This is a genomic window from Lysinibacillus sp. NPDC093688 (assembly GCF_050280145.1).
GTDB classification, from domain to species: Bacteria; Bacillota; Bacilli; order Bacillales_A; family Planococcaceae; genus Lysinibacillus; species Lysinibacillus xylanilyticus_B.
Genome location: NZ_JBNNUX010000027.1, coordinates 1 through 57,671 on the forward strand (window position 1 = coordinate 1; position 57,671 = coordinate 57,671).

A 57,671-nucleotide genomic window follows, 5' to 3' on the forward strand; every position below is an offset into this window, starting at 1 on the left:
GAATTTAAAAAAGCTACCGCCTGCAAAATACAGACAGCAGCTTCAAAAAGTTGCCTAACCTTTTTTAAAATGTCCTTTACAAAGGGTACAATTTATTCCAGTGATGGACCTTTTATTTATCCCTACGATGTTTGAACTTTACTTCTTTATCTACAACGGTTTCTTCTATTGTATATTTATCTCGATTCATCACGACTTCTTGATTTACTTTATCTCCTTTTTCGCTGGAACCTGATAATTTGCGCTTATCCCAATTAAATAATTGCTCCCTTGAAACGTCCTCATCCTGCGTTTCAGGAAAATCTAACTTAGCCAATTCCTGAGATGGATAAATGGTTACCGGTTGTTTATCGCCGTACAGTGCAATAACGATCATCGCCTTTGCAACTTGAGAAGCTTCTATAGCTCTTGAACGCATTAATGGTCCAACTAATAGTGGCTTTGCTAACTTTAAAACTTTCTCTCCCGCCTTTTCACCTAAGCGAAATTCTTCTCTCTCCCCAATCAATAAAGATGGACGAATAATAGAAAGTCTTTGTAAGCCTAGCTCCATCAGATCGTGTTCAAGCTTTCCTTTTACTCGATTATAGTAAAATGGAGATTTTTCATTTGCCCCCATTGCTGTAATGACTAGCGTATGTGGGATTCCTCGTTTTTTGGCTAACGAGGCAATCGTTAGCGGATATTCAAAATCAACTTTCTCAAATTCCTCACGAGATCCTGCCTTTTTAATCGTTGTTCCTAAACAACAATAAAGTTCATGTGCAAGTTCGATATCTTTTTCCTCTAAAGTATCTAAATTTCGAATTTTCACTTCTAGCTTTGGATGCGTAAATGCTGGCGCTCTTCGTGCAATCACCGTAACTGAAACGTATTCATCATTTTCGCATAATTGCTCTACAAGAGAGGTACCTGTTAATCCAGTAGCCCCTACAACAATCGCTGCGCGCATGCCCATTGGTTCTACCCCCTTCTAAGTTCTTTTGCTTCAGTAGCCGCACTGCTGGAACAAAGCTTCTATTTTTGCTAAAAAAACTAAAACAATCCTATATGTATCTTCCCGCAAACTCTACTTTATTTATCGGTCAAAAAGGGAGCTCTTACTCATTTAATTTGTAGAAGTTTGAAAAACTATTTAAAGCTATAATTTATCTAATCCTAATTTTTTACACATACTTGCCCATCCCTCACCATAGTTTAAATAGACGGATGAAAGGATGGGATACATTTGCAAAACGAAATTCAAGCAACAGAACTAAAAAAGACGATTGTTTTCATTATTGAAGGCTGTATCGATAAAGGGCTGTATCCTTTTGAACGGGTTGCAACGCTGGCAAAGCTACTTGCAAATGAACAAGTTTTCATATTTGTAAAGACCCCTTCAAATGATGGGATTCAAATTTTAATGAATGATAATCTCTCGCCAATCTTATTTGAACATTTCGATGAGCTACCTAAGCAAATGAAAGGTCTTCAGCCTGATTTAATTGTAAGAGATGGCCGTAACTCTGAAAGCTGGCAAGTGCAAAATTTACGACCGTTCTGCAAATCAATCATTCATTTTGATGATTTAGGTGAGGGTGGCCAAGCCTGTGACTGTGTATTGCTAGCACTCTATCAAGAAGTTAAAGATTATTTACCTTCTCATTATATTGGTGGTAGCTTCAATTTTGCATTACCAGAAGCTTATCAGCATTTTGAGGATCGACCAGACAATAAAATACCCGAAAACCCACCTCATATCGTTGTTGCTTTTGAGGATGGGGACGAGCATAACTTAACCTACCGTACTCTTCGACACTTAACGCAGCTACAAATCCCACTACAAATTACAGTGATGATTGATGAAAGCTATCGACATGCAACAGATGATTTGCAAATGATGGTACTTAGTCGTCGTAACACTGCCATTCTTCGTGATAAAAACGCACTCCTAAAACTATTACCAAAAGCAGATGTTATTATTTGTAATGCTAACTATACACCTTATAAAATCGCCTCTTATGGTGTACCTTGTATTACGCTTGCACAAACGGAGGCTGAGCTATTACATGCCTTCCCTCGCGAACATAATGGCTTTATTCACCTTGGACTTGGTCGCAAAATGAAACAATCACAAATTCAAAACGCTGTCATGGAATTTTTATTACATGAGGCTCGAAGCGAACGGGCTGTTAAAAAACAACGACAGCTCAATCTTGTAAGTAACAATGAAGCACTACAGTCATTACTTTTAGATTTCGCTTACGATAGACACAATATCGCTTCTACTTAGTGATTCTTTGAAGGTGGATATGATACAATATAGAAGAATTTTTCACTTTCACTTATCTTTAATTTACTAAGAAGTGAATTCAAGCAACATAAGTACCCGATTGATAGTAACTAATAAGCGGTGGGGGATAAAAAAACCTCCATCGCTTTTACACGCTTTCGTTATACAAATATACACAAAAAGGAGCAATCGTCATGCCATCAAAAAGCGATATTGAATATCAAATTAAAGAGCTAAAAATGGATTACATGAATTTACAAGGCGACATTGAGAAGCTTGAATCTACAGGTCATAATGATCAAGTAGCAAAAGCAGAGCAACGCCTTGCAAATATGGAAGCTACACTAGCAGAGTTAAATAAACAATTAACAGAACTATAAATTCTTTCAGCGGGTGTCCAAACCCCCGCTGAAAGAATTTATAGCCTCCGGCGGATGTCACAAAATCGGAAAGGAGTTCTTAGAGGATGTTAGCCTAAAATCATCGCATCCATGCGATAACGGCTAACTGACCTGCATCGTGCAGGCCTAAGCACAAAGCCGATTCTGGACGCAATTACGCCGAGGCATAATTGATTAATAATAATCTAGCGGTCATTAGCCGCTACCCTCGGAGGAACATATATGGCAATATTAACAGTTGAAAATTTAGGTCATTCATTCGGTGACCGCACGCTTTTTAAAGATGTCTCTTTTCGTCTAGTTGAAGGCGATCATATTGGTCTAGTAGGTGCAAACGGTGTTGGTAAGTCAACATTAATGAGCATCATTACGGGTCAAGCAATCCACGATACTGGTAAAGTTGAATGGCTTCCAGGAACGCATTACGGCTATTTAGATCAGCATACTGTATTGACAGCTGGCCGAACTATGCGTGATGCATTACGTGACGCTTTCCTTCCATTATATAAAAAAGAAGAAGAGCTTAATGAAATTACAGGAAAAATGGCTGAAGCAACACCTGAAGAATTGGAAGATTTACTAGAGCAAATGGCTGAGGTGCAAGATGCTTTGGATGCAGGTGATTTCTATTCTCTTGATATGAAAATTGATGAGGTTGCACGTGGTCTTGGTCTTGACGCAATCGGCTTAGACCGTGATGTCGCTGCTCTTTCTGGTGGTCAACGTACAAAGGTTTTACTAGCTAAGCTATTACTTGAAAAACCAAAAGTATTATTACTAGATGAGCCGACGAACTATCTTGATGAAGAGCATATTACATGGTTGAAAAACTATTTAAAGAACTATCCACACGCATTCTTATTAATTTCGCATGATACAGAGTTTATGAATGAAACAGTGGATGTTATCTTCCAACTAGAGTTTTCAAAATTAACTCGCTATACGGCGACATATGAAAAGTTTTTAGAGCTTGCTGAAATCAATAAACGTCAGCATATCGATGCCTACGAAAAACAACAGGAATTCATTAAAAAACAAGAAGATTTTATTGCGAAAAATAAAGCGCGCTACTCAACTACAGGTCGTGCAAAATCTCGCTCCAAGCAGCTTGACCGCTTAGAGCGTATCGACCGTCCTGAAACAGCTGTAAAGCCTGAATTTGGTTTTAAAGAGGCACGTTCTTCTGGTCGTTATGTAGTAGAGGCTGAAAACTTAGTCATTGGATACGACAAGGACAAGCCGTTACTTCCCCCTCTTACCTTTGAGATTGAACGCGGGGAAAAAATTGCCCTAGTCGGTATGAACGGTGTCGGTAAATCAACATTATTAAAAACGATGTTAGGCAAAATAAATCCGTTAGATGGAAAAGTGATTCGCGGTGACTATCTTTACCCATCTTACTTCGAACAAGAAGTAAAAGCTGAAAAAATCACACCTATCGATGATGTGTGGAATGCCTTCCCTTCTATGGAGCAAGCACAAGTACGTGCAGCATTAGCACGCTCAGGACTAAAAACGGATCATATTACTCGCCCACTTAATTCTTTATCTGGTGGTGAGCAAGCAAAGGTACGTTTATGTAAGCTTATGATGGATGAAGCAAACTGGCTTTTATTTGACGAACCGACAAACCACTTGGATGTCGATGCAAAAGAAGAACTAAAGCGTGCCATGAAAGAATTTAAAGGCACAATCGTATTAGTAAGCCATGAACCTGATTTCTATGAAGGTTTAGCGACAAAGGTTTGGAATGTCCAAGACTGGTTTACTTCTGGACAACAAAACTAAAAATATTATTAATGAGGGTCGTTTCCGGTGTGATTTTTTTAATCATTCGGAGCTGCCCTCTTTCTTTGCTTGAAAATCTGGCGTGGGTAACGTTTGTCAGGAATTATACTCGAGCGATTGCGGTTCTTCGGGATACCCAATCACTTTTTCGGTCTACCTGAGCAGTTTTTCGGCTTACCCGAGCAGTTTTTCCGCTTACCCGATCACTTCTCAGGCTTACCCGATATCACTTTTCCGGCTTACCCGATCGCTTCTCCGGCCTACCCGATCACTTCTTTCACTTACTCGAGCAGTATGTACAGCCCCCCTACTCCCCAAGTTTTGAACCGACTTAACAAAAGTTTATTTATCTATGCATAAAAGCCTGCATTCAATCATATTAATAATGAGTGGAAAAACAATATATCTATTATCTTCAAATCAGACTATTTCTCTCTCTATTAGAATAGCTCTCTTTATTCTATGAGCATCTATTAGTAAGGTTTAACAAAACTTACATCATTGTAAGCTTAATTTGCGAAACTTTTCGCTCTTTTGTGCGTATATTTTAGTGTAGTAAAAAAAATGTTATTTCTAGTTAAATTTTTAAAAATAAATATTGATTTATATATAGCTTACTAGTAAGATATATGTATAACCTATTTAACTTACTAATAAGATATATATATTAAATATAATCCTAAAAAAGAAAGCGGGGAATGAAGAATGACAGTTACTATTTATTCACAAGCGAGCTGTTCTTCATCCAGAAAAGCATTAAAATGGTTAAAAGATCACAACATCGAATATAAAGAAAAACGTATTACATCACATCCACTAACACTTGCTGAATTTAAAGAGATTTTAAGCATGACAGAAGATGGAACAGATGAAATTATTGCAACGAACTCAAATGATTTTAAAAATTTAAATATTGATATTGAACAGCTCTCTATTCAAGAGTTGTTTGCCATCATCCAGGCTCACCCAAGAATGTTACGAAGCCCTATCTTAATTGATGAAAAACGTATTCAAGTTGGGTACAATGAGATGGACATTCGTCGTTTTATTCCACGTAGAGTACGTGCTTATGAGTTAAATGCGATGACAAGATTAGCACAAGAAAGTTAAAACAGTTTTGGAGTTGACTTTATATGGATCAAGAAAAACAAATAGCCATTACCTCGTTGTTTGAAGTAGTATCTTCCATTGAGCGTAAGTGGGCAAACGAGTGGAATAATCATAATGTACTCGGCTTTTCAAAATCCCATATTTTAATTTTAGACTACTTATCGCAGGAGGGTCCAAAGCGCCCTTCTGCCATTGCTGATCGGTTAAAAGTGACGACAGGTGGTGTCACTGTTTTAACAAGTAAGCTCATTAATGCTGGCTTTATTGAAAAAACACAGCATGCCACAGATCGACGAGCATCCCAGTTGAAAATTACAGCTGATGGCGAAGATATTTTAGAGGAATCCCGTCAGCAAGTTAGCGAACTTATACAAAATATGTTTGGTATGCTGTCCGCTGAGGAAGTCCAAACATTACGTACTATTTTTTCTAAATTACTCAACGCTGAACCTAATCGATTTGAGTAATTGCTTCTTTTTCACACCGTAAAAAGTTAGACAAGCATCTAACTTTTTACGGTGTTTTTCTTTTGGTTCAATTTTTCGGTAACCTCCCCTTTCCCTCAGTTTGTACATCATTAAAAGGGTGAAGAATTCTCCTCACCCTAAAGCTTTGTTTAAACTAGATTTGGCGCTTTCACTTCCTCTGGAATACCACATTCATACTGTTTCCCCGCTTTTAAATTCTCAAATTCCTCCTTCGCTTTTTTCATAACATCTGGATTCAGGAAGGAATCAAGCGCAGCTCCTGCCATTGCTTTTGCCGCATAATGCATTCCTTTCATGCCGAGTGAAGATCCAAAGGCAGCAGTTGCTTGCCAAGTATGCACTTGGACGCCATATGGAGCACAAGTTGTAAATACTTGACCAAGGGGCGCAATCCACGAAACGTCCCCTAAATCGCTAGAGCCTTGCATGGATTGGCGAAAAGTTTGTGGCATATGAATTACTTGCTCCACCAATATCTCCTTACTTATTTCATTTGGTACAAAAGATTGCTGGGCGGTACCTGCAAGTACAGAAGGATCTAATGAAGCCTGTAGCGACTTTGCGAAAGTGAGCTCGTCCTCTGTAAAGGTTAATGGCGGTAGCTCGTTCCATTGCGCCAACATTTGCTCATTTAATGTGAGATTCGGTAAAGTATCGTAACACCCTGCCTTCAGCTCCCAATGCACTTCTGTTTCTGTCATCATCGCTGCACCTTTTGCCACTTTAATGAGTCTGCGTTCTAAATCTTTGACAGCATCACGATTTGCTCCACGTAGGTAATAATAGACACTCGCTGAATCTGGAACAATATTCGGTGCTAAGCCACCATTTGTAATTTGATAATGCATACGAGAACCGTCTGGCACATGCTCGCGTAAGTAATTGGCTCCGACATTCGTCAATTCAACAGCATCAAGCGCACTTCTCCCTAAATGTGGGGCACCAGCAGCATGTGCCGTCCGACCTGAAAAATAAAATTCAATGGCCGTGAGTGCTTGCATAGAGAAGTTCGCTGTCACGTTAAACGTCCATGGATGCCACGTATAAACAACATCTAAATCATCAAACACACCGGCACGTGCCATATACGATTTTCCAGATAACAATTCCTCCGCTGGGCATCCATAATAACGAATCGTTCCTTGTATATTGTGAAGCGTCATCACTTCTTTTAAGGCTACTACGGCTTCTACCCCAGCCGTTCCTAATAAATTGTGACCGCAGCCATGCCCAGGTGCCCCCTCCTCCACTGGCGAATAGAGTGAACTGACTTGCTGAGACAATCCTGGAAGTGCATCAAACTCTCCTAAAAATCCGATTATCGGACTCCCTGACCCCCACTGTGCATAAAAAGCAGTTTGTACATCGCCAATCGGCGTAACAATTTCAAAGCCTTCTTTTTTTAGAACATCTTGTTGCAATGAAGACGCAAATGTTTCTTCATACCCAAGCTCAGGGTTGTCCCAAATTTGTTTTGCCATATGACTAAATGTTTCTTCATTTTTCTGCATCCACTCAAATAATTGCTGTTTCATAGTTCGTATCCCTCCACAGATTGTATAGTTGTTTGTTGCTGATGGTGAACTGGTAAAGTAACAGCGATGACAGCAGCAATGACACACATAATGGCTAAAAATATAAAGGATGATTCAAAAGAGCCGCCTGATGCATTAATTAAATAACCCATAATTGTTGGCGAAATAATTCCTGCTGCTTGTCCACCAAAATTGACGATGCCAAAAGCTGTCCCAACATTTTGTTGATTGACAACACGATGTGGCGTTGTAAATATGAAAGAGGCCATAAAAGCTACAAATATAAAGGCGATGGATTGATACGTAATAGCTATTGCTGCAGAACCGGCTGTAGCCATGAAATATAAACAAACAGCCAGCACAGCTGCTCCGAAAATGACACCATATTTTGAACGCCCTCCTAGCTTTGAGATGATACGCCCACTTATAATCATGCCAACCATTCCAAAAATGGCTGGTATGGCAGCGATGAAGCCGACATTTTTCAAATCAAGACCATGCACTTTCATTAAATAGGTTGGCATCCAAGTATTTAACCCCCAGTTTGCAATATTCATAAAGAAGAAAATAAGAAGTACACGCATTAAATAAGTATTTTTTAATACGTCGCTAAAAGAGCCCTTCTCTTCTTTTTCCTTTCGCTCCTCTGACGTAAATGTTTGTGCATGTTTAGTACTCCATAAAAGAGCAATCACAAAAATAAAACCTAGACCCGAAATTAAAAAAAATACATTGCGCCAATCCATCGCCAATAATAGCGGTGCACAAATAATAGGAGCGACAGCACCACCGATCATATTGGAGGACATCATCGTCGTTTGAGCATTTGTACGTTTTTCTTTATGAAAATAAATAGAGATCGCTTTCGTACTTGCGGCAGGATATCCGCCTTCTCCAATACCAAATAAAAATCGAATGAAGAGCAATGAAGCGAGTGACCAAGCAAACCCTGTAAACGCTGTGAAAATGGACCAAAAAATAACGGCACCAATTAATAATTTCTTCGTTCCATACTTATCCGTTAACCATCCACCAGGAATTTGCATAGCAGCATAACCAAAGAAGAAGGCACTTAAAACAAATCCTAGTTCCGTGGCTGATAAAGATAGGTCATTTCCAATATTGATTAAAGCTAGGCTGATAGCAGTTCTGTCAATGTATGAAACCATCCATCCAAAGAATAAAACACCTAAAATTAAATGACTGCGGTTTTTTAGTTCAACATTCATAACCTCACCCCTCTTACTAAATTATCTAAATATTAAGAAAAATAAAGGACGAAATCATTAGAATATCTTACAATGTTTATAAAAGTTCATTAGAATAAATTCCGAAATTGAAGGAAAGGAGTCGAAATAACAATGTTTCTAGAGGAACATAAAGAACTGATATTGAACGACGACAATTGTAGCTTTTATATTTACAGCGCAACAAAGGAATGGTCTTTATTTTATGGCCGACCTTGTGAAATAAAACCTGATTTGAAAGGAATACATTGGGATAAACAAGAGCAGTGCTTCAGTGCAACGTTATACATACCGGAGCCAAATGAGTGTAGTGTCCAAGGTATTATCTTTGGAGACTTTACGGATTATGATGAGAAATTTTTAGTTTGGCAGCTAGAAAAGACCTTTTATCAGAAAACCCTTATACGGCAACGTGAGCAAAAATTAGCCATTATACAGCTTATGGGCGCTATGAACTCAACATTGAAAATAAAAACGCTGTTGCAAACGATCATGGATTTTGCCATTTTAGCTATTCCAGTCATTGACCGTGGATTTTTAATGTTATTCAATCATGAAATGGAGCGTTTATATACCGTAGCTAGTGCGGGTGTAACAGAGCGTATTTTTGATTACGCTCCCCAATTGGGCGAAGGAATGGCAGGCTACACATTTCAAACAGGTGTATCGGGCATTTACAACTACCAAAAAACATTAGAGATTATGAGCAATGTCACAAAGTTTAATCTAGACGCATTAACGGAAGCTGCACATTTAGGAAGAATCGAGAACAATACATCGATGGCTGTTCCGATTACCTTTCATGAAAGAAAGCTTGGGATTATGATTGTCCATCAATATACGAATAAACGTGCTTTTCAACAAAGTGATTTAAGACTCCTAGAAAGCTTCGCATCGCAGGCTGCAGTTGCGATAAGAAATGCGGAAGCTTATGAAGAAATAGAACGGTTAAATGCTTACTTTATAAAGCAACATGACATTCATCAAATCTTTCTTAAACTTTCCTTGCAAAATGTGCAAGAAATGAAAATCATTCAAACGACGAAGGAATTATTACAATTAGACGTTCAATATGTAAATTTGGCAGATCGTAAAACGTTTTTACAGCTAGCGGAAATGGACAAGCTCTCAACCATTAACAAGGACCAATTAATTGATATCGGCTATGTCTTCCCTATTGGAAATGACAAAGAAACATTTGGATATTTAATTATTCAGCAATTGGAGGAATTAACGAGTCAACAACGTATGATTATTGAAAATGCGGCGATGAGCTTAACTTTAAAATCATTACAAATACAGGCAGCTGGACAAACGATTTTTAAAGAACGTTTTGAGCTTTTCCAACAACTTATCTCTGGCCGCGCCCCACTCGTTGATTCTCGTTATGATGACTTAGGACTCGATATTAAGAAACCAACATTCGTCGTTAAATTTAAGCTAAAACAATTTTCCCATAAAAATAGTATGCAATTTATTCAACATGTACAGCAGTATTTCAAAGGACAACACTTTATATTCACAAAACGTGAAACGGTCGTTTGGGTACTACAAGGAGATACAGCCTTTCGTCAAAAAATAAAACAACAATTAACGCAGGCCATCATTAGTTGGGTCCAGTTTTATCATCAACAGGTGGCAATAGGCATAGGAACCATACAAGATCACTTATTAGAGGTCGCTCAGAGTGCGGAAGAAAGTAAACAAGCACTTCGACAAGCTCTGCGCCACGCACAAGAAGATGAAAAAGTAACCATTTTGGATTATGAGGAGCTAGGTATTAATCGACTGTTCAGCAAGCAGAGTGAAGAAGAGCTTGGACAATTTGTCCATGATATATTAGCTCCGCTATACAAGCAAAAAGATGAAACTTTACTAGCAACACTTCGTTGTTACATTCATCAAAATCGTTCCATTTCGAAAACGGCTTCCACCTTACACATTCATCAAAATACGCTATACCATCGACTCGAAAAAATCGAACAATTGTTAAATCGAGATTTACACAATCCAGCACACTATTTAGAAATTCATTTAGCCTTGCATTTAAGTGAGTAACTTTAACTTCTTCCAGCGATCAAAATCCCCCATCAAAAAAAGATGCATCGCAAAGTAATTTTGCAATGCATCTTTTTACGGGATTGGCCGAACGAATACTTCCGTCTAAGTAATACTGCTAGTGCGACCAATGCATTTCATCACGCTGGCAGCACTGACTCTACTATAGCTACATCGGCCATTAGCATTTCTTTCAAACGAGCTTTTGCACGGAATAAACGAGATTTCACAGTACCAATTGAAACTTTCATAATCGTAGAGATTTCTGCAAGTGAATATTGGTCTATGTAGAAATACCATAATGTTTTACGATAAATTCCATCTAGTTGCCCCATTTTATCCTGTACTAATTGAGTAACAACATCTTTTTCAATTTTTTCTTCAGTTGAAATGTCATTATTGGGAACCAAATCTAAAATCGGTACGTCTAATGTTTCAGGTTGGTTCATCATGTATTTACTACGTCGTGTTTTTTTACGATAGCGATCTCTAAATGTATTCATTGTAATTGTTGTAAGCCAAGCTTTAATATGTTCCACCTCGGCAACGCTATCTTCATAGCGTACAACCTTTACCCATACTTCTTGCATTAAATCTTCAGCTTCTACATTATTGCGAGTAAGTTTTAAACATAAGTGGTATATGTAACGATTGAATTCCTCATATACGCCTTCTAATTTTTCATTCATTGTGTTTTCCTCCGCTTCTTGTTCTTGCTTCTATACTCATTCTCGCAAAATAATGTATTACACTCTATCGTATTGGCTTTCAATTACATTACAATCGTGTAAGCTTAGATCCTTTCACTTGTAATATTCGTAAATAATGTTTTATTACTATACTTCTTTTGCGAAGGAAAGCTACACAATATGCCTTTCTCACTACTTTTTTATTTTAAATCCAATAGCATTCATTTGAAAATTCAGATTTTACAAGCTGTTTAACCACCAAAAGAAATCGCTGACCTCTCGTCTACCCCTTCTTTAATTTTCGTAATACCTTATAAGTATAAAAACAGGATGTTCTATGTATTTCTCATTGTGATCTAAATTATTTACAATCAAAAGAAATCGCTATTATAAGGAGGTATTTTTATGTTAGAAAAAGAATTAATGATGCGCATAAAATGTTTACAGAATGCAATGAAAAAACACTCTTTAGACTCCTACATTATCACAACCGAGGAGGACATTTGGTATTTTACAAATGTTACGTTTAAGCCTGAAGAACGCCCATTTTTCATTATCATCTCATTAGATTGCAAGCCTGTTTTACTAGTCCCAAAATTAGAAGAGGCTCACGTTCATAAAGGTATTCTAGACTGTGACATTATTACGTATTGGGACTATCCATCTCCAAACGGTAGCAATTGGTTCGATATTTTACATCAGCTTCTAAAAAAATTTAATCATACAGGCATTGAGAATAATGTTAAAGCAGAGGTTTATTTGAAAATCCAGGCAAAAAATCTATTGGCTAGTCATCTTGTAGCAGACCAACGTCAAGTGAAAAGCGCATATGAGCTAGAAAAAATTAGATTTAGTGCCAAGCAGTCTGATATGGCAATAGAAAAGATACTACAATCCTCATACAAAGGCGCTGGGGTTGTCGAATCCTTCTCAATTTCGAATGCTATACAAAAGCAATTGATTCGTTCACAGCAATTTGAACCGATTACAACATCTCTTACCACTATCGTATGGCCCGCTCCATTAAGTTCAATGCCGCATAGTATTCCATCTATTACGGACAAATTAGGTGAAGGTCCTCAAGTCTCGATGGCTTACTTTCGTATAAATGGCTATGCTTCAGAATGCGAACGTACTTTTTTTCTAGATAAACCTACAAAGGAAGAACAGGAGCTATTTCATCATATGTTACGAGCAAGAGAACAATCGTTAAAAATATTAAAACCAGGCGTTAGAGCTTCAGATGTAGACTGTGAAGCGCGAAATTATCTTGCTCAATACGGATTGATCAATAATACACTTCATAGAACTGGCCATGGAATAGGATTAAGTAATCACGAAGGTCCATTTATTGCTGAAGGAAGCGATGATATTTTACAAGAAAATATGATTATTACCATTGAACCTGGCATTTATTTCGATGGTAAAGGAGGATTTAGACATTCTGATACAATTTTAATCACGAATAATGGATATGAATTGTTAACACACGCCCCTTTAGATTTGAATAGTTTAGTCATTGAAAAAACGAACATTCAGTCTAAACTTAAAGGAAGTGTAATTAGAAGATCTTTAAATTTGAATAAAAAATAGTCTGTCTTATAACGTAATTGATAACATATGGATCGCTTTACTTCCGCAAGGCTTCGCGCGGGTATCCTCCTACTCCACGCGAACCATTAATCGGTCGTTACTCAGTTCAACAACCCCAATCGAAAGGCAGAAGCAACAACCTGTGTGCGATTCTTTGCTTTTAGCTTGGTCATTAAACTACTGACATAATCCCTTACTGTATGTTCACTTAAAAACAGGTAGCTACCTATTTTTTTATTGTCATACCCTTCTGCTAATAAACCCAAAATCATAGATTCCCTTTCCGTTAAGTGAAGCTCAGAGGCGTTCTCCACTTTTTCCCCTTTTCTTGATAAAAATAAACATGAATTCAGATCATTTTTTTCTCTCAAATTCAAAAAAATGTTATATGATAAATGAAATATTAAAAAAAGGAGTTGGCTTATGATGATCTTCTCACCATTATTTGAACACGATGTACCTGAAGTGATTCTCCCTTAATGGAGAATCTTTAGTTCTCCGTTAAGGACAAGTATTGTCTAGAGATAACGGAGGGGAAAACGTGAAAAAAACCTTATTAGGTTCCTTATATTTATCACTTGCTGCTAGCATTTGGGGCGGCATGTATGTAGTAGTAAAGGTAGTTGTCGATACTATACCACCTTTAGAATTAGTATGGCTGCGCTATATGATTGCCATCATCGCTTTATTTATCATTGGCGCTATAACAAAACAATCATGGCGAATCGAAAAACGGGACTGGCTGTTAATCTTTATGATTGGGCTCATCGGAAATACAATTTCGATCGTTGCCCAAGAAATAGGTACGATGCTGTCTACTGCTCAAATGGGCGCCATCATTACAGCCACGACACCGGCATTTATGGTTGTATTTGCGAGATTCATTTTAAAAGAAAAAATCACGTTAAAAAAAGCTGTTTCTATTATTCTAGCGACATTCGGCGTCTACATGATCGTAGGTAGTGCACATATCGATTCCTCCCATCAATTAGGTGGGGTTGCTCTACTAATCGCTGCCCTAACTTGGTCGTTGATGTCCGTTCTTATTAAACGGGTACCAGAGCAGTATTCACCAATCGTTGTCACAAGCTACGGAACACTTGTCGCTATCATTGTTTTAACGCCTGTAGCCATACCACGACTACTAAAATTAGACTTCCACGCTATGGCAGAACCATCCATTTGGGGTGGTTTACTCTACTTAGGCGTTATTTCTACAGCGTGCGGCTTCTTACTGTGGAATCGTGGATTACAAATGCTCAATGCCGCAAGTGGCGGTTTATTTTTCTTCTTTCAGCCAATCGTCGGTACCTTCCTAGGATGGCTATTACTAGGCGAACAAATCGGCGTATCCTTTTGGGTTGGCACTGCATTAATCTTTAGTGGCGTACTATTAGTTATTCGTGAATAAGCATACTGAAAGCTGAATGATTTCTATCATTCAGCTTTATCTATTGCCCCCAGCAGCCCAACAGACGCCCCCTGGAAACCTCATATTATGTACCCTACTTCTACCAATACCTCGTATACCAAAAAAATTTAGCTACATTGATTGACCCTCCCCTTACAGGAAGCCTTATAGTTAAAACAGGAGGTGATTGTTCATGCTTACAATTGGTGAGTTTTCAAAAATATCGCATCTCACTTTGAAGACTCTTCGCTACTATGATGAAATTGGACTTTTAAAACCTGCTTTCATAGAAGCTAAAAACAACTATCGCTATTATAATATTTCTCAATTAGAAACAGCTTTATTGATCGCACGCTTAAAAAGCTATTTATTTTCGTTGGAAGAAATTAAGGTTATTTTAGCTAATTGGGAGGATACTGAACTTCTCAACTTAAAAATGAAAGCCAAACAAGAAAATCTGGCACAACAGATTACATTTTATTCTTCGTTATCAAAAAAGTTAAAGCATGATATTCAACTATTAGAAGAAGAGAAAAATATCATGGGTTATTTAGATCAGATTGAGATTAAACTTGTTGATCACATAACCTATCATATCGTATCTCAACGAAAGCAAATAAATACCGCTGATTTTCTACTACACTTTAATGAGTTGTTTAGTAAAATTTTGTTTGAAAATTTATCACCTATCGCAAAGCCACTTGCTATTTTCCATAGTTCAGAATATGAACCTGAAAATTACGATGTAGAAATTGCAATTCCCCTTGCAATGGCCACCCATAAAACAAAAGTGTTTAATCCTGGTCTTTGCGCAATGGCTACGCTTATTGGCTCTTACGATGAATTACCTTCTATTCATACAAAGCTGCATGTTTGGATTGATGAACATAACTATAAACTGAACGGTGATCCGTTTGAAGTTTATCAAACGGACCCCTATAGCACACCAGAGGAAAATCATATTACTGAGGTATACTTTCCTATTAATAAAAAGTGAAGGAGCGTCTTCAATGTATGGTATTAACAAGTCAACGATAAAAGAAAAAATCTTGATTTTAGTTGCTGAGATTATCTATTTAATCATTGCCTATTACTTACTCTTCGTTACATATGACAAATCAGGCATTTCACTAGGGCTTTTCATTGCTTTAATTATTACAGCTTTACGCTTAACAGCGATGATGTTTATATGGTTGCCTAGAGGTATTGCATGGCAAGAAGCCATTATGAACAGTCTAGCTTTCGGGATTTATTATTTAGGTTTCCCGATTTTAATGATTACTAGTAATCAGGTTCCAAACTTAACAGTACTTATTGTAGGCTGGATAGCATTTTTAGGGGGCAGTATGTTAAACACAGTTTCAGAGTTACTTAGAAAACCTTTTAAGGACAATCCTGAAAACAAAGGTAAACTATATACAGGCGGTTTATTTAAATATGCGATTCATATTAATTATCTTGGAGATTGCCTTTGGGTACTAGGCTTAGCGCTAGTCTCTAACAATATTTATAGTTTGCTTATCCCTCTAGGTTTATTCTTAGTATTTATTTTTGGCTATATTCCAAAATCGGATGATTACTTACAAAACAAGTACGGAGAACAATTTACATTATATAAACAGACAACTAAAAAACTAATTCCTTTCATTTGGTAAATAGTAACGAAATTTGAAAACAGGGTATTCAAAAAAGCCTTCTCCTGCTAGGAGTAAGGCTTGAATACTGCACTTATAATCTTAAGATATCGTATCCCCTTGTATTGGATTTTCACCATCTTTAAACAGAATACGAATGGACTTTCCATATCCAATATCAGGGGAATCCATTACCTGAAAATGAATATGAGGTTCTGATGAATTACCAGAGTTTCCGCACTTTCCAATAAGTTGCCCTTCTGTTACGACGTCGCCTGATTTTACTAAAATCGAGTTCTTTTTAAAATGTGCAATCATACTAAATTCATTATTGGCATGTTCAATCACGACATAGTTTCCTGCTGCATTACGTTCATCCATTTCACCAGGGACATTATCTTTTATTCCATCTACAACTTTTACGATTTTACCATCTGCTGGTGCTACAATATCTTCATCGAAAGCATAAAAATTTTCATTTTGAACTGGGCTTTTTTGATAAGATTGTCCATCTTGAACTTTTACTAAATCGTAAGCATATCGCTGACTTTCATATAAATAATGATAATTTACAAATTCATTCGTACCACCCCAAAAAACAAACCACTCACCTCTAATTGGCATTATGTATTTATTTTTTGTATATTGTTGGTCTGTTTTCGGATAAGCAGTAAAAGGCTTTATATAAAAACGCTGTATTTGATTAAATTCATCAAACGAAGCTACAACTGCTTTCTCTCGTTTATCATCTGACCATACGTAATGCGTTAAATCTTGTAATATCGTCTTTGTTTCTAATTGATAATTTTTAACACCCTTATTAAATGATTCGCTTAGCTCTATGAATTGTTCTAAAGTGACCATCTTCTGAAAGTCTTTTGATGTAGCATTATAAACTTTTTCGAAACCTTCGTTTAACCAAAGATCTATGACTTCTTCTGGACTGCTGAACTTCTCCACAATAACAACCTCCATTAATGTATAAATAAGACATTTAATTATATTTACGAGGTTTAATTATGAAAAGTTTCAAGAATTCCTTTTTTCGCTCATTATCATAACGTATGACTGATTTCCGTTCCGACTAGGCGATTTCCTTGGGGCTTCCGTTGAACCGCTTTGCTGCAGGATTTCGGGCCAACAGATGTTTTCTGTGCGAAAGCGTAGCGTCAGCAATACGATGTTGGTCACGAAGGCGTTATCACAGGACGCGATTGTTTAGCCTTCGTTTCTCTATCTCTCCCAGTCTCCACTTCAAGTCAAACTTTACAAGCTAGTGGGAATACAAAGTAGTGCATAAAACAAGCTATAAAACCTTGTATATCAACACTTCGATTTCTTTTTAACAGTTATCATTAATTTGCAGGATATAGCCATGTCTTTGGAGTTATGTGGGCTAGATTGGGGCAATTAAAAGCGTGTGTATAGGATTATGTCAGTAGATTGTATTTGATTATCCCTGTTTTTATTATATAAAATAAAAAACCGCCAACTTGATAGCTGGCGTTAACAAATAATTCAATTCGATTATTTTGTGGCTGAATCCTATATGATTGATCCAATAGTTCAGTAGAGACTCATAAATTATTTTATGTTCCTAGCTTTTCATCCTTGATTGGTAAGTCGTTTAGCAAAATATCTTGCAGGACGTTTTTCAGCTGCACATACTGCTGCTCTGAAATGTTCGTTTTCTTCATTACTTGACGTGACACTTCAGGTAGCTTTTGGCGTACTTCAATTCCTTCTTTTGTTAAATAGATTTTCATTTGTCGCTCGTCTTCCTTGGAACGCTCACGACGGACGTAGCCTGTTACCTCTAACTTTTTTAGTACTGGTGTTAATGTACCAGAATCTAAAAATAAACGTTGCCCCAATTCCTTCACCGTAATTTGCTCATCGTCCTCTAGGGCTAGTATGGCGATATAACCTGTATAAGTTAAATCGTATGGCTTTAATAACATCGTATATTGTCGAATGATTTCCTTTGAAGTCGCATACAAAAGAAAACATAGTTGATTATCTAAATGATTCGGCATAGGAATCCCCTCTTTAAGTACTGTTGATACTATTAATATTAAAAATAAAGTTTATACTTGTCAAACGCAATTAAATTGTATACAATCAATATCGCACAATTAAATTGTGCACAACCTAATTGATTGGTTCCACAGAAGAGGAGGTTAATCTTATGAAAGAATTATATACAACAACAATGATTAATGACGGTGGCCGTAATGGTAAATCGTATGCTGAGGATCAATCATTATCATTAAATATTGCACCACCTGGCTCGAAATTAGCGGATGTTACAAACCCAGAACAACTATTTGCAGCAGGTTATAGCGCTTGCTTTAATAGCGCGTTAGATTTAATTAAACGTCAAAAGAAAATTCAAGGGGCATCAACAATTAAAGCAACAGTTAAACTAATCGAGCAAGCTGCATTTGACTACGTGCTTGCTGTTGACATTGAAGGACATATTGAAGGCTTATCAATTGAAGAAGCACAACAATTATTAGAGATTACACATACCGTTTGTCCATATTCAAAAGCGACAATGGGCAATATCAACGTAACAATTAAAGCGGTTTAATTTATATTTAGTAAAAGAGGGAAATAAAATGACAACAACTACACCAGTAAAACAAATTATGCACGAGCGTAAATCGGTTCGTAAATACAATGCTAACACAACGATTTCTCGTGAAACGATTATGCAACTGTTACAAAATGCAACTTCATCGCCATCTTCAAGTAATTTGCAGCCATGGCGCTTTATCGTCATCGATGATAAAGAAATCCAAAAGAACATTAATATTTTTTCATTTAATCAAGAACAAATCGAAACAGCATCTGCCATTATCGCGGTCATTGGAGATGCAGAAATGTATCTAAATGCAGAGGAAATTTATGCAGAAAACGTAGAGCTAGGCTATATGCCCGAAGAAATTGCAAGTAAGCTAGCCCAGGACTCTCTAGCAATGTATGGTGCGATTCCAAAAGAGGCGCTACTAAATATCGTTCACTTTGACGCAGGCTTAATTTCAATGCAAATTATGCTATTAGCGAAGGAAATGGGCTATGATACAGTCGCAATGGGTGGCTTCGACAAATCAAAATTTGCTGAATATATGGAATTACCACCGAACGAAGTGCCTATTTTATTACTAGCGATTGGCGAGGCAGCTGGACCAGCTTATGGTTCTTCACGTCTTCCAATTGAGCGCCTTGTACGCTTCAATAAATAATTCATCGATTGTACGATCGATTTTGGCAATGTCCTAGAATGCATTTGGAGGACATTGCTTTTTTATAAATAGAAAAGAACAGTGATGAAAGCATGTGACAAGCATCCAGCAAGAAATGGTCTGTGATTGGTAAAGGTACATCTCTCTGTTTCGATATTCTGTGGGGCTAATCAATAATAAAAACGTCTGAAACTATTGCTATCACAAGATTCCCCAACCACATTATGCTATACTATTTCTATTATCGAAATATTTGAAAAGAGGGATGCTAGATGACTAATGTACAGCAGTTAGATGCGTATTTCACAGAACATCGCGAAGCACACTTAAATGAATTAAATGAATTTTTACGTATTCCAAGTATTAGTTCTTTATCTGAGCATAAGGAAGATTTACAAAATGCCGCTGAGTGGCTAGCGAACGCTTTTAAAAAGCTAAATCTTGAGAACATCTCTATTACGCAAACTGCAGGTCACCCTGTTGTTTATGCTGATTGGTTACACGCCGAGGGTAAACCAACTATTCTATTTTATGGTCATTATGATGTACAGCCTGTTGACCCATTAAATTTATGGGAAACAGAGCCATTCAACCCTACAATCCGTGACAACAAATTGTTTGCTCGCGGTGCTAGTGACGATAAAGGGCAAGTGTTTATGCACTTAAAAATGATTGAAGCATTATTTGCGACAACTGGCACTTTACCAGTGAACGTGAAGTTCATCTATGAAGGTGAAGAAGAGATTGGTAGTCCTAACCTTCCTGCCTATGTTGAAGAGCATAAAGAGAAACTAGCTGCAGACTTAATTTTGATTTCTGATACAGGTTTATATGGTCCTGGTAAGCCTGCTGTATGCTATGGATTACGTGGCTTAACAGGGGTTCAAATTGATGTTCGTGGTGCAAAAGGTGACCTTCACTCTGGTCTTTATGGTGGCGGTGTCCAAAACGCTATTCATGCATTAGCTGACATTTTAGCCTCTTTCCGTGATGAGCATGGGACAATTCAAGTGGAGGGCTTCTACGACAACGTTTTACCATTATCTGAGGAAGAACGCGAAGCTTACCGTGCGCTTAGTTTTGATGAAGAATCCGTGAAGGAAGAAGTTGGCGTGAAGGAATTATTCGGTGAAGCTGGTTATTCCTATTTAGAACGTACTTGGGCGCGCCCAACATTAGAGGTCAATGGTGTGTTCGGTGGCTTCTCTGGCGAAGGCATTAAAACAGTGCTTCCTGCTGAGGCTAGCGCAAAAATCACATGCCGTCTTGTGCCAAATCAAGAGCCCGACGAAATTGTAGCACAATTAAGAGCACATATTGAAAATCATAAACCAACTGGCGTTGAAGTGACGATCTCTGAATTCGATAAAGGGCGTCCATTCTTAACACCATTTGATCATCCATTTATCCAAGCTGCTGGTCGCTCATACGAAAAAGTATATAATGTACCAACTGCTTACACACGTGGCGGAGGATCAATCCCTATCGTCGCTGCCTTTGATGAAATTTTAGAATTGCCAGTAGTGCTAATGGGCTTCGGCTTATCAAGCGAAAACTTCCATGCACCAAATGAGCACTTCCATTTAGAAAACTTCGATAAAGGATTACGTGTTTTGAGTGATTATTTATTTGAGGTTGCTGAATTACAAAAATAAACGAAACAAATCCCCTCGCCACTTTTTAAACGAGGGGATTTTGCTATATTATTCTCCAAAAATCGTAACGATATCTGCTGATTTTTTACGTTCTTTCCCTTTTGGTGCTTCATCAAAATAGCCAACTTGTAGCATCGCAATCACGCGCTCACCCGGCTGAACCTTTAAAGCTTCACGGAATTTCGGGTTATCTAGGAACCCAGGCGTTTTCCAGCATGAGCCGATTCCTTTCTCCCAAGCTAGCAATTGAATGTTTTGAATAAAAATACTTGCCGCTGCGTAATCTTCTAATCGCTCTTTTTGTCGTGCATCCTCTGGAACGATTACAAACGCATAGCCACCCGGTAATGTAAATTTCGTCATTTGCTTCACTAAATCTTCACTTGAAAGCTCCTGCCATTTCGGAATCGCTAGATCACGCAATAAATTATGAAGAGCAGATAACTCCTCACCACAAGCAACGACTAAACGCCAAGGCTCACGATTACCGTGATTCGGTGCCCATACCGCATCGTCAATAACGGCCATTAAATCTTCACGCTCTACCGGCTGGCCATTAAATTTTTTAATAGAACGACGCTCAATAATCGCGTCCCTTACAGATAAAAATTGTTCGCTCATATACTCTTATCTCCTTCTATAACACTACAATAATTTAAATTTATATCTTCTATAGTTCACATTATCATAAAATGATGAGCTTTTAAACTTTATCACCTTAAGCAAAACTATCCTCTATATGAATGTAATGATACGTCATGCTTGGCGTATAGGCCGTTGAATCTTCATAAAAATAGGATCGATTAATACTATCTGACGTGTGCGCATTAACATATGGAACACCATTTTGAATACTTGTCACAATGACAGAATGGTCAACTCTCCCATCGCCTTGGAAATCATAAAAAATAATATCTCCTAGCTCTAATTCTTCAGCAGATTGGACACGCCTACCCTTCAACCCAGTCGTAGAGCCTTCTAAGTACCATCTAAGGGAATGTGCCACCGACCAGCTAAAGCTCCAATTTCCATGTTGAAGCCACCAACCTTTCCCTCTGTTTGGAGCCCCCCGCATAGGTGCTCCCCCAGCAAGTAAACATTGAGATATATAGTTCGTACAATCAACAGTAAAATTCGGAAATGCTGGATTACGCCTGTTCCACCACAAGTTCGCATACTGTACAGCGGCCTGTCTGTTATACATTTTTGCCACACTTCCCCTCCTTATGTTCAACATATGTATAAAGAGATATTTCTATTAGTTAGGTCCTTATTCATAAAAATGTCGAAAGTGGTCTTATTTGGTACTATCTTTGCCAATTGTAAGTTAATTTTTGCTACAATAAGGGTAAGGACTTATAGATTATTTATTTTATGATCAGAAGGGATGTTGAATGTGAAGCAGCATGCTGAGAAAGAAATTATACAACCAACTCTTTTATGCGATAAAAAAGGCAATTTAAATCCAGCTGCCATCGGATTTGCACGTAAACCTCTCATAAACAGCAATTTAAGTGGCCATATCATGCGCAAAAAGAAATGGAATTATTGGTGCGTCTACGGTGATGAGATCCTCTTCTCAGCTACTATTAGTCATCTAGACTATGCAGCGGTCTGCTTCGTTTATTTCCTTGAATATGAAACACAGCGCTACTTTGAAAAAACAATTATAGTTCCATTGGGTGGAAAGTTAAAAATGCCTACACAGGTGCTAGATTCAGTAACCTTCAAAAATAGTGAAATGATGATCGATATGAAATATGTACAAAACGAAACCCACCTATCCGTTTCGATCCCAGACTTTGATGGAGATACTTTATGTGCAAAGCTTATCATTCAACATCCGCCTACAGATGAGTCATTGAATGTAGTCATCCCTTGGAACCGTAAAACATTCCAATTTACAGGAAAGCATCATACACTTCCTACTTCTGGTTTTGTATCGATTGGTACTCGCCGTTTTACATTTACCCCTGAGGAAAACTTCGCTGTACTAGAATACAGTCGTGGCGTTTGGCCGCGTCAATCCACATGGACTTGGGGAATGGCCTCACAGCGAGTTCGAGGTAGACGAATCGGACTCAATTTAGGCGGTAAATGGACAGACGGAACTGGAATGACCGAAAATGCTGTTTTCGTTGAAGGTAAAATGACAAAAATACATGAAGATGTACTGTTCAATTATAATCAAGAGGATTTAATGCAACGCTGGAAAATTAAGACTAAATTCACGAACCAAGTTTCCTTAACATTCTCCCCATTCTTCGAGCGCGTTGCCGTTACAAAAGCTGGCCTCATCAAATCTGAAGTACACCAACTTTTTGGCTACTACGATGGCTCCGTTTTACTAGACAATGGCGAAACACTCGTCATCAAGCAAATGCTAGGCAGTATCGAAGAAAACCGCGTGAAGTGGTAAGATCTAGGGAAATTTAATTGCTTGCTATCATATTGGGATTTAACGCACTGATTCTTGCATCATCAGTGCGTTAAATCTGAAAAAAGGGTCCGTGTAGTGGCTTTTTGCTGATTTTGTGGGGTCCGTCGCTTTATCGATTCTATCCGTCGCTCTGATTTCTTTCCGTCACTTTGGCAGTTCTATCCACGACTTTGACGGTACTATCCACGATTTTGGCTTCTCTATCCACGACTTTACCGGTTCTATCCACGATTTTGGCTTCTCTATCCACGACTTTACCGGTTCTATCCACGATTTTGGCTTCTCTATCCATCGCTTTGACGATTATTTCCGTCGCTCTGATTTCTTTCCGTCACCTTCGCTTTTCTTTCCGTCGCTCTCGCATTTCTATCCGTCACTTCGGCTCTTCTTTCCGTCGCTTTGATTTCTATCCGTCACCTTGCGGGTTCTATCCACTATTTAGGTGGGGCTATCCACGACTTTGATTGTTCTATCCACGACTTTGGCAGTTCTATCCACGACTTTAGCAGTTCTATCCACGACTTTGGCGGTTCTATCCACGAATTTAGCAGTTCTATCCACGACTTTAACGATTCTATCCACGATTTTGGCTTTTCTATCCACGACTTTGACTCTTCTTTCCACCGCTCCAACCACTCTACCCTATCAATGCCGATACTATCTTCTCCGGGTCATCTGTAAATATCCCCTGTACCCCTATCTGCTGTAATTGTTTTGCGTTTTCGACATCATTAACTGTATACACGCGTACAGTCGCTCCTTCATTAATTGCTTCTTGAACTGATTTTCTAAACGCTGTAGGTAAGCTGACGTGGATAGCATTGGCCGGGATTTGAGCTGTATAGCCGGTAAAGTCAACTAAGATTTCTGCAAACAGCGCCGCTTTTTCGATATATGGCGCTCTTTGTGAGATGATCTGAATCGATTCATGATTGAAGGAGGAAATAATCACTCTTTCTGTCATTTGATAGGCAGCGACTTCCCTAATAACAAGGGCTTCTATCCCGTCATATGGAAATACATCGGTTTTGAGTTCGATATTAATACGGTGATTTGTGCCTGCAAACAGGTCTAAAACGTCTCCTAGAGTTGGGATGCTTTCTTCCTCAAATTTAGATGAAAACCATGAGCCATAATCAAATGCGCGAAGCTCTTGGAGCGTATAATCCTTTACGTTGCCAGAGCCGTTTGATGTGCGGTCGATGGTTTCGTCATGAATAACGACTAACTCCCTATCTGCTGTTAAATGAACATCTAGTTCAATGCCTGTAATCGGCAGCTTTGATGCGGCCGTAAAAGCAGCCATCGTATTTTCAGGGTAAAGTGCTGAAACGCCTCTATGGGCAAAAATATCCAATCTAATAACCTCCTAGTTCGTTCACCTTTAGTTGGTGGAACGATTTTCTATCATTCAATTTCACTTGCTGGTAAATATTATATATAGTAGTATGAGAATCTACATCAATTATACCTAGGTATCATTGCGTCCGGATTTGGCTTTGAGCTTAGCCTACATGAGGGCCGACTTTTCGCTTTAAAAAGATTTATTAAAAAAAAGTTACATCGTAAGTAATTAGGAGGTGCTAAAAAATGACTGCACAACATCCAGATTTTCAGGCTGAAGTGGAGCGGCTGGCTTACACTAAAAATTACATGCAGCAAATTTTACATGAATCGCAAAGAGGTTTGCAAACTGCTCAGGAGAATATTCGTAAGTCGATGGGGGATCTTGATTATTTAGATTCCAGTTTGGGCTATAATAATATTTTGGCGAATGCTCGTTTCTTTGAAATGGCTCGGAACCAAAAGGAAGGCTTAGAGGCTATTCAAAAGAAGCCCTACTTTGCCCGAATTCATTTTCAAAAGACTGGAGATCCTGAAGAATTCCTTTATATCGGAAAAACGTCTTTGTTTCATCGAGAAACCCATGAGCCGATTATCGTCGATTGGCGTTCACCGGTAGCGAACGTTTATTATGATGGTCGCCTTGGGGATATGGAATATGATGTTCGTGGAGAAATCCATAAGGGACACTTATTTGCCAAGCGACAATATAAAATCCAAGATGGTGAATTGCTTGATATCCGGGATATCGATTTAACGACGAACGATGAATTACTGCAAGAAGCGTTAGCTGGCAAAGCAGATGTGCGTTTGACAGAGATCGTCTCTACTATTCAAAAAGAGCAAAACGAAATTATACGTGCACATCTTCGTCAGCCGATTATCGTACAGGGTGCTGCTGGTAGTGGAAAAACAACCATTGCCCTACACCGAATATCGTACTTCCTCTATACAATGGGCGAGCATTTTAACCCTGAGCAGCTCATGATTTTAGCACCGAATAAGTTATTTATCGATTATATTGGAGATGTTTTACCAGAGCTTGGTGTCGATAAAATTTGTCAAACAACCTTTACCGATTACGTTCTAGCTGCGACTAAGCTAAAACTGAAACTTCAAAACCCTAATGAGCAGTTAGAATCGCTTGTTGCAGGAGGCCCCCAACAGACAGCTTCTTGGATCTCTGAAATGAAGGGCTCTCTTTATTACCGTGATGTCATCGAGCGCTACATTCAAAAGATTGAGCAGGAAATTGCCAACCAATTTGAGGATGTGTTCATTGAAAAATATTGCATTATGCGTGCCTCCCATTTAAAGAAGCTATTTTTATATGAATTTTCTTATATGCCGATTGAAAAACGACTGGCACATATAAAAAAAGTGCTAGCAAGCCATGCTCGTCAAAAGAAACAAGCTATTTTAATTACGCTCCATAAAAAATATGATGAAGCACTTGGCAGAGCACTTGATGGATTTCGTGATGATGACAAACGTCGTCGGGTTGTCACGAAGTTTATTGATGAGCGTGATGAACGCATTCCTGCCATTGAAAAAGAGGCAAAGTCAACAGCAACTGTTTATATGCGACGCTTTTCCAAACATAACATCAAGACTCTCTATCGTTCCCTTCTAACAAATGCGGAGCTTTTAGCAGAGCTTGCACCGGAATGGCATTATCTTGAGCAACAGCAATTTTTACAGACACACGCTAAAGAAAAATGGGTGCTTGAAGATTTAGCTGCGCTTTATTATTTACAAGCTCGTCTAAAGGGCATTCCAGATGAATGGAAAATGCGCGTCGTTTTCATTGATGAAGTACAGGACTATAGTTTATTTCAGCTTGCTGCTTTAAAAACAGGACTGGAGACAGATATGTTTACGATGGTCGGTGATTTAGCACAAGGTATTCATAGCTATCGATCCCTTACTGCCTGGGAACCTGTCCAAGATCTATTTCCTAGAGCAAGCTTTCGAACACTGCAAAAAAGCTATCGAACGACCATTGAAATTATGGAAGTTGCGAACAAGATTTTAGCGCAAATGGATGAACAGCTTCCATTAGTAGAGCCAGTAGTTCGTCATGGTAATGTACCTACCTATATAGAGGCTTCATCATTCGATGCCCTGCAAATACAAGAAATTTTTGATGCCATTCGAGCCAATGGACATCATTCCATTGCGTTAATTTGTAAAACGACTGCAGAGGCGATTACAATGCAGCAAGCATTAAAAGACAAAGAAATTGCTTCTCAGCTTTTAACTGAAAATGAGTCTATCAATCAGGAATTATTGCTCGTTGTTCCGAGTCATTTAGCAAAAGGTCTTGAATTTGATGCTGTCATCGTAGCTGCCTTCGATACCCCTTTCTACGATACTAAAATTGATCGAAAGCTACTGTATGTGGCACTCACTCGAGCTATGCATGAGCTTTACTTAATTGGTCCATCAAAAAATACATTTCTATTAGAAAATGAACAGATGTAAAAAAAGTCGCCTTCATAGCGACTTTTTTTTGCATCGAACACTCCATGCTCATTTATCAATTCCGAGGCGGTAAGCGGTAAAACCTCCCTCTGGATAAATACGCTTTCACAACTTTCCACCATGACCTTGGTGCTTCCCTTTGAGGAGACTTCTTTTTAGGTAGTGCCGGCATGCGCATGGTAACGACTCCTTTCATAGGCTTGCTAATACTATATGAAGATAGTTACAAATTTATGATAAAAAGACTCCTTAATAATAGCTTACACAATCGATTTTGGTTTTTCCAGTATCTTTTACCAATAATTAGTATGCAACCTATTTTCTTTACACTTATCTACAAAAAGAAAGAGAGATGCATCCAACATACGATACATCTCTCTTTCCCAAAGCTTCATTTTATAAACCAATCGCCGAAAACTGTGCGCGAGTTAGAAATTACCGTTCCTAGCACAATGTCATGCAGTGCGGAGGATCAACATCTTAAAATGATGCAGCTTCTCGTATTGGTGTTAGTTGTAATGCACAATCAATCATAAGCGCTAAATGTTGACGTTGAAGGAACTCATGTACACCTTGAATGGTTACAAAATCTAATGGATTAGAACTAAACATATGCCCTCCTATTGCTGCCACGCTTGAGAGCATTTCTATACTTGTTAAGTGATTATTGGAAAACGCATGACTTCCTATCTTTGTCGCACTTGAAGGGATATCTATACTTGTTAATTGATTATCGGAAAATGCATAGCTTCCTATCGCTGTCACGCTTGAGGGTATTTGTATACTTGTTAAGTGATTACTCCGAAATGCAGACAAGCCTATTGTTGTCACGCTTGAAGGTATTTCTACACTTGTTAATTGATTATCTGCAAATGCATAGTTTCCTATTGTTGTCACACTTGAGGGTATTTCTATACTCATTAATTGATTCGTTGAAAATACATACGATTTTATTGTTGTCACGCTTGAGGGTATTTCTATATTTGTTAATAGATTATTAGAAAATGCGCCCCTTTCTATTGTTGTCACGCTTGACGGAATCGTTACACTTGTAAGCTGTTTGTCAGAAAATGCTTCATACCCTATTTCTATAACTGGTTTACCATTGATCTCACTAGGAATCACAACATCCTTTGGTTTATCATCGTCATATCCTATAATGATCACACCATGGCCAACATCTCTAATGTCAAAATCATTGTCACTATTGTTAAGTGGTCTACTATCCACCTCATTATCATTCAAAGAAATGTTTTCACTCTCGTCAGCTTCCGTGTTGGTATAACTCCTGCTGTCAGTATTACTTTTCGCATGAGCAGATTGAACGTTTAAAGATAATTGAGAAAAAGCTAAGAGTAAGATCGTTAGCAGTAAACTTATTTTTTTCATTATGTAATCCCCTTTCTATAAATGGGTTCCCATAAAATAGATACCCTTTATTGAGAAGTTTAAACTTCTCGTTAGCGCTCCGCTTTCGCGCAAAAAAAATTAGCAACCCTAAGCACAAAGCCGATTATGGACGCAATTATGCCGAGGCATACTTGCACATAGAAAAAGGGATGTATCAAATTAATGATACATCCCTCTTAGTAAAGAAGTCTTTTGTACTTATAAAATTAATCAACAGCTCATACATATCATCTTTTAATTTTCTAACAGCTGAGTGGCTTTTGCTTTCTTCTGTCCTTTTAAGAAAAACGATAGAACGAGCGCAACTATGACGAAGATTACGCCTAGTGTAAATGCCCCTTGGAAGCCGATTGTTAAGCCATTTAACTTTTCAGCCGGATCCATTGGATTTACCGAGCTTTCCATATATTGCGTTGTACCTGTTGTCATTTTCGATATGAATATAGCTGTTCCAATTGCGCCAGCTACTTGCGATAACGTATTAAAGATCGCTGTACCGTGTGGATAAAGCTCTGGTGTCAGTTGATTTAATCCATATGTTTGTACTGTCATGACAAACATGAGTCCAACCATTAATACGCTATGCATCAAAATAATTTGTGGTAATGTTGTTTCTGCGTTAATGCCACTGAACAACCATATTGCAAAGGTTACTAGTCCAATACCTGGAATGATAATAATCTTTGGACTTAATTTATCAAATAGTAAACCTGCAACCGGCCCCATGATGCCGCTAATAATACTTCCTGGTAGCATGATGAGCCCTGATTTAAAGGCTGTCACAAGTAAAACCATTTGTAAGAACATCGGTAATAATGTCATTGTTGAGAACAAGGACATCATGACGATGAATATTAACCCAACTGATAAAGCAAACATTGGAAATTTAAAGGCGCGTAGGTCTAAAATTGGATGATCTATTTTTAATTGACGAACAACAAAAATGACTAACGCTATAACTCCAATCATTAAAGTGACATAAACTTTCGGATCTGACCATCCTAAATCACCCGAAGAACTAAAGCTATACACAATACCACCGAAACCTAATGTTGATAAAAGAATTGATACATAATCCACTTTTGGTCGTGTTATCTCAGAAACATTTTGAAGATACTTCATTCCAATTAAAATCGAAATGATAGCTATCGGTAGAACAAGATAGAATAACCAGCGCCAGCCAAGAGAATCAACGATGATTCCCGATAATGTCGGGCCAATTGCTGGAGCAGACATCATAACAAGTGCCATTAAGCCCATTGTGGCACCACGTTTTTCAGGTGGACAAATTATTAAAATTGTATTCATTAGTAATGGCGAAATTAATCCAGTGGCGATTGCTTGGACAATACGGCCGATTAATAAAATAGCGAACGTCGGTGCAGACCCAGCAATCAATGTACCGACTAAAAATGTAATCATGGCGATTAAGAACATTTGTCTTGTTGTGAGCCATTGTTGAAGTAGAGCTGTAATCGGTACTAAAACGCCCACAACTAACATGTAGGCTGTAGAAAGCCATTGAATGGTTGAAGCTGTTACATCAAACTCTCTCATTAGTACAGTTAAAGCATTACCTAGTAATGTTTCGTTTAAAAGCGCGACCATTGCACCTAACATTAATGCGATGATTATTGGCTTATGTCTAATAGTAGAAAGATCAACTTTGCTACTTGTAGAACTCGTAGTCGTCATATTCATTTATTAACTTTCCTCCTGTCGTCTTGACTATCAATACATGTGTATACAAAAGATCACACGTAATATAATATACATTTGTAGATTAAATAGGCAGAATCAATTTTCAACAGTTGTATAAATAAACTACAGAATAGGAGAAGTGTAGATGAAAAGCAATGAGAAGCAGCTGGATTTACGTATTAGACGTACACATAAATTATTGTGGGCAGCTTTATTTGAATTAATGACCCAACCAAAACAGAAATATAGTGCCATTACTATTAATCAAATTTGTGATCGCGCAATGGTACACCGAACAACATTTTATCAACATTTTGAGGATAAAAATGCATTATTGGAATTTGGTCTTAAACAAACTCAAGAAGAAGCATTGACCATACCACGTTTAGATCGATTAACGAAGCCATTTCAAGTAACAGAACAATTTTTACGTGATAAAGAGATTGGTAAAATAATAGAGGCGCAAATGGATGATGAACAATTTATTAACTTTATGACTTATCAAAGTCGTGAAATGAAGAAACAAGAAAATGAAGAATTACAACGCATTTGTAAAAATCATACGATACCATCTGAGTTGATTATTGAATTCCACTCAGGTGTCCTTACAACATTAAGTACATGGTGGTTACAAAATAGAAAAGAAGTTTCCGCAAAAGAAATGGATCAATACTTTCATGCAATGATTAATCAAGATATTTTTCAATTTGAAAGGGAATAAATAGAGATATAAATGTATAAGGTTCTATAGCTCATCAACGTAAAAACCTGAGATTGTTAAATTATCAATCTCAGGTTTTTAAATGATTTAGTTGCTAACATATGATGTCTTGCCCAAAATGTCAGTGAAAAGGAACTGGCAATTTTTACTTAGCCCATTAAATAATTGGTATCGCACCTCATATAGAAATCATCTACATGATGTTATTTAATCGATATTCAGCGGTACATCCCGAAGCTCCCACTGAATCACTCCTTCATAAGCACCAACCCTGGCGGTTCCAGCTCTTACTTCTAAATAAAGCCCCTCCCCATCTGTACTCCATGTATCAGAAATGTCGATTTCTTCTCTGTTTGTTGTTTTCTTTGCATAAATCTCTACTGACGCATTTTCAGCTAGGGTTAAATCATTATTACCGTAACGGTAACGAAAGAAGATATTTTTTAATTTGTATTCTTCGTCTCCAACCTTTGTTAGCGGCTTTGCGAGTTTAGCTGTCATCGTCCATGAAGGCTTTTTCGACGGTGAACGGCCATCTTTTACCGCTAAAGATCTATCGATTCCGATAGGATAATACGTTTTATTTTTGGATGAAATCGTCAGGTTGCCTCCAAAGTCGATTTCTTGCGGCGCAGATACGAACTTCAACACGCCGTCAGCAATAGTGACTTTCACTTCATTTGATGTTTGATTCACTTCATCACCCGTACTGTATTTCCCTGATGCGGTTGCCTGACCTACCACAGATTCCCCTTCTGGCGCATCATCTTTCACTTTAGCTTTAAACGTTATTTTTACTTTCGTAGAACGTGGGGTAGTATTCGGTTTTACTTCAATTACATTTGTTGAAGCATTGTATGTGGCTGTAGCTCCTTTAATTTCATTACCACTTTTTTCATCCGCTACTTTAAGGTCTGTTGGTGGCTCTAAATTTGTATCATATGTTTGTGTAATCGTGACTCCACCATATGTGCCTTTATCGCCCGAGATATAGCCAGAATCCACTAAAATCTGATAGTTCAATGTTTCACCCGGCGCGACTTCTTTTGGCTCATTCCCATCTTTATCAAATACTTGTTCTGTAATGGATAATGTTGGGCTTATCTTTATCGTTTCGGTATTAGATTTCTGTCCATAGTCGTCCTCCATATATACAGTAATAAAGCGATCTAGCCCCTTCACTTTATCACTCGGAATCGTGATCTCCCATGTACCTGAACCCAATTTTCCGTAACCTTCAACTTTCTGCTCGCTACCATTTAACGTATCTATCGTATAATGAAGTTTGGTCTCATTACTGTCCGGAGCACTCCATGTTCCCGTAATACGATAACCCTTATCTGTGTATTCACCATCATTATCTAATTGAATCTCTGGCGACAGACCTGGTGTGCTCGATATCGCCATCTCAAGATTCGCTTCTAGAACACCGTGATCATCTTTATCTTTTTGTTCCTTTGGTTCCCATCTCATTGCCCAACCTGGATGATCCTTTATATCTGGATATTCCTTACCCTTCCCAGGATCTTGAGTACCCTCTGAGTTCAAAGTAGAATAAAAAAGACTCGTATATTCAATAGTACCAGGAGCTCTACCACTAAATGGGTATTTTAACGGATCATTACTTGTTTTAAGCGCAGCTGGATGATTTTCATAACCATCACGTAAGAAAAAAAGATAGTAAGCGTCGTCTGTTATGGTATATCGGTACTTATAATTATCCCCTTTCTCCTCACCAAAATAGATCCCTTTATTATCTCCTAATGAATACAATTTCGATTTTGGGAGTTCAGAGATGTCATGCCGACCAGCAATATCCATATGGACAGAATAAGCGAAGTTTGTGACAGCATTGTTATCTCCTGAGCTGAATTGTAAATATTTCATACTCACATTAACACGCCCCTTACCCACCGAGCGCATTTTAATTCTTACATAGCCATCTACGTGGCTACCACGAATAACAGCAGCATAACCTATCAATGTATGTGTCGCTTCATTTTTATATAGTTTTAAAAGGGGCATGCGCGTTGATTGCCACCTTGATTTATCACCCGGACTATTCCCATGAGTAATCACTAATCCATTTCCTGGGTTATTACTATAAGAAGCATGTCCGCCAGAATGATAATACGTTACGACAGCATTACTCGAAGTATCACTTACATTTAGAGTTGTCATCATTACATAGTTTTCCGCACGTACATACCTATTACCATCCACTCTACTCACTACATCTCTAAGTGTTGTATCCCCGTTAGTGTCAGGCAATGGACGGAGCCAGTCATCTTGGTAGTTATTACGATTTATTATTCCATTTGGTCCATATATATCTTTATAAGAGTTCGGATCTTTTAATGATTTTAGAGTCCTATTATTGGCAATATCTCCAAAATACATGTAAAACTCTCTGCCATTTTCTTTTATCGGAAGTTTAAGCCCCTCATTGGTTTTCAATTGTGTAAAGCCTTCTAATTCATTCTCAGAATCATCCAATTTCGAAAAATCAATATCGCTGATTTTACCAACATCATCTATTAGCATTCCTTCAGGTGCCATAGTAATAGCTCTTTTACATTTAAGTGCTAGCTGCTCCTCATCTTTAACTGCTAGTTCTTCTTCACTGTCTGACTCTAGCTGTTCCTCACCTTCAATTGTTGGCTCTTCTTCACCGTTCGATTCTAGCTGCTCCTCATCTTCAATCGTTGGCTCTTTTTCACTGTTCGATTCTAGCTGCTCCTCATCTTCCATTGCTAGCTCTTCTTCCATGTAATACTCTTCCGCACATGCCATTTCCAGATTTTCTTTACTTTCAGGCTCTTCTTCCTCACATTCTATTACTGGATCTTCTTCACTGTTAGACTCTAGCTGTTCCTCGCCTTCAGTTGCTAGTTTTTCTTCACTGTCTGATTTTACTGGTTGCTCACATCCAGCTATTGGATTTTCTTTGTCGGGCTCTGATGGTTCCTCACCTTCTGTTGTTGGCTCTTCTTCACCGTTAGACCCTGGCTGTTCTTCACCTCCAGTTGTTGGTTCTTCTTTGTTCTCAGTTTCTGGCTGTTCCTCACCTTCAACTGTTGGCTCTTCTTTACTGTCGGGCTCTGTCTGCTCCTCACCATCTGTTACTGGCTCTTCTCTGCTCTCAGATTCTGACTGTTCCTCACACCCAGCTGTTGACTCTTCTTCACTGTCAGATGCGGGCTGCTCTTTACTATCAGACTCGGGTTGTTCTTCACATTCAGTCGTGGGATTATCAGAGCCAACAAACGATGATTTCGCTATGTATACATTGAGCTCAGAAAAAACTAGAAAAACGACCATCATCACCAGTGCTATTTTCTTCATTTTTCCACCTGCTTTACTATTATATTTTCTTGATATTGAGAGATTTTATCTTCATCCAGTAGATTTTGTAGAGAAAGTGCAACGTAAGTTACAGATGTTTTTTGTAGCGAAATCGAAGCGCCAGCTACAAAGATCTCCCACCTCTGAAGGTGACGAGATGAATGCGGATGTGATCCCTTTTCAGCTGGTGTCCAAACGCCTAATGAATGAAGATAAAGTCTCAGGAGATATCACGGATGTTAAAAGAATGGATATAAGGATGTTAGCCTAAAACCTTCGCATCTTGCGAGAACAGCTAACTAACCTTCATCGATACAAAACGCCACATCATGTCGGCCCCCATGAAGGCCTAGACACTATTCAAAATTCGGACGCATTGTTTTTCTGTAGAGATAGCTACAATTACGTCAAGCCGAAATTGATCATAAATCTGTGTGGAAAAGTTCGAAAATAGCACCCGATCAGACATATCCCAAGCTTCTAAGACAAATGTGTATCTTTTACTACTTACTCATTCGTTTCTTGCTCTTTTTTCTTTCTTTTCCAAAATAAAAACGCAAGTAAACCAACTAATAGAACTACTAGCAATCCTACGATATACCATACATAGTTCGGACCTTCAATTGTTACGTCTTGTGCATTGAATTGTTTTGCATCATCAGTTTTGATTGTAAAATCTTTTGTGAATTCCCATGATTCTTGGCTAGACTTAGCCTTTAAATGTAATGTATACGTTCCCGATTCGAACTTTTCACCTTCCAAAGAAATCGGATATTCAAAGTTTGAATTTGGCGCCATTTGCATGTCTTGCTTTTGGGATGTATACAGCTCTTGTTCTTTCCCTTTTTTTGTAATAACCGCATCCACTTCAAAACGATTTAAATAGGTTGGCGTGGGATTTTGCAGCGTCGCATTAATGACATTGCGCGCATTTACTTGTCCAGATTCCACCTCATGTAATTGTAAATCTTGTTTCACTTTTTCATCTGTCTCTTGTAGCGTAATTCCCACTACATATGCATATTTATTTTCAATACTTAAACCTTGTGTAGTTTCTTCATCTTTAGTTGAGGATGCTTCCTTTTCCTCTAATGTAATACCGCCTGCCAAAATCCCTTCAAATTCCTCTTCAGGCATCGTTACATGTAACTGCAAATCTTTACTTCCATTTGCTGGAATCGTAATTTCATCTTCTGTTTGAATTAAATCTCCTAACTCATAAAGCAATGAAGGATCACGTTCAGCTTTTGTCGGGCCATACTCTACAACACCATTCAGGTTTGTTGTAGCTGAATGGATTTTAGGCTCAATAACGACATCATCTTCTGTATCATTTCTTAATTGAATCGTTAATGTCTGCTTTTGATTTGGCTCCATTTTTAAATTGAAATAAGATTTTTGTTTATCAATTTGATTATCTGGAATTACAGTTTGTACACCAAAATTAAATTCAGATGCAGAAGCAAATGGCGTAAACCATACTAAGCTTACGATTAATATTCCCAATAAGGTCCATACAGTATTTTTCCTCATAATTTTTTCCATCCTCATTCCTTAGAGACCGCTGTTTAAGAAGTTTCTAAGTTACTATGGCAAACACCCGCAACGCCTCCTGCTTAATCTCTTGTTCCTGTTGACTTCAATACGTTTTACTTACGCTTTGTCGCACATAGAATTAACAGAATTCGACGCGGGTTTTTACCTGTCATATCAAACTATTACAATGTAATGATAGGATACTATTTTTACTTTTGTAATCGTCCCATCATGTCATGGATTGTTGTTATTCTTTCTCTGTTTCAGGCACTTATTCAGGCTCTGTTACTCCACCTTGTCCAGGCGTGTCTGTTAGTGTCCACGTTAGTGAAGTAGAGTATTTTTCTGCATATTTTGTAGTTTTACCTGGTACTGAAAGTTCAATACTTTCCCCACCTGTAGCGTCATCACCAAATGCTAAGACATAAGTACCAGCGCCTTCCCCTGCCTTCGCAGACATAATATTTTCAGCTACACCAGTTCCATCCGTTTTTAACGTAAATGACTCTTTAAAAATAGATGGCTTTTTAGATGCAGAAGCTGTATTCACCCAAGCATTTTTAAAAGTAATTTCAGCACCCTCTAGTTCTTTACCTGATTCGCTCTTAAATTGGCCATTTTGCTTCACTTGCAGGGACCAACCTGTCTCTGTTCCACGATTATCGGTAACTTGAACATAGTTCGGACCTTCTGGTTTTTCACGTTTTCCAAATTTTTGTGCTTTCGCTTTGTATACTTGATTAGTAGAAGTAATTTTTTGCTCACCGAAGTCCAAGCCAGATGCATAGTCAATACTTAACGGACCAGGTGTTCCTGGCTTCGGTTTACCATCTGGTTCAGTTGGATCTACTGGTTCTACTGGATCTATTTTTCCTGGATCAGTTGGGTCTACTGGTTTTGTTATGTCGTCTTTACCATCACCTGGTTTAAATGTGAGAATTGCTTTCGTATCATAGTTTGCCTCTTTCTTGCTACCTCCACCTTCCTCTTCTGCAAAGGAAGGAGTTACGCCTCCCGCTAATACGAAACCTGTTACCATTGTTGCTGCAATACCTAGCGTTTTAAAATTGATTTTCATTTTTTTACCACCCTTTATTATTCTTTGCTTTCTTCGCTGTTATTTGGTACATCCGATAAGTTCCATGTTAATTTTGTACTATATCGAACGGCATCTTTTTGCGTTGACCCTGGAACAAAAAGGGTAATCGCTTTGTTTTTTTGTACTTTTTTACCATCATCATCAGTCATCTCTTCTGTCTTCTCTCCCCAAAGGTTTACCCAAAGGCCAGCCCCTTTGCCCTTCTCTGCTGACATGACATCTGACGCATCTCCAGGAACTAATACAATATCTTTAGCAGCTGTTGGCTTTGCTTCCTCTGTCCCTGTTTGACCTGAAATTTTTGGGTCACTAAATTTGATTACCGCCCCTTTTAATGTTTTATTCAGTGTTCCTGCATCATCATTAGAAAACTGACCTTCTTGTTTAACAGTCAATTTCCAACCCGCATTTGTTCCGCGATTATCTGAGATTTGAACATAGTTTGGTACATATTTACTTTTACTGTTATCTGCCTTGTCAACGATCTTTTGTGCATTCGCATAGTAAGTCACATCTTTAGTGGTAATTTTATTATTAGTACCAAAATTAAGGCTTGACGCAAAATCCAAACTTAGCGGTCCGCCAGTTCCTTGTCCCGGCTTGTTTGGATCTTCAGGATCTACCGGATCTATCGGATTTACTGGCTTCTCTGGATCTGGATCAGTTGGATCTACTGGTGGTGTTGGTTCGCCGCCGTCATTTGACTTAAATGCCACCACTCCTTCTGATCCATAATTAATACTTTTACTTTCTTCTTTAGGTTCTTCACCTTCTGCTGAAGCAAATAATGGTGAAATCACCATTCCACTTAGTGCTGTGGCAATTGCTGCAACTTGTACTGTCTTTTTCATTTAGATTCTCCTTTCAACTCCGTTTTGTTTTTTATATTTACGTACCTGGATTAAAGGTTGATACGGTAAATAACTTGCCTCATTGGTTCGTGATGATGCCATTTCTTTAAACCCCAAAAACCGCATCGACATTCACCATTTATTCCTTTTATTTCAATATTATCCCAATCAAAGGACGCGAAAGGACCCCTTGGACGGGTTACATTCCCTCCATTTCATTGTTTTTATTTTTTATATTGACGTATCAGATTGAATGCTGATACGGTATATAACCTACAATTACGATTCCTAAAGTAAGATGCATCTCCTGTTCGTGGATTTTTTCTATATCCTTAAACTCAGGTCCATCTAAATTAGGGTCAACATACTTGTCAAAAAAGTTTTTCCACTTGCTTTGATCAGATTGCGATTCCATATTAGATGAAAAAATGCTTCAAAACATCGCTGCTATTACTACAAATACAAGATTATTTACTTTTTACACTTAACATATACCTCTAACTGAACGTCTTTAAACATATTTTTTCTCTTTTAAGTCTTTTTTTACTTTCCATCCCTTACGGTTACTGATTGTATCGCATTTTTCCAAAGAATAAAAATCAACTTTTGTTACTTTTCCGGAAAAACTTGATAATGTTAAAAACTATTGCATACTTTGGATTTTGCGTAATGACATTCACCGCTTCTGTATTATTGCAAAGAAAGTTTTCCTCTTGTTTTGTTAAGATTACGATTCCGTATTTAGATGAAAAAAACTTTAGAAACATCCATACTATTATCACAAATACAAGATTATTTACTTTTTACACTTAACTTATACCTCTAAATGAACACCTTTAAACATATTTTTTTCTCATTTAAGTCTTTTTCTACTTTCCAGCCCTTACGATGACCGATTGTATCGCACTTTTCTAAAGAACGAAAATCAATCTTTTCTTACTTTTGAACATATTTTGATAAACTGTTTATTTGCATTCTGATGATTATTCTTTTCGACCTTCTATTCCAGGTTCGAATGATGCTTCCTTCCTTTGAAAGAATGACTTATCCAACCTTTTATGTAGGTCATTCTATCTCCATCTGAAGAGTCCCCGCTTCCTAATCTCTAGTATTTTGACTTCGTATTGGACACAAAAAAAGTGAGAAGCGATGCTAAAGCACACTCCTCACTCTTTATTTATTGTTTTACGAAATAATCGATTTGCTGAGCTTTCATAAAGCCCGCTTTTTCATAAACAGAAAGGGCCTTTCTATTTTCGATTTCTACATCCAGCATGACGAATTTTGCGCCAATTTTGCTCGCATAATCTTTGGAAAATGAAAGCATTGCAGTACCTATCCCTTGCCCCTCACAAGTTGGATGCACTGCCAATGCTGTTACCCATTGAATCTCATTTTCCTGGGCAGTCGTTACTGTCCCAACAACATCTCCGTCTTTACGTGCTACCCATAGCTTTCTTCCAGTCGTTGACGTATTAAAAGCGATTAGCTCCTCAGACTCTTCAGGTAGGTCTCCAAACGCTGCACTATAAATAGCAATCAGCTCTGCCTGTTCATCTGTATAAGGAATAATTTCGATATCATCCTTTAATTCTACTGACTCTGCTTTTGTTTCTAAAGTGGCCTCTGAAAAGCTATATGTAAAGCCTTTCTTTTCAATAAACGTATGTCCAAAAGGTGAGCCATCGATCACTACCGCCAATTGACCTTCTGCGCCACGCTCTTTGAGGCCTGCCTGTAAAACATCTACTAAAGCAGTTCCAATTCCTTTTTGACGGTAAGTAGGTGTTACAACTAAAGACCATTCATATGTGTGAAGCCCCATTAAATCTATTGCACTAGCTGCACCTACTAAGACATCTTTGTCATCTTCATAAGCAAGTACCATAAAGCCCTTCGATTCAAAGGAACTCGCCATAGGCAAACCCATAGCCGTTTCATAGACACGATAGTCCTGTGTAGTCGCTTCTTCACACAATACTTTTAATTCGTTTAATGTTTCCCCATCTAACGGAAAAGACACTGTCATCACTGAAATATTCATCATTTACTCCGTTCTTGTATCAAACTATTGCCCTATTGTAGCAAGAAAGAAATTAAGCTGGCAACAAATTATATTTTTAGAACTTCTTTTATTGACAATTTCACTTCAAATATAGTGAAAATCAATTATGCCTCGGCATAATTGCGTCCAGAATCGGCTTTATGTAAGCACAAAGTACTCCTTTCCGATTCTGTGACATCCGCCAGAGGCTTTGGGCCAACGTGATGTTGGTCACTCAGTCGTTGCCACAGGACGTAGCGTTCTTAGACTGAGTTCCTCTATTCTAGCGGATGCTTGCCCGCTAAAAGAAGTTAAAAAGTTACTATGATTATTGACGGTTATAATGACTGAAAGTTACTATAATCAATAGGTAAAAATCTATTATACTAAACACTCATTCGTTACAATTTACAAGTCTTTCCCCTCAAATGATAGATTCCTTCTTATCATAACTATTGGGCAAATATTATGAGCCACATGATGCAACAAGATGTAAATAGCAAAGACATAATCATTCAACTATCTTTCAAATGTCACTCACAACTCTAGAATTAACCATAATTATACCATTTATATAAATAAATTACATTCAAATTGTGAGATGATATGCCTACCATATCTCAATTACTGTAAGTAAAAACTCCTTCTCAATCTAAAACGAGAAGGAGTTTACTAAATATATGAATATAAAATCAGGATTATGCTTTGAGAATTACCCTTTTGTAGCCTGCAATCTTGTACCCAACCTGCTCAGTAGCTCATTTGATATGCTATCTGCATTATCGGCAACCTCTGATGCAGACAGTTGCTCTTCACCATCTCGACCAATGATCGTAGCAATATCGCCTACTGCCACACTAGGTATATCCGTTACATCAATGGCAAGTTGATCCATACAAATTCTCCCGACTGTTGGTGCTTGACGCCCATCAATTAGGACATTGCCCTTGCCGTAAAATTTAATTTAGCACTGTACATTTACTTGTTTTTATCGTTCCTACTCATCAAGATGATGGGAAGAAGATTGTAGCATTTGCGCATAAATGCCACCGGACTCCATTAACGCTTGTTGAGAGCCTGCTTCGACTAACTCGCCTTTGTGCAGAACAAGCACCATATCGGCATTGTGCACTGTATTTAAACGGTGAGCAATAACAAAGCTTGTGCGTCCCTGCATTAACACATCAAGAGCCTCTTGAATCGCAAGCTCCGTAACGGTATCAATACTACTTGTCGCCTCATCCAATAATAAAACTTTCGGGTCAGCAATCAATGCTCGTGCAATGGACAATAACTGCTTTTGACCTTGCGAAATGCCACTGCCATCTGCGGCAAGTACTGTGTCATAGCCGTCCTTTAGCGACATGATAAAGTTATGTGCATTTGCACGCTTTGCTGCTTCCTCTATCTCCTCATCGCTAGCATCTAATCGACCATACCGAATATTTTCACGTACAGTTGCCTCGAACAAAAACGGATCCTGCAAAACAAAGGCCATTTGCGAGCGCAATGCTTGTCGTTCTATTTGCTGAACGTTAACACCATCAAATAAAACCTCACCCTTTGATACTTCATAAAATCTGGCAATCAGCTGCAAAATCGTTGTTTTGCCTGCTCCGGTCGCCCCAACAAGTGCGACCGTTTGTCCGGGCTCCACGTTAAAATGAATGTCCTTCAACGTGTAACCTTCCTCTTTTTGCTCATATTTAAAGTACACATGCTGAAAGCTCACCTGTCCTACTAGCTTATGCTTTTGCGCTGAAGCTGCCTCCTCTTCAGGCTGTTCATCTAGTAACGCAAACACACGCTCAGCACCAGCAATTGCTGACAGCACGGTATTAAACTGATTGGCCAAATCATTTAACGGTCGTGTAAATTGCCTTGCGTATTCTGTAAAAATAACAATGACGCCGATGGATACATGCCCATAAAGAGCAAGTACACCGCCAATACCAGCTACAATTGTAAAGCTCATATTGTTTAAAAAGTTCATGACCTTCGGAATATAGCCAGAGTATGTCTGTGCCCAAAAGCCAGTACTTTTTAAACGCAAACTTTTTGCGCGAAACTCCTCTTTCATGCGTTCCTCTTGTGAGAAAGCTTTCACAATTCGCTGGCCCGAAATCGTTTCTTCAATCATGCCATTTAGAGCTCCTATGGCCGCTTGCTGCTCCTTAAATAACGGTGCGGTTCTCCGTGTAATCCAGCGCATCGCCCAAAACATAATCGGGATAATCGTCATCGTTAATACCGTTAGTAACGGGCTTAAACTTAGCATGATGATTACTGTTCCCGTCAGTGTTATTACACTCGAAAACACTTGGATAAAGGAGCTATTTAATGTGGAGCTAACGGCTTCAATATCATTCGTCATCCGACTCATTAATTCTCCATGCTGACGACGATCAAAAAAGGAGATTGGAAGTTTTTGAAAATGTACAAATACACTTGTTCGTAATCTATAAATGGTTTGCTGAGCAATGCCAATCATCCAATAGTTTTGCAAAAATAACGATACGGCTAATAGAGCATAAATGCCGATTAACAGCATGATTCCCTTCTCTAGTCCTGCAAGCTCTCCGTGCGTTACGTACATATCAATCATTTTACCGATTACATACGGCCCAAGGAGAGCCAACATCGAACTCGCCAAAACAAGTAGCAGCACGATCAACAGTAGCGCACGTTGTTCATCGACTATTTTCCATAAACGAAGTAGCGTACTTTTCCAATTTGTCGCACGCGGTCCCTTCTTTCTCTTAACCGTCTGCTTCACATCATCCTTCGTCAAAATCGGCTCATAGCCAAAAGGTTTTTGGAAAAATCCCATTATTCCTCCACCTCCTGTTGGGAGATTGCGATTTTTTTATAGAGCGCTGACGTTTGCAAAAGCTCTTGATGCGTCCCGTATGCGACCACTTTTCCAGCATCAATCAGTAAAATACGATGTGCCCCTTTCGCTGTGCGAATTTTTTGAGTGACGACTAACATCGTTGCTTGTTCTTCACTCAATGCCTCCCACAATGCCTGCTCCGTTTTCACATCAAGCGCACTTGTACTATCATCAAGCATCAATATATGCCCTTTTCTTAATAACGCTCTTGCAATCGATAATCTTTGTTTTTGTCCACCTGAAAGATTGACACCTTTCTGACCGACTCTAGTTTCGTAACCATTCGGGAAATCTTCCACAGAAGCATGGATTTGTGCTTGCATAGTAGCATGTAGCACTGCATCCATGTCAGCCTCTGCATCGCCCCAACGAACATTATCAGCAATGCTTCCTGTAAATAATAAAGACTGTTGCGGAACATAGCCGATCGTTTCACGCAGCTCTTGTAAATCCCATTGCTGAACATCTTTCCCCTCTACTACGATTTTGCCTTCTGTCACATCGTAGAAACGTGGAATAAGCTGTAATAGCGTTGATTTCCCTGCACCTGTTGCCCCCATAATGGCCAGCTTTTCACCCGATTTCACTCGGAAGCTTACATCAGAAAGTACTGGTGCGTCTCCCCCAGGATACGTAAAGCTTACATGCTCAAACGCTAATTCTCCAACATTCAAGTCATTCGATGTTTTCTCTGAAGATGATGGTAGCTCAATCTCATTTTCAGTCGAGAGGACTTCTGCCATTCGCTCTGCCGAGGCTTTTGCACGCGCATAAAAAATAATAATAAAAGCAAACATCGAAAACGAACCTGTCATACGCATTGCATAATTGACAATGGCCACCACATCGCCAAGTGGTGTTGTACCGAAAGCTATTTGTTTTGTCCCAAACCATAGCACTGCAAGTAAACTCATATTCATGATGAATAACAATACAGGCATAATATATTCCATTGTGCGTAGAGCTTTGACAGTATCTATTTTTAAGCGTGAGGCCACTTCATCAAAACGAGAGGCTTCATAGGCACCGCGTAAGTAAGCTTTCACTAAACGAATAGCTTGTAAATTTTCCTGTAGCACTCGATTCAAACGATCTACTCTCTTTTGCACACGTCCAAAATAAGACACACCTTTTGCCACCATAACGATAAGAAAAATGAAAATAATCGGTGCGCCAATCACTAGAAACAGCGCTAGTTTAGCGTTGACAACAAAAGCCATAATGATGCTACCAATAACAGCAAGTGGTGCACGAAGCATAATACGCAAACTCATAAACAGCACCGTCTGAACTTGCGTCACATCATTCGTTAACCTTGTAATAAGGGACGCCGTTGGGAATTTTTGATAAGTAGCTAATGTAAAGGATTGTATTTTTTCAAACAATGCATTTCGTAAATCATAAGAAAAGCTCTGTGCTGTATGCGATGAAAAATATGAATTAACGACACCAGCTATAAAAGCTACGAAAGATAAGCCAAGTAACACCATTCCCCATTGCCAAATCATCCCTTGATTTTGAGCTTGCACTCCATCATCTATGATTTTCGCCATAATCAGTGGCTGCGTGAGCTCCACAAACAATTCCAACAGCATTAAACTAAACGCGATAAATGCCGTCCATTTATAAGGCTTTACATAGGAAAAAATTTCTTTCATCTTCTTCCCCCTGTTCTTTATAAAAGAGTTCCATAAATTTAACTATAGCAAGGAACCCCTCTTTAATATCTTTTCTAGTTAACATTCAATTTCCCTTGGAGTGATTGTAGGTGACGCTTGAAAACATTTTGCTGAATGAAGATAAATATGTAAATAATATACTACCCGCAACCGATAAAGGAATTGTTACCATAAAAAGAAACTGCCAATTGCATATGGTTGAGTAACCATTAAAGATCAACGTTTCCTATTCAAGCCAATAAATACTATTCTTTTTAAAAGTACCATACGCTTCTTGTTTCCTATATATATACTAAAAAATGTTATTTTTCTTCAAATCTTTCCATGTTTTTCATTAAAAAAGTCCCTATATTTTATATTATCAAATATTTACAAGTATATTCATAATGACTAATTCCTGATAATTAACTATAATAATAGTATATATAGATTACTCAAGGAGATCGAATAAATCATGAGTCATATGCATAAATCATTTACCATTGATGAACATTATTTAAATTCACTTCCTTTTCCTGCAATTGTCATGAATCAAGATGGACAAGTTATACATTTGGGAAAGCTTGCTGAACAGCTATTTGGTTTTTCAGCTACTACTATTAAAGAACAAACCGCTTCATTCATTCACGAAAACTTACTACATCAGCTTTCATTAGAAAAAATTCAAACCATTTTACAAAATGATGAAAGTACGTATATCAATCAAATTCAACTGAAAACGTATACAAATGAAGAAATTAACACAGCGCTGCTAGCTAAACCATTTACTGAACAAGGAGAGCGTCTTATCCTTATGATGTTTATGCTACCAGAATTAATCATCAATTCTGTCTCAAATTGCGGTACGCTCGTAAACTTAAAACAGGGCTTGGACTCAACATTTATGACCGTAACCCTTGATCATGATGGGTTCATTTTAGAGTGCAATGCTGAATTTCTAAAAACAAGTCAATGGACACCAAAACGTGTGATTGGTAAAACGTTCTGGCAGCTATTCCCTGATACTAAAGACAGTGAAAAGATTGCAAATACCATCTGGCGTAATTTAAACAATGGCCAAACGTGGCAAGGTGAAGTCGAAAAAGTGACAAAAACAGGTCAGTCTTATTGGGTACTACTAACAGCTATCCCAACCTTCAATCTTGAAACAAATGAGCAACAATTTTTATTAATCGAAAAGGACATCACCAAGTCCAAAACTATACAACATCAGCTTGAAAAAATCGCTTATATCGATACAGAAACAAGTCTTATGAATGCCCATCGACTCGAAAAAGTGATTTCCAACATGATTGAGGAGGACAGAAACTTTTCTTTCGTCTATTTAAGTATCGATAAATTTTATACATTAAAAGAGTTACATGATCAGCAAATCGATCAAAGTCTTATTGTAGAATTTACAAATCGTATAAAAATGTACTTCCAAGATAGCACAATGGCACGTATTAACGAAAATGATTTTGTCGTAATTACACCATTAAGTGAATGGTTTATTCAAGGCTTCCTGTCTTACTTACAACAGCATCCAATTTATAACAGTAATGTGGCTGTCCCTATTTCTATTAGTGGCGGAATTACACGTTATCCAGAGGATCAAACTACATTCTCCCAACTAATGAAGGCATCGATTGCTACTATTACAACTGTCCGTGAGGCCGGTGGCGATAAAATCGTTTCACTATCCAAAGCAACACATAAAGCATTAAATCGTAAAGCGTTAATTGAAAAACGTTTACTTCAGGCGCTTGACCAAAAAAACCTAAAAGTCCTCTATCAGCCGCAAATTGATGTTACTTCAGGTAAAATCACAGCTGTAGAAGCACTAGTTCGTTGGGAAGATGAAGTAGTAGGCGTTGTCTCACCAGATGAGCTTATTCCAATTGCGGAGGAAACGGGTCTTATTAATAATATCGGTTCCTTTATGCTCGAAAAAGCTTGTGAACAGGCACTCATCTGGAAAAAAGCTGGTCTAGATTTAAAAGTATCTATTAACTCTTCTGTACGCGAATTCCGTGATAAAAACATGGCCAAGTCCATTCTTGAAATGTTAGCAAAAACGGGTTGTCCAGCGAACCTTATTCAAATCGAAATCACCGAGAAATTTGCCCTCGAAGCAGAAGCTGCTAGCTTTATCACACAGCAAATGCGTAAGCTTGAAAACGAAGGAATCGCCTTTATACTAGACGATTTCGGTACCGGATATGGCTCATTTAGATATATGCAAATTCTACCAATAGATACATTGAAAATCGATAAAACATTTACAAGTTCTTTATTAAAATCTGAGAAAACCCAAAAGCTTATGAACGGCATGGTGCAACTCGGAAAATCTATGGAACTTAAAGTTGTCGCAGAAGGTGTCGAAACGGCTGAACAAGCAGATCTTTTAATTTCTTATGGCTGTGATGCGATTCAAGGCTACTATATTAGTAAGCCAATTTCTGAAGAGGAAATTGAAGCTCTATTCGTTAAATAGTTAATTTAAAAAGGAGGTTACGTTTTAAGAACGTAGCCTCCTTTTTGTTGTTGAGAAACTATTATTTCATTGAAAGTAAGTATCATATTAAATAAAGGTTGGCTCTTACGCAAAGTGAAGGGTTGATTTCCGTTCCGACTGGGCGCTTTGTTGCTGACGCTTCGCTTTCGCACAGAGCAAAGCTTCCTGGGGGCGTCCGATGAGCCGCTTCACTCGCGTTGCTCGCTCCAGGGTCTCATCTGTGACGCTGATCCCCGAGGAGTCGCCCAGCCTCCACTACAATCAACTTATTCTCATTGCATACGTTTAACAAAATGTCATCCAGGGTGTGAGAATCTTCTGCAATCAGTAAGTTGTAGGACTAATGTGAAAAATCAGCTGTAATGGTAGAGAGATATTGTGCGGAGATAAGAAAAAGACCACCTTGGTAGTGGTCTTAAAATTATATTTTTCCTGTATGAAAAAATGACTGATTTAAAGTAACTTATTGAAGAAGCTGTAAAATTTCTGCTGGTTGTTTATTTGATTGAGCGAGCATTGCTTGGGCAGCTTGTAATAAAATATTATTTTTCGTGAATATCATCATACCTTCAGCCATATCAGTATCGCGGATACGTGCTTCAGCAAATTGAAGATTCTCAGATGTATTTGTAACTAAATTATAAGCGTGATCAAGTCTGTTTTGATGCGCCCCAAGACTAGAACGTACACTGGAAACAATATTGATAGCACTGTCGAAATTACTGATACTACTTTGAGCCAATGAGTTATTCAAAACTGAGACACCATTAATTCCTATAGCCTCTGAACGAATATCAGGTATTATTAATTCTGTTGTCTGACCAGAATTAGCTCCTATTTGAAGCTTTAAACCGTTACCTGTTGGATCTGTTGGGCCTGGATCTGGATCTGGATCTGGATCTGGATCTGGATCTGGATCTGGATCTGGATCTGGCTCTAGTGGTGGATTTTCTCCCGCTGTTAAATTAATCTCCCCCTCATAAACAGAAAAATTGCTTCCAGGAGGACATTTTCTTTGACTTACATCAATTGTCATACCGTTATATGAAAATATTAAATTAGTATTACCTTTTGTAATAACTTCCCCATCTGGAGCCGTAATAGTTAAACTTTTTGGAACTCCATTAACATATTCAACAGATAATATTAATTTTGTAAAAAAACCATTCTCAGGGTCATCAATAACCTTCTCGCCTTTATTAAGCTTAAATTTAACAGGGCCATCACCATAGGTATTACCAGGGATATCAATCCAACCATCTTCTGCCGTAATCGGGTCAGACTTTCCTCTCCCAGGTGAATTAAAAGTTAATGTTGGGATTGATGAAGGTGATGAAGGTGGTGAAGGTGGTGAAATTCGTGAAAGTGGTGAAAGTGATAAAGCATTTAATGAACCATTCAGTAATTTTTTAGTATTAAACTCCGTATTATTACCAATCGATGTAATTTCTTTTTTAATCTCTTCTAATTCCATTTGGATCATTGCTCTATCACTATCTGTATTGGTGTCATTCGCTGCTTGCACACTTAACTCTCTTCCGCGTTGAAGAAGTGAATGCACTTCATTTAAAGCCCCTTCAGCTGTTTGTATTAATGAAATACCATCTTGAATATTTTTTCCGGCCATATTTAAACCACGAATTTGCCCACGCATTTTTTCTGAGATTGCCAGTCCAGCTGCATCATCTCCTGCACGATTAATTTTATATCCTGAAGATAGCTTCTCTAATACACTATCAGCCTTTTTCTTATTTTGTGTTAATCTGTTATGTGTATTGAGGGATGGAATGTTATGTCTTACTCTCACATATATCTACTCCTTTTAAATTAAACTAATGGATAGACTGATTTTTACAATTGTTACTTTATTAGAAGAAAATGCACTCGGTCCTATCGTCGTTACGCTTGACGGAATCGTTACACTTGTAAGTTGTTTCTCATAAAATGCTTTGTCTTCTATTTCTATAACTGGTTTACCGTTGATCTCATTTGGAATAACAATACTCATCTAAAAAAATAACAATGGGTAACTCCCTGAATACTATTTTTTATTCTCCCTATAGTTGTTAACACTAACAATCCCCACCAACAGATACAAATCAACTTTTGCTGGTTTTTGAACATATTTTGATAATCGATTTTCTTGAAGTTTCTCGCTCATTAATGTAAGTGCTTCATTCGGCAAAAAGAAAAAGGAATCTGCTCGTTCCTACTTAAGCAAATTCCTTATAGAGCCTACAAAACATGTGCTTACTACTAACTCGGGAGCGACAACGACAATGTTTCATCTGTACAAAGTTAAAGGAGGCTACGTTTAGAACGTAACCTCCTTTATATTGTTCAATCCATTGCTTTGGCTTTTCTATCCGCCATGCTCACGCCTACATTTGATGTAGAGCCTTATTTCTTATAGACCTTTTTAAATGTCTCCTTGCTAGTACGGACAGAACGGAAAACAAGCTGTATCAGCACCTCTGCAAATACCAGTCCTATAACAATGGCACCAGTAATTAAAAATGCCTTAAATCCATACTGTAGCCCTTGTATATAATCATCCTCAACAACATTTCTCATTGCATTGTAAGCCATGCCTCCTGGAACTAACGGGATAATCCCACCAATAATAAAAATAATCATCGGCATTTTGAAGCGTCGTGCATACAAATGGGCAACGATCGCAATGACGAAAGAGCTAAAGAATGAGGCATATACGATATTCATGCCATGCTCTGTTAGGATGAAGTATATCATCCAGCCTACTACCCCAACAAAACCACAATAAATGAGATTTTTTCTAGGAACATTAAAAATAACTCCGATACCCGCCGTCGCAAAAAAGCTAAGAATCAATTGTATGATATAGTCCAACTCGTCTGCCTCCTAAAACGATAGAGTGACGGCAATAGCTGCACCAATTGCAAAAGCTGTTAAAAAAGCCTCTACGCCCTTCGCCATCCCTGATATAAAATGACCTGCTATTAAATCCCGAACTGCATTCGTGATCAAAATACCTGGTACTAGTGGCATAACGGAACTAATAACAATTTTATCTATTTCCGTACCATGGCCATATTTCACTGAAAAGACAGCAATCGTTCCTACTACTAATGAAGCTGTAAATTCTGAGAAAAATTTCACTTTTGTTAAGTCATTTATCAATAAAAGTACTAGGAAGCCTAACCCCCCTGCCAAACAGGCAAAAAGGAAATCAGACCATCCCCCCTTAAACATTATAAGGAAACAACCACTCGCAAGAGCCGCTGATATGACTTGAATATATGTTGGTAAAAAATAATTTGTTTTTTGTATCGACTTTAGCTCGTCATAAGCTTCTTCTAATGTTATCATGTGAGATGTGAGTCTCCGAGATACTGAATTTACCAAGGCTATTTTTTGCAAATCTGTTACCCTGTTGGAAATTGATGTAATTCTCGTTGGCTGTGTCTTGCCTAATGAAAAGATGATCCCTGTGGGTGTGGCGTAACATTGCGCATCCAGCATATTTTGAGAATGTGCCATACGTAGCATTGTATCCTCCACACGGTATGTTTCTGCACCACTTTCAATCATAATTCGCCCTGCAAGCAACAAGCAGTCAATCGTAAATTCATTATCCACTTCATGTAAAACCATTACAGTTAACTACCTCCTTTAAAAGGTTCCTTGCCAATAGTATCGAACTGCAAATAAAAACTCAACTAAAATTTCAACTTTTAACACAAAAGTATTTCGGCTTTCATATGATGAAAACGATAAGCTAATGAGTAATTTATTCATGAGGATTGTTTCTACAAATTAATAGCAAAACTTCGTAGATTCGTATAACTTTTTCAATGACTAACACGTCTGATTGTATAGAAAAATAAATACGGAAGGGAGCGTCTCCATCAAAATGCCGGAACGCAGAAAAAAACGCGGCCCAATGATTGATTTCCTATTAATTGGCCTCATCATTTCATTAACGACTATTATTTTAGTCATTATCCTATCAAAGGATGACTTTAAGTTTCAAAAAATTAGTGCCTCAGACGAGACAAATTCAGATTCAATAACGAGTAACCTATCCACAGAAAGCTCTGCGTTTCCAGGTATACGTATTGTAACAGATGTTTCAAATGATAAGCGAACTCCTTTTGCTATTCACTATCCAGAAACAGATAATAAAGCTTTTAACGAGGCTGTACTACAGTACATAACGGATTCAAAAGAAAACTATCTGTCATCTATGAAAAAAAATAAAGATAAAGAGGCAATGGGTGAGCTGAATATTAGTTTGGACACTTTCCCATATCAGAAGCACTACTATTCCTTTGTGCTAACAAAAATGTTGTATACAGGTGGAGCCAATCCTGAGATTTCAACAAAAACATTCTTTATCAATCATGAAACTGGGAAATTAATTTCCATTGAAACATTGTTGAATAACGACGAAAACAACTTATCGGCATTAGCTACTTATGTACGTAAGGACTTACAACAAAATCCCAAGTTAAAGGAAGAGCTTTTCAAGGATGATGTAATCAAGTCAACTGAACCTAAGTGGTCTAACTTCCATCGCTTTGCTATCGTTGATAATTCGTTACAATTCTATTTTGATGAGTATGAGATTGCTAGTGGAGCAGTTGGTCCACAAACTGTGAAGCTTCCCCTTTCACTTATCAATCCATTGTTAGCTTCTGAATTCCAGATTGCTATGGAAAAACCAACGCAGCCAATTATTACAGGTGATCCAAACAAAAAACGTATTGCCTTAACTTTTGATGATGGTCCACATCCAAAGGTTACAGAACAGATTTTAAATACGCTCGATAAATATAATGCAAAAGCTACCTTCTTTATGCTTGGTAGTCGCGTACAATATTACCCTGATATCGCAAGAGACGTACTTGCAAGGGGACATGAAATCGGTAATCATTCATGGAACCATCCTGTATTAACAAAACTGTCACTAGAGGCGGCCGTAAATGAATACGCATCTACAACTGGGATAATAGAGAAGGCCATTAATCAAACGCCAACTGTATTTAGACCACCGTATGGAGCAACAAACGATACGATTAACGCTCAAATTCCAATTCCTGTTGTTTTATGGTCGATCGATACATTAGACTGGAAGTTCCGTGATGCGCAACAGCTACTCCCTCATGTGAAAAATAATTTACACAATAACGCTATTGTCTTAATGCATGATATTCATCAATCGACTGCCGACGGTCTTGATGCTGTACTTGCTTATTTACAAGGGCAAGGCTATGAATTCGTGACAGTATCGGAAATTCTTCCATATCGTCAAAAATAATTAAAGAAAAAGTCCAATGAACTCAAGGTTTATTGGACTTTTTTGTGTTGAGAAACTTAATTTCCATTAAGGTTAGTAAGACTTTTCTGCAGAACGAGGGGGGTGATTTCCGTTCCAGGCTACTCGCTTTTCTGTGGGCGAGCGTCGAGCCGCTTCCTCCGCTGCGCTCCGTGCAGGGTCTCGCCTGTCTCGCTTTCCCACGGGAGTCGAGTAGCCTTCCACTCCAATCAATGAAAACGTAGTACTTTTACTTTGTGCAATTAAGAATGAACGCTATGATAAAGTAAAAGGATTCACGCACAGTTTTGTGTGTGAATCCTTTTTGCCTTTCGGAAGGTGGATGTCGATAAAAATTAAAAGTTAGGTGATAAAACGTGAATGTTGGGCGATAAAATTCAGAAGTTGGGCAATAAAACGTGAAAGTTGGTCAATAAAAATTAAAAGTTGGTCGATAACTCCTGAAAATGTCCCGATCAAACTAAAAAGTTGGAAGTCATTTTGTTAAAACGTATGTCATGTAGATAAGTCGATTGAAGTGGTGAATGGGCGACATAATAAAGTAAAAGGATTCACGCACAGTTTTGTGTGTGAATCCTTTTTGCTCTTTTGAAGGTGGATGTCGATAAAAATTAAAAGTTGGGTGATAAAACGTGAATGTTGGTTGATAAATTTCAGAAGTCGGGCGATAAAACGTGAATGTTGGTTGATAAAATTTAAAAGTTGGTCGATAACTCCTGAAAATGTCCCGATCAAACTAAAAAATTGGATGTCATTTTTTTTAAAACGCGTGTCATGTGGATACGTTGATTGGAGTGAAGACTGGGCGACATAATAAAGCAAAAGGATTCATGAACAGTTTTGTACGTGAATCCTTTTTGCTCTTTTGAAGGTGGATGTCGATAAAAATTAAAAGTTGGGTGATAAAACGTGAATGTTGGTCGATAAAATTCAGAAGTTGGGCGATAAAACGTGAAAGTTGGGCGATAAAATTTAAAAGTTGGTCGATAACTCTTGAAAATGCCCTTATTTTACAACAAAATAAAAAGTCCAATAAACTCACCTTGAGTTTATTGGACTCTTTTCTTATTTGATTGTTAATGTATCAAGTGGTTTAAAGTCTTTTAGCTGATAACTCTTTACTTCATTGCGAGCTACTGTGTAAAGAGCGTCATCTATATAGACTACTCGCTGTACAAGCTGCTCCCAATTTTCATACTGATCGCCCTTGCTTTTATTAACGATATTTCCTTTTAGTACGATGCCTTTATCTGCAGTGATTTCATAGATGTGTGCACCTTGACCTTTGTAGACAATTTCATCGCCCTTTCCTGCATCATACAGGACAACTGGGAAACCAAAGTAGTTGTATTCCTTGTTGCGGAATAACGCTTTAGGGTTGTATTGAACATCGGAGTACGAGCCTTTTCCACCGATTTTCACTGTTGATTGTTCCTTTGGATGTTTGAAATCTGATACATCAAACAATGACATTTTCATATTCGTTGTCACCGTAAAATTCCGCTTCGAATAGGTATCATAGCGTTGCTCCGTATCATAGCCAATGCCGATTAAATGTGTATCATCTAATGGATGTAAATAGTTACTAAAGCCTGGAATCTTTAGCTTCCCTAGCACAGCTGGCTTTTTCGGGTTTGCTACATCAATCACAAACAGTGGATCCACTTGCTTGAATGTTACGACATATGCTTTTTCGCCCATAAAGCGTGCAGAATATACTTTTTCACCAGGAGCTAAATCTTTTACTGCACCGAGCTGTTGTAAGTTTTCATCTAAAATAAATAGGTGATTTTTTGATATTTGTTGTTCATCCCATGCATTTCCTTCCGTTGTCACGATACGGAAATTACCGTCATATTCATCCATTGAGTATTGATTTAACACGGATCCTTTTACTTCCGTAGTGCCAACAAAATTCATGGCCGTTCCATCAACATTCCATTTAAAAACTTGTGTATTCGTTGTTCTTGGCATCCAGATCCTATCCATAATAAGGCCAGCAGCAGGCACTGGATTTCCATCATAAATGGGTGTTGTTAAATAAAGTGCATTCTCCGACATATAAAGTCCACTACTACCACCTAAGTATGCTTTTGTATTCGCCGTTTTCTTAGCACCATTTTTTAAATCCACTGCTGTCATTAAGCTATATGTTCCATCCATTGTATTCGGTAAAATAGAAATCTTCTCTAGCGGTAAACTTTTATATTCTTTTCCTTCTACACTATCATATGTTTTCGGTTTTAAATCCGGCGCTTTTTTCTCTCTAAGCATCCAATAATTCGGGTACATATTACCGATTAAATATAATGTGTCATTTGTAATTCGAATATCTTGTAAATACCCCTCTTGCCCCACTTCACGTATTAGCTTTGGATTTTTTGGATTTGAAATATCATATAACGAAGCTGTCGTCATGCTTGTGCCTATTTTTTCTAAATATTCATTGCTAATTGCTATTAATAAATGATCATATACTGCTAGCTTCGAAATATATTGTGATTCTTTCATCTTGATCGTTGTTGCTAGCTTTAAATTTTTTGGGTTCTTAGCATCCACTACAGTAATGTTCTGATCTTTTACAGCGTAAATATAGCCATCTTTGACAACAACTATATCACCCTCCTCCACGCCTTCGACTTGATTATTCGTTGTAGAGGAGTTGTTCGAACTTGCTTTGTCCTCGCTCTTCGCCACTTCTATGTTTGCTTCTTCACGCATCTCTCTTTGTGTATTAGCTAAAAGTGTTTCAAAATATTGTTGTAGCTCTTTCTCTGATTTGACAGCTTCAAGCTTTTCAATGATGGTGAACGCTATTACTTGCGATGTTGTTTTAGGTCCACCTAGTACAAACGCTTCTTTATTCACATGTAATTTATAGTTACCGGGTGTTAAATCGCTAATGAGAATGGTCTTGTTATCATCTTCCAATGCGACAGTTGCTGTTACCTTTTGATCTTTGCTATTTGTTACGTAAACATTGTCTTCCGTTATTTTGCTGGCATTTAGTGCATTCGTAAAGGATACTTGCCAGTTATGAGTTGTCATACTCGCACTTGTAGTCTGTGCCTCTACTTTTGGGGTCGACATGAACGTAAAAATTCCTGGCAAAATAGCTAGTACGATGATGATTAGCAATGCTCCCCACTTATTTTTCATCATTTTTCCTACCTTTCATAAAGTTGTTTATTATTTAGACTACCAACGAACAAAAGAGTTACATTATTCCGAAATTTTTCTTAGTAAAAAAAACGAGAGGCAGTGAATCCCTCTCGTTTTCAAATCAGCTTCTACTATTGTACCTAAAACTTATTGTACTTTTACTGTATATACCCCATTTTCATTATCAAATTTATAAATATATAAATAATATTTTCCTGGTTCCGCATTATATTTACCTTTTATATTATTTCCATCTTCCTGTCCATACGCTACGTAATTTCGCATATCAGACTCATGACAAAGCACCCATGTCATGCCAATTTGATTTTCATTTAAGACAGAAATATCGATTTCTTTTGGTGACGTAACATCGAATGTGTATACATCCGTATGATCATCATCCATCAAGCTACCTTTTAGGGGCATATTAAATGGTATCGTAGTCGCTTCTTCTGGACGATTATTTGGTTCTATCTCTGTTTTTGCTTCATTTTGTACATTTACTGTATATGTCCCGTTTTCTTGATCAAATTTATAAATATATAGATAATACTTTCCTGGTTCCGCATGAAGTTTACCTTTTATATCATTTCCATCTTCCTGTCCAAATGCTACGTAATTTTGCTTATCGGATTCATGATAAAGCACCCATGTCATACCAATTTGATTTTCATTTAGGACAGAAATATCGATTTCTTCTGGAGACGTAACTTCGAATGTGTATGCATCCGTATCATCATCACCAATCAAACTACCTTTTAGGGCCGTATTAAATGGAATTGTCTTCGCTTCTTCTTGATGATTATTCCCTGTTTGTGTGCCCTTCCGTACAGCTACAATTGCATGATCTTTACTTTCTATTCCCTTATCATTTTTCACTGTTAATGTCGCAGTATATGTGCCTTCTTTTTCATATACATGCGTAGGGTTTGCCTCGTCACTTGTTTTGCCATCACCAAAATCCCAAAGGTAAGAAACGATTTCTCCATCCTTATCTTTTGAACCATCGCTCGTGAACTGGATTTCTTCATTTTCGATTCCAGCATATGGACCATTTATCTTTACAATAGGCGCTTGATGATCACCTTCATCCGTCGCAACGCCGTGGAAAACAATATCATATTCAAACTGGTTTGCTGCATTCACACGGTAGTTTACGAAATATGCAGTCATTGTTTTATAGCCGCTCCACTCTTTTTGCGCCAGCTGCTCCAGTACTTGGTTTACGTGCTTACTCATTGTCTTCCAATCGTTAACTTCACCTTTTGTTTCACTGCCTACATACGTACCTTCGAATGTAAATGTATCAAAGAATTGAGACTTATGTTTTGTCATTTTTACATCTTTTACGTTAGCAGCATCGGCAATTTCTTGCTCTACTTCGTTTAACGCTTTTGGTGTATGCTCCACTAAATAATCTTCTGCTACTTGTGGCACCTCGTATTTTTCTTGATTATCAATCAATTGCTGCATATAGGCTTGGTATTCCGTATTCAGTTGTGGATCATTACTTAAAGCGTCACGATACGCATCATAATTTTTCACATCGTTCGCACGAATTAAATCTTGAATTCTATCAAATGTATCAAATTGATGCGTATACATATAGGATTGTAGTGCAAATGAATAGTTATAGAAATCCCATGATCCATATTTTGCAAACAATGTCTGTTTAGCTGTATAGCGTTGTGATGGTTCATCTGATAATCCACTAATAATACTCTTACGTGGAACAACATCATTTGTACGCGTTGATCCTGCAAAGAATTCTGCATTTCCTTCCTGGAACCATGTTAGTCGTTCATTTTGATACATATCACCCGTTCCGAATAAGCCAGGAACCTCGTATCTTCCCTGTAAATAATGTGTGAATTCATGGCGGAACAACTCTTCTAAACTATAAATACTTTGCTCTGGCGTACGTTCATATGTAAAGAACGTTCCATTCTCTTCAATATAAATACCACCATTATTTGTTTCATAGCCGTACAATTGACGGTTTAATCGATATTGATC

At 38.0% G+C, this 57,671-nt stretch carries 44 protein-coding genes and 3 pseudogenes (1 of these 47 running past the window's edge); 18 read left to right on the plus strand and 29 right to left on the minus strand.

Going from position 1 to position 57,671, the window contains the following annotated elements:
* Positions 1-112 precede the first annotated feature (112 nt).
* Complete coding sequence (locus ACQKN2_RS18350; RefSeq protein ID WP_427416218.1) at positions 113-958, minus strand: NAD(P)H-binding protein; 846 nt, start codon at positions 956-958, stop codon at positions 113-115.
* Between the two features lie 270 nt (positions 959-1,228).
* On the opposite strand from ACQKN2_RS18350, the gene ACQKN2_RS18355 reads away from it, so the two are divergent.
* From ACQKN2_RS18355 to ACQKN2_RS18375, 5 genes are all read left to right on the plus strand, one after another.
* Positions 1,229-2,275, plus strand: a complete 1,047-nt coding sequence (locus ACQKN2_RS18355; protein WP_323650998.1) for a CMP-N-acetylneuraminic acid synthetase — start codon at positions 1,229-1,231, stop codon at positions 2,273-2,275.
* 194 nt (positions 2,276-2,469) lie between these two features.
* Complete coding sequence (locus tag ACQKN2_RS18360; protein WP_427416219.1) at positions 2,470-2,655, plus strand: SE1832 family protein; 186 nt, start codon at positions 2,470-2,472, stop codon at positions 2,653-2,655.
* A gap of 243 nt (positions 2,656-2,898) precedes the next feature.
* Complete coding sequence (locus ACQKN2_RS18365) at positions 2,899-4,464, plus strand: ABC-F family ATP-binding cassette domain-containing protein (protein ID WP_427416220.1); 1,566 nt, start codon at positions 2,899-2,901, stop codon at positions 4,462-4,464.
* Between the two features lie 705 nt (positions 4,465-5,169).
* Positions 5,170-5,574 (plus strand): transcriptional regulator Spx, encoded by a 405-nt coding sequence (spx, locus tag ACQKN2_RS18370; RefSeq protein WP_427416221.1) that lies wholly within the window; start codon positions 5,170-5,172, stop codon positions 5,572-5,574.
* Positions 5,575-5,597: 23 nt separating this feature from the next.
* A complete protein-coding gene (locus ACQKN2_RS18375; RefSeq protein WP_427416222.1) occupies positions 5,598-6,041 on the plus strand; it encodes a MarR family winged helix-turn-helix transcriptional regulator in 444 nt (147 codons plus the stop codon).
* Positions 6,042-6,190: 149 nt separating this feature from the next.
* Here ACQKN2_RS18375 and ACQKN2_RS18380 read toward each other — a convergent pair whose 3' ends face one another.
* Entirely contained in the window at positions 6,191-7,597 is a 1,407-nt protein-coding gene (locus ACQKN2_RS18380) for an amidohydrolase (protein ID WP_427416223.1), read from the minus strand.
* Positions 7,594-8,826 carry an MFS transporter gene (locus tag ACQKN2_RS18385; RefSeq protein ID WP_427416224.1) on the minus strand — a complete coding sequence of 411 codons (1,233 nt, stop codon included), beginning with the start codon at positions 8,824-8,826 and terminating at the stop codon, positions 7,594-7,596. The genes ACQKN2_RS18380 and ACQKN2_RS18385 overlap by 4 nt, the downstream gene beginning before the upstream one ends.
* A gap of 132 nt (positions 8,827-8,958) precedes the next feature.
* On the opposite strand from ACQKN2_RS18385, the gene ACQKN2_RS18390 reads away from it, so the two are divergent.
* Positions 8,959-10,902 (plus strand): helix-turn-helix domain-containing protein, encoded by a 1,944-nt coding sequence (locus ACQKN2_RS18390; protein WP_427416225.1) that lies wholly within the window; start codon positions 8,959-8,961, stop codon positions 10,900-10,902.
* A 140-nt stretch (positions 10,903-11,042) separates the two neighbouring features.
* On the opposite strand, the gene ACQKN2_RS18395 is transcribed toward ACQKN2_RS18390, so the two are convergent.
* Entirely contained in the window at positions 11,043-11,591 is a 549-nt protein-coding gene (locus ACQKN2_RS18395; RefSeq protein WP_427416226.1) for an RNA polymerase sigma factor, read from the minus strand.
* 405 nt (positions 11,592-11,996) lie between these two features.
* Between ACQKN2_RS18395 and ACQKN2_RS18400 the strand changes: the two genes are divergently transcribed.
* On the plus strand, positions 11,997-13,184 hold the full coding sequence (locus ACQKN2_RS18400; protein ID WP_427416227.1) for a M24 family metallopeptidase: 1,188 nt from the start codon (positions 11,997-11,999) through the stop codon (positions 13,182-13,184).
* 101 nt (positions 13,185-13,285) lie between these two features.
* Here the strand turns inward: ACQKN2_RS18400 and ACQKN2_RS18405 are convergent, their stop codons facing one another.
* On the minus strand, positions 13,286-13,498 hold the full coding sequence (locus ACQKN2_RS18405) for a response regulator transcription factor (protein ID WP_427416228.1): 213 nt from the start codon (positions 13,496-13,498) through the stop codon (positions 13,286-13,288).
* A gap of 227 nt (positions 13,499-13,725) precedes the next feature.
* On the opposite strand from ACQKN2_RS18405, the gene ACQKN2_RS18410 reads away from it, so the two are divergent.
* The 3 genes from ACQKN2_RS18410 (at position 13,726) to ACQKN2_RS18420 (ending at position 16,250) form a co-directional block, all read left to right on the plus strand.
* Entirely contained in the window at positions 13,726-14,595 is an 870-nt protein-coding gene (locus ACQKN2_RS18410; protein WP_427416229.1) for a DMT family transporter, read from the plus strand.
* A gap of 193 nt (positions 14,596-14,788) precedes the next feature.
* Positions 14,789-15,592, plus strand: a complete 804-nt coding sequence (locus tag ACQKN2_RS18415) for a MerR family transcriptional regulator (RefSeq protein ID WP_427416230.1) — start codon at positions 14,789-14,791, stop codon at positions 15,590-15,592.
* Between the two features lie 13 nt (positions 15,593-15,605).
* Positions 15,606-16,250: a methyltransferase family protein gene (locus ACQKN2_RS18420; RefSeq protein ID WP_427416231.1), complete on the plus strand. Its 645-nt coding sequence runs from the start codon at positions 15,606-15,608 to the stop codon at positions 16,248-16,250.
* Between the two features lie 81 nt (positions 16,251-16,331).
* Here ACQKN2_RS18420 and ACQKN2_RS18425 read toward each other — a convergent pair whose 3' ends face one another.
* Both ACQKN2_RS18425 and ACQKN2_RS18430 read right to left on the minus strand, forming a co-directional pair.
* Positions 16,332-17,189, minus strand: coding sequence for a peptidoglycan DD-metalloendopeptidase family protein (locus ACQKN2_RS18425; RefSeq protein ID WP_427416232.1), 858 nt, complete (start codon positions 17,187-17,189; stop codon positions 16,332-16,334).
* Positions 17,190-17,818: 629 nt separating this feature from the next.
* A complete protein-coding gene (locus ACQKN2_RS18430) occupies positions 17,819-18,265 on the minus strand; it encodes a MarR family winged helix-turn-helix transcriptional regulator (RefSeq protein WP_427416233.1) in 447 nt (148 codons plus the stop codon).
* A 152-nt stretch (positions 18,266-18,417) separates the two neighbouring features.
* Here ACQKN2_RS18430 and ACQKN2_RS18435 point away from each other — a divergent pair, with 152 nt between their 5' ends.
* From ACQKN2_RS18435 to ACQKN2_RS18445, 3 genes are all read left to right on the plus strand, one after another.
* On the plus strand, positions 18,418-18,822 hold the full coding sequence (locus tag ACQKN2_RS18435) for an Ohr family peroxiredoxin (protein ID WP_427416234.1): 405 nt from the start codon (positions 18,418-18,420) through the stop codon (positions 18,820-18,822).
* Between the two features lie 28 nt (positions 18,823-18,850).
* Positions 18,851-19,477 (plus strand): nitroreductase family protein, encoded by a 627-nt coding sequence (locus tag ACQKN2_RS18440; RefSeq protein WP_427416235.1) that lies wholly within the window; start codon positions 18,851-18,853, stop codon positions 19,475-19,477.
* A gap of 272 nt (positions 19,478-19,749) precedes the next feature.
* Positions 19,750-21,132 (plus strand): dipeptidase, encoded by a 1,383-nt coding sequence (locus ACQKN2_RS18445; protein WP_427416236.1) that lies wholly within the window; start codon positions 19,750-19,752, stop codon positions 21,130-21,132.
* A 48-nt stretch (positions 21,133-21,180) separates the two neighbouring features.
* Here the strand turns inward: ACQKN2_RS18445 and ACQKN2_RS18450 are convergent, their stop codons facing one another.
* The gene (locus ACQKN2_RS18450) at positions 21,181-21,753 is read right to left on the minus strand and encodes a nitroreductase family protein (protein WP_427416237.1); all 573 of its coding nucleotides are present in this window, start codon (positions 21,751-21,753) and stop codon (positions 21,181-21,183) included.
* A 97-nt stretch (positions 21,754-21,850) separates the two neighbouring features.
* Entirely contained in the window at positions 21,851-22,345 is a 495-nt protein-coding gene (locus tag ACQKN2_RS18455; protein WP_427416238.1) for an amidase domain-containing protein, read from the minus strand.
* A gap of 183 nt (positions 22,346-22,528) precedes the next feature.
* Here ACQKN2_RS18455 and ACQKN2_RS18460 point away from each other — a divergent pair, with 183 nt between their 5' ends.
* Complete coding sequence (locus tag ACQKN2_RS18460) at positions 22,529-23,551, plus strand: DUF2804 domain-containing protein (protein WP_427416239.1); 1,023 nt, start codon at positions 22,529-22,531, stop codon at positions 23,549-23,551.
* 139 nt (positions 23,552-23,690) lie between these two features.
* Here the strand turns inward: ACQKN2_RS18460 and ACQKN2_RS18465 are convergent, their stop codons facing one another.
* The 3 genes from ACQKN2_RS18465 to ACQKN2_RS18475 all read right to left on the minus strand — a co-directional run bounded on the left by ACQKN2_RS18465 (position 23,691) and on the right by ACQKN2_RS18475 (position 24,929).
* On the minus strand, positions 23,691-23,843 hold the full coding sequence (locus tag ACQKN2_RS18465) for a hypothetical protein (protein WP_427416240.1): 153 nt from the start codon (positions 23,841-23,843) through the stop codon (positions 23,691-23,693).
* A gap of 167 nt (positions 23,844-24,010) precedes the next feature.
* On the minus strand, positions 24,011-24,196 hold the full coding sequence (locus tag ACQKN2_RS18470; protein ID WP_427416241.1) for a hypothetical protein: 186 nt from the start codon (positions 24,194-24,196) through the stop codon (positions 24,011-24,013).
* A gap of 13 nt (positions 24,197-24,209) precedes the next feature.
* The gene (locus ACQKN2_RS18475) at positions 24,210-24,929 is read right to left on the minus strand and encodes a glycerophosphodiester phosphodiesterase (protein ID WP_427416242.1); all 720 of its coding nucleotides are present in this window, start codon (positions 24,927-24,929) and stop codon (positions 24,210-24,212) included.
* Between the two features lie 233 nt (positions 24,930-25,162).
* Here ACQKN2_RS18475 and helD point away from each other — a divergent pair, with 233 nt between their 5' ends.
* Positions 25,163-27,400: an RNA polymerase recycling motor HelD gene (helD, locus tag ACQKN2_RS18480; protein ID WP_427416243.1), complete on the plus strand. Its 2,238-nt coding sequence runs from the start codon at positions 25,163-25,165 to the stop codon at positions 27,398-27,400.
* Between the two features lie 480 nt (positions 27,401-27,880).
* Here the strand turns inward: helD and ACQKN2_RS18485 are convergent, their stop codons facing one another.
* Both ACQKN2_RS18485 and ACQKN2_RS18490 read right to left on the minus strand, forming a co-directional pair.
* Positions 27,881-28,789 carry a leucine-rich repeat domain-containing protein gene (locus tag ACQKN2_RS18485; protein ID WP_427416244.1) on the minus strand — a complete coding sequence of 303 codons (909 nt, stop codon included), beginning with the start codon at positions 28,787-28,789 and terminating at the stop codon, positions 27,881-27,883.
* A gap of 255 nt (positions 28,790-29,044) precedes the next feature.
* A complete protein-coding gene (locus ACQKN2_RS18490; RefSeq protein WP_427416245.1) occupies positions 29,045-30,511 on the minus strand; it encodes an MDR family MFS transporter in 1,467 nt (488 codons plus the stop codon).
* A 145-nt stretch (positions 30,512-30,656) separates the two neighbouring features.
* Between ACQKN2_RS18490 and ACQKN2_RS18495 the strand changes: the two genes are divergently transcribed.
* The gene (locus tag ACQKN2_RS18495) at positions 30,657-31,232 is read left to right on the plus strand and encodes a TetR/AcrR family transcriptional regulator (RefSeq protein WP_427416246.1); all 576 of its coding nucleotides are present in this window, start codon (positions 30,657-30,659) and stop codon (positions 31,230-31,232) included.
* A gap of 207 nt (positions 31,233-31,439) precedes the next feature.
* Here ACQKN2_RS18495 and ACQKN2_RS18500 read toward each other — a convergent pair whose 3' ends face one another.
* The 8 genes and pseudogenes from ACQKN2_RS18500 to ACQKN2_RS18535 form a co-directional block, all read right to left on the minus strand.
* Complete coding sequence (locus ACQKN2_RS18500) at positions 31,440-34,577, minus strand: hypothetical protein (protein ID WP_427416247.1); 3,138 nt, start codon at positions 34,575-34,577, stop codon at positions 31,440-31,442.
* Between the two features lie 507 nt (positions 34,578-35,084).
* On the minus strand, positions 35,085-36,110 hold the full coding sequence (locus ACQKN2_RS18505; RefSeq protein WP_427416248.1) for a DUF916 and DUF3324 domain-containing protein: 1,026 nt from the start codon (positions 36,108-36,110) through the stop codon (positions 35,085-35,087).
* Between the two features lie 274 nt (positions 36,111-36,384).
* Positions 36,385-37,191, minus strand: coding sequence for a WxL domain-containing protein (locus ACQKN2_RS18510; RefSeq protein WP_427416249.1), 807 nt, complete (start codon positions 37,189-37,191; stop codon positions 36,385-36,387).
* 17 nt (positions 37,192-37,208) lie between these two features.
* Positions 37,209-38,063 (minus strand): WxL domain-containing protein, encoded by an 855-nt coding sequence (locus tag ACQKN2_RS18515; RefSeq protein ID WP_427416250.1) that lies wholly within the window; start codon positions 38,061-38,063, stop codon positions 37,209-37,211.
* Positions 38,064-39,240: 1,177 nt separating this feature from the next.
* Complete coding sequence (locus ACQKN2_RS18520; protein WP_427416251.1) at positions 39,241-40,110, minus strand: GNAT family N-acetyltransferase; 870 nt, start codon at positions 40,108-40,110, stop codon at positions 39,241-39,243.
* Between the two features lie 709 nt (positions 40,111-40,819).
* A pseudogene (locus ACQKN2_RS18525) lies at positions 40,820-41,059 on the minus strand (alanine racemase C-terminal domain-containing protein); the annotation flags it as partial.
* A 45-nt stretch (positions 41,060-41,104) separates the two neighbouring features.
* Positions 41,105-42,937 carry an ABC transporter ATP-binding protein gene (locus ACQKN2_RS18530; protein ID WP_427416252.1) on the minus strand — a complete coding sequence of 611 codons (1,833 nt, stop codon included), beginning with the start codon at positions 42,935-42,937 and terminating at the stop codon, positions 41,105-41,107.
* Positions 42,937-44,658: an ABC transporter ATP-binding protein gene (locus ACQKN2_RS18535; protein WP_427416253.1), complete on the minus strand. Its 1,722-nt coding sequence runs from the start codon at positions 44,656-44,658 to the stop codon at positions 42,937-42,939. The genes ACQKN2_RS18530 and ACQKN2_RS18535 overlap by 1 nt, the downstream gene beginning before the upstream one ends.
* Positions 44,659-45,133: 475 nt before the next feature.
* On the opposite strand from ACQKN2_RS18535, the gene ACQKN2_RS18540 reads away from it, so the two are divergent.
* Positions 45,134-47,155 (plus strand): EAL domain-containing protein, encoded by a 2,022-nt coding sequence (locus tag ACQKN2_RS18540; RefSeq protein ID WP_427416254.1) that lies wholly within the window; start codon positions 45,134-45,136, stop codon positions 47,153-47,155.
* 484 nt (positions 47,156-47,639) lie between these two features.
* Here ACQKN2_RS18540 and ACQKN2_RS18545 read toward each other — a convergent pair whose 3' ends face one another.
* From ACQKN2_RS18545 to ACQKN2_RS18560, 4 genes are all read right to left on the minus strand, one after another.
* Positions 47,640-48,983, minus strand: coding sequence for a flagellin (locus ACQKN2_RS18545; protein ID WP_427416255.1), 1,344 nt, complete (start codon positions 48,981-48,983; stop codon positions 47,640-47,642).
* A gap of 15 nt (positions 48,984-48,998) precedes the next feature.
* The gene (locus ACQKN2_RS18550) at positions 48,999-49,184 is read right to left on the minus strand and encodes a leucine-rich repeat protein (protein WP_427416256.1); all 186 of its coding nucleotides are present in this window, start codon (positions 49,182-49,184) and stop codon (positions 48,999-49,001) included.
* A gap of 392 nt (positions 49,185-49,576) precedes the next feature.
* On the minus strand, positions 49,577-50,044 hold the full coding sequence (locus tag ACQKN2_RS18555) for a threonine/serine exporter family protein (RefSeq protein ID WP_427416257.1): 468 nt from the start codon (positions 50,042-50,044) through the stop codon (positions 49,577-49,579).
* A 12-nt stretch (positions 50,045-50,056) separates the two neighbouring features.
* Positions 50,057-50,809, minus strand: coding sequence for a threonine/serine exporter family protein (locus ACQKN2_RS18560; protein WP_323650953.1), 753 nt, complete (start codon positions 50,807-50,809; stop codon positions 50,057-50,059).
* 259 nt (positions 50,810-51,068) lie between these two features.
* On the opposite strand from ACQKN2_RS18560, the gene ACQKN2_RS18565 reads away from it, so the two are divergent.
* Positions 51,069-52,475, plus strand: a complete 1,407-nt coding sequence (locus tag ACQKN2_RS18565; protein WP_427416258.1) for a polysaccharide deacetylase family protein — start codon at positions 51,069-51,071, stop codon at positions 52,473-52,475.
* A gap of 1,083 nt (positions 52,476-53,558) precedes the next feature.
* Here the strand turns inward: ACQKN2_RS18565 and ACQKN2_RS18570 are convergent.
* The 3 genes and pseudogenes from ACQKN2_RS18570 to ACQKN2_RS18580 form a co-directional block, all read right to left on the minus strand.
* A complete protein-coding gene (locus ACQKN2_RS18570) occupies positions 53,559-55,655 on the minus strand; it encodes a beta-propeller domain-containing protein (protein WP_427416259.1) in 2,097 nt (698 codons plus the stop codon).
* 147 nt (positions 55,656-55,802) lie between these two features.
* Positions 55,803-56,141, minus strand: a pseudogene (locus ACQKN2_RS18575) (PPC domain-containing protein); the annotation flags it as partial.
* A 6-nt stretch (positions 56,142-56,147) separates the two neighbouring features.
* Positions 56,148-57,671 (minus strand): annotated as a pseudogene (locus tag ACQKN2_RS18580) (collagenase); its annotated part runs 1,362 nt beyond the window's last position; the annotation flags it as partial.

Excerpts from the sequence above, each read along its gene's own strand:
- ACQKN2_RS18570 (WP_427416259.1), bottom strand. The coding sequence starts at position 55,655 with ATGATGAAAAATAAGTGGGGAGCATTGCTAATCATCATCGTACTAGCT.
- ACQKN2_RS18495 (WP_427416246.1), top strand. The coding sequence starts at position 30,657 with ATGAAAAGCAATGAGAAGCAGCTGGATTTACGTATTAGACGTACACAT.
- ACQKN2_RS18435 (WP_427416234.1), top strand. The coding sequence starts at position 18,418 with ATGAAAGAATTATATACAACAACAATGATTAATGACGGTGGCCGTAAT.
- ACQKN2_RS18520 (WP_427416251.1), bottom strand. The coding sequence starts at position 40,110 with ATGATGAATATTTCAGTGATGACAGTGTCTTTTCCGTTAGATGGGGAA.
- ACQKN2_RS18390 (WP_427416225.1), top strand. The coding sequence starts at position 8,959 with ATGTTTCTAGAGGAACATAAAGAACTGATATTGAACGACGACAATTGT.
- ACQKN2_RS18515 (WP_427416250.1), bottom strand. The coding sequence starts at position 38,063 with ATGAAAAAGACAGTACAAGTTGCAGCAATTGCCACAGCACTAAGTGGA.
- ACQKN2_RS18385 (WP_427416224.1), bottom strand. The coding sequence starts at position 8,826 with ATGAATGTTGAACTAAAAAACCGCAGTCATTTAATTTTAGGTGTTTTA.
- ACQKN2_RS18500 (WP_427416247.1), bottom strand. The coding sequence starts at position 34,577 with ATGAAGAAAATAGCACTGGTGATGATGGTCGTTTTTCTAGTTTTTTCT.
- ACQKN2_RS18535 (WP_427416253.1), bottom strand. The coding sequence starts at position 44,658 with ATGAAAGAAATTTTTTCCTATGTAAAGCCTTATAAATGGACGGCATTT.
- ACQKN2_RS18540 (WP_427416254.1), top strand. The coding sequence starts at position 45,134 with ATGAGTCATATGCATAAATCATTTACCATTGATGAACATTATTTAAAT.
- ACQKN2_RS18550 (WP_427416256.1), bottom strand. The coding sequence starts at position 49,184 with ATGAGTATTGTTATTCCAAATGAGATCAACGGTAAACCAGTTATAGAA.
- ACQKN2_RS18400 (WP_427416227.1), top strand. The coding sequence starts at position 11,997 with ATGTTAGAAAAAGAATTAATGATGCGCATAAAATGTTTACAGAATGCA.
- ACQKN2_RS18530 (WP_427416252.1), bottom strand. The coding sequence starts at position 42,937 with ATGGGATTTTTCCAAAAACCTTTTGGCTATGAGCCGATTTTGACGAAG.
- helD (WP_427416243.1), top strand. The coding sequence starts at position 25,163 with ATGACTGCACAACATCCAGATTTTCAGGCTGAAGTGGAGCGGCTGGCT.
- ACQKN2_RS18350 (WP_427416218.1), bottom strand. The coding sequence starts at position 958 with ATGGGCATGCGCGCAGCGATTGTTGTAGGGGCTACTGGATTAACAGGT.
- spx (WP_427416221.1), top strand. The coding sequence starts at position 5,170 with ATGACAGTTACTATTTATTCACAAGCGAGCTGTTCTTCATCCAGAAAA.
- ACQKN2_RS18510 (WP_427416249.1), bottom strand. The coding sequence starts at position 37,191 with ATGAAAATCAATTTTAAAACGCTAGGTATTGCAGCAACAATGGTAACA.
- ACQKN2_RS18485 (WP_427416244.1), bottom strand. The coding sequence starts at position 28,789 with ATGAAAAAAATAAGTTTACTGCTAACGATCTTACTCTTAGCTTTTTCT.
- ACQKN2_RS18445 (WP_427416236.1), top strand. The coding sequence starts at position 19,750 with ATGACTAATGTACAGCAGTTAGATGCGTATTTCACAGAACATCGCGAA.
- ACQKN2_RS18365 (WP_427416220.1), top strand. The coding sequence starts at position 2,899 with ATGGCAATATTAACAGTTGAAAATTTAGGTCATTCATTCGGTGACCGC.
- ACQKN2_RS18430 (WP_427416233.1), bottom strand. The coding sequence starts at position 18,265 with ATGCCGAATCATTTAGATAATCAACTATGTTTTCTTTTGTATGCGACT.
- ACQKN2_RS18505 (WP_427416248.1), bottom strand. The coding sequence starts at position 36,110 with ATGAGGAAAAATACTGTATGGACCTTATTGGGAATATTAATCGTAAGC.
- ACQKN2_RS18360 (WP_427416219.1), top strand. The coding sequence starts at position 2,470 with ATGCCATCAAAAAGCGATATTGAATATCAAATTAAAGAGCTAAAAATG.
- ACQKN2_RS18420 (WP_427416231.1), top strand. The coding sequence starts at position 15,606 with ATGTATGGTATTAACAAGTCAACGATAAAAGAAAAAATCTTGATTTTA.
- ACQKN2_RS18560 (WP_323650953.1), bottom strand. The coding sequence starts at position 50,809 with ATGGTTTTACATGAAGTGGATAATGAATTTACGATTGACTGCTTGTTG.
- ACQKN2_RS18395 (WP_427416226.1), bottom strand. The coding sequence starts at position 11,591 with ATGAATGAAAAATTAGAAGGCGTATATGAGGAATTCAATCGTTACATA.
- ACQKN2_RS18415 (WP_427416230.1), top strand. The coding sequence starts at position 14,789 with ATGCTTACAATTGGTGAGTTTTCAAAAATATCGCATCTCACTTTGAAG.
- ACQKN2_RS18375 (WP_427416222.1), top strand. The coding sequence starts at position 5,598 with ATGGATCAAGAAAAACAAATAGCCATTACCTCGTTGTTTGAAGTAGTA.
- ACQKN2_RS18565 (WP_427416258.1), top strand. The coding sequence starts at position 51,069 with ATGCCGGAACGCAGAAAAAAACGCGGCCCAATGATTGATTTCCTATTA.
- ACQKN2_RS18450 (WP_427416237.1), bottom strand. The coding sequence starts at position 21,753 with ATGAGCGAACAATTTTTATCTGTAAGGGACGCGATTATTGAGCGTCGT.
- ACQKN2_RS18490 (WP_427416245.1), bottom strand. The coding sequence starts at position 30,511 with ATGAATATGACGACTACGAGTTCTACAAGTAGCAAAGTTGATCTTTCT.
- ACQKN2_RS18440 (WP_427416235.1), top strand. The coding sequence starts at position 18,851 with ATGACAACAACTACACCAGTAAAACAAATTATGCACGAGCGTAAATCG.
- ACQKN2_RS18380 (WP_427416223.1), bottom strand. The coding sequence starts at position 7,597 with ATGAAACAGCAATTATTTGAGTGGATGCAGAAAAATGAAGAAACATTT.